The organism is Vibrio sp. 1151_11 (assembly GCF_029478525.1).
Taxonomy (GTDB): domain Bacteria; phylum Pseudomonadota; class Gammaproteobacteria; order Enterobacterales; family Vibrionaceae; genus Vibrio; species Vibrio anguillarum.
Window position 1 is genome coordinate 57,672 of sequence record NZ_SHMN01000012.1, and the last position, 57,671, is coordinate 115,342.

At 42.4% G+C, this 57,671-nt stretch carries 46 protein-coding genes and 1 pseudogene (2 of these 47 cut by a window edge); 17 read left to right on the top strand and 30 right to left on the bottom strand.

The window, feature by feature from the left end:
* The 6 genes from EXZ60_RS10640 to ccoN form a co-directional block, all read right to left on the bottom strand.
* On the bottom strand, positions 1 to 2,121 hold the 5' portion of the coding sequence (locus EXZ60_RS10640) for a heavy metal translocating P-type ATPase (protein ID WP_064625187.1). Its footprint begins 252 nt before the window's first position; 2,121 of the gene's 2,373 nt are visible here — the first part of the coding sequence; its start codon is at positions 2,119 to 2,121; its stop codon lies off the left edge, out of view.
* A 3-nt stretch (positions 2,122 to 2,124) separates the two neighbouring features.
* Complete coding sequence (locus EXZ60_RS10645) at positions 2,125 to 2,604, bottom strand: FixH family protein (RefSeq protein ID WP_017042885.1); 480 nt, start codon at positions 2,602 to 2,604, stop codon at positions 2,125 to 2,127.
* 86 nt (positions 2,605 to 2,690) lie between these two features.
* Positions 2,691 to 3,668, bottom strand: coding sequence for a cytochrome-c oxidase, cbb3-type subunit III (gene ccoP / locus EXZ60_RS10650; protein ID WP_013856895.1), 978 nt, complete (start codon positions 3,666 to 3,668; stop codon positions 2,691 to 2,693).
* Positions 3,665 to 3,841 (bottom strand): CcoQ/FixQ family Cbb3-type cytochrome c oxidase assembly chaperone, encoded by a 177-nt coding sequence (locus EXZ60_RS10655; RefSeq protein WP_010320252.1) that lies wholly within the window; start codon positions 3,839 to 3,841, stop codon positions 3,665 to 3,667. Before EXZ60_RS10655 ends, ccoP begins: the two co-directional genes overlap by 4 nt.
* Before the next feature lie 9 nt (positions 3,842 to 3,850).
* Positions 3,851 to 4,465, bottom strand: a complete 615-nt coding sequence (gene ccoO / locus EXZ60_RS10660; RefSeq protein WP_013856896.1) for a cytochrome-c oxidase, cbb3-type subunit II — start codon at positions 4,463 to 4,465, stop codon at positions 3,851 to 3,853.
* A gap of 12 nt (positions 4,466 to 4,477) precedes the next feature.
* The gene (gene ccoN / locus EXZ60_RS10665; RefSeq protein ID WP_026027333.1) at positions 4,478 to 5,905 is read right to left on the bottom strand and encodes a cytochrome-c oxidase, cbb3-type subunit I; all 1,428 of its coding nucleotides are present in this window, start codon (positions 5,903 to 5,905) and stop codon (positions 4,478 to 4,480) included.
* Between the two features lie 258 nt (positions 5,906 to 6,163).
* Between ccoN and EXZ60_RS19210 the strand changes: the two are divergent.
* Positions 6,164 to 6,441, top strand: a pseudogene (locus EXZ60_RS19210) (hypothetical protein).
* Between the two features lie 295 nt (positions 6,442 to 6,736).
* On the opposite strand, the gene EXZ60_RS10670 reads toward EXZ60_RS19210, so the two are convergent.
* From EXZ60_RS10670 to matP, 3 genes are all read right to left on the bottom strand, one after another.
* A complete protein-coding gene (locus EXZ60_RS10670; RefSeq protein ID WP_277435678.1) occupies positions 6,737 to 7,072 on the bottom strand; it encodes a hypothetical protein in 336 nt (111 codons plus the stop codon).
* A 128-nt stretch (positions 7,073 to 7,200) separates the two neighbouring features.
* Complete coding sequence (locus tag EXZ60_RS10675) at positions 7,201 to 7,518, bottom strand: DUF3634 family protein (protein ID WP_013856901.1); 318 nt, start codon at positions 7,516 to 7,518, stop codon at positions 7,201 to 7,203.
* A 14-nt stretch (positions 7,519 to 7,532) separates the two neighbouring features.
* Positions 7,533 to 7,982, bottom strand: a complete 450-nt coding sequence (gene matP / locus EXZ60_RS10680) for a macrodomain Ter protein MatP (protein WP_277435679.1) — start codon at positions 7,980 to 7,982, stop codon at positions 7,533 to 7,535.
* Between the two features lie 164 nt (positions 7,983 to 8,146).
* On the opposite strand from matP, the gene EXZ60_RS10685 reads away from it, so the two are divergent.
* Positions 8,147 to 9,790, top strand: coding sequence for a Lon protease family protein (locus EXZ60_RS10685; protein WP_277435680.1), 1,644 nt, complete (start codon positions 8,147 to 8,149; stop codon positions 9,788 to 9,790).
* 71 nt (positions 9,791 to 9,861) lie between these two features.
* Positions 9,862 to 10,380: a bifunctional 3-hydroxydecanoyl-ACP dehydratase/trans-2-decenoyl-ACP isomerase gene (gene fabA / locus EXZ60_RS10690; protein ID WP_013856904.1), complete on the top strand. Its 519-nt coding sequence runs from the start codon at positions 9,862 to 9,864 to the stop codon at positions 10,378 to 10,380.
* Between the two features lie 136 nt (positions 10,381 to 10,516).
* Here the strand turns inward: fabA and rmf are convergent, their stop codons facing one another.
* The 14 genes from rmf to EXZ60_RS10760 form a co-directional block, all read right to left on the bottom strand.
* Positions 10,517 to 10,690: a ribosome modulation factor gene (gene rmf, locus EXZ60_RS10695; RefSeq protein WP_010320553.1), complete on the bottom strand. Its 174-nt coding sequence runs from the start codon at positions 10,688 to 10,690 to the stop codon at positions 10,517 to 10,519.
* A 169-nt stretch (positions 10,691 to 10,859) separates the two neighbouring features.
* On the bottom strand, positions 10,860 to 12,749 hold the full coding sequence (locus EXZ60_RS10700) for a DUF3466 family protein (RefSeq protein ID WP_277435681.1): 1,890 nt from the start codon (positions 12,747 to 12,749) through the stop codon (positions 10,860 to 10,862).
* A 9-nt stretch (positions 12,750 to 12,758) separates the two neighbouring features.
* Positions 12,759 to 14,675 carry an ABC transporter ATP-binding protein gene (locus EXZ60_RS10705; RefSeq protein ID WP_277435682.1) on the bottom strand — a complete coding sequence of 639 codons (1,917 nt, stop codon included), beginning with the start codon at positions 14,673 to 14,675 and terminating at the stop codon, positions 12,759 to 12,761.
* The gene (locus EXZ60_RS10710) at positions 14,653 to 14,901 is read right to left on the bottom strand and encodes a glutaredoxin family protein (protein ID WP_277435683.1); all 249 of its coding nucleotides are present in this window, start codon (positions 14,899 to 14,901) and stop codon (positions 14,653 to 14,655) included. Before EXZ60_RS10710 ends, EXZ60_RS10705 begins: the two co-directional genes overlap by 23 nt.
* Before the next feature lie 3 nt (positions 14,902 to 14,904).
* Complete coding sequence (rlmKL, locus tag EXZ60_RS10715; RefSeq protein ID WP_277435684.1) at positions 14,905 to 17,034, bottom strand: bifunctional 23S rRNA (guanine(2069)-N(7))-methyltransferase RlmK/23S rRNA (guanine(2445)-N(2))-methyltransferase RlmL; 2,130 nt, start codon at positions 17,032 to 17,034, stop codon at positions 14,905 to 14,907.
* 476 nt (positions 17,035 to 17,510) lie between these two features.
* Entirely contained in the window at positions 17,511 to 18,053 is a 543-nt protein-coding gene (locus EXZ60_RS10720) for a cell division protein ZapC (RefSeq protein ID WP_010320557.1), read from the bottom strand.
* Positions 18,054 to 18,242: 189 nt separating this feature from the next.
* Positions 18,243 to 19,253 (bottom strand): quinone-dependent dihydroorotate dehydrogenase, encoded by a 1,011-nt coding sequence (gene pyrD, locus EXZ60_RS10725; RefSeq protein ID WP_013856910.1) that lies wholly within the window; start codon positions 19,251 to 19,253, stop codon positions 18,243 to 18,245.
* Positions 19,254 to 19,298: 45 nt separating this feature from the next.
* The gene (locus EXZ60_RS10730) at positions 19,299 to 24,140 is read right to left on the bottom strand and encodes an NAD-glutamate dehydrogenase (RefSeq protein WP_277435685.1); all 4,842 of its coding nucleotides are present in this window, start codon (positions 24,138 to 24,140) and stop codon (positions 19,299 to 19,301) included.
* A gap of 182 nt (positions 24,141 to 24,322) precedes the next feature.
* Complete coding sequence (locus EXZ60_RS10735; RefSeq protein WP_013856912.1) at positions 24,323 to 24,541, bottom strand: DUF2835 domain-containing protein; 219 nt, start codon at positions 24,539 to 24,541, stop codon at positions 24,323 to 24,325.
* Between the two features lie 65 nt (positions 24,542 to 24,606).
* Entirely contained in the window at positions 24,607 to 27,213 is a 2,607-nt protein-coding gene (gene pepN / locus EXZ60_RS10740; RefSeq protein WP_277435686.1) for an aminopeptidase N, read from the bottom strand.
* Between the two features lie 210 nt (positions 27,214 to 27,423).
* Complete coding sequence (locus EXZ60_RS10745) at positions 27,424 to 28,107, bottom strand: hypothetical protein (protein WP_277435687.1); 684 nt, start codon at positions 28,105 to 28,107, stop codon at positions 27,424 to 27,426.
* 142 nt (positions 28,108 to 28,249) lie between these two features.
* Positions 28,250 to 30,244: a carboxy terminal-processing peptidase gene (prc, locus tag EXZ60_RS10750; RefSeq protein WP_277435688.1), complete on the bottom strand. Its 1,995-nt coding sequence runs from the start codon at positions 30,242 to 30,244 to the stop codon at positions 28,250 to 28,252.
* 17 nt (positions 30,245 to 30,261) lie between these two features.
* Entirely contained in the window at positions 30,262 to 30,891 is a 630-nt protein-coding gene (gene proQ, locus EXZ60_RS10755; RefSeq protein ID WP_017047653.1) for an RNA chaperone ProQ, read from the bottom strand.
* Between the two features lie 99 nt (positions 30,892 to 30,990).
* Positions 30,991 to 31,464 (bottom strand): GAF domain-containing protein, encoded by a 474-nt coding sequence (locus tag EXZ60_RS10760; protein WP_017041971.1) that lies wholly within the window; start codon positions 31,462 to 31,464, stop codon positions 30,991 to 30,993.
* A 91-nt stretch (positions 31,465 to 31,555) separates the two neighbouring features.
* Here EXZ60_RS10760 and EXZ60_RS10765 point away from each other — a divergent pair, with 91 nt between their 5' ends.
* From EXZ60_RS10765 to rsmF, 4 genes are all read left to right on the top strand, one after another.
* Positions 31,556 to 33,352 (top strand): ABC transporter ATP-binding protein, encoded by a 1,797-nt coding sequence (locus EXZ60_RS10765; RefSeq protein ID WP_277435689.1) that lies wholly within the window; start codon positions 31,556 to 31,558, stop codon positions 33,350 to 33,352.
* A gap of 31 nt (positions 33,353 to 33,383) precedes the next feature.
* Entirely contained in the window at positions 33,384 to 34,643 is a 1,260-nt protein-coding gene (locus EXZ60_RS10770) for a paraquat-inducible protein A (protein WP_277435690.1), read from the top strand.
* Entirely contained in the window at positions 34,636 to 37,275 is a 2,640-nt protein-coding gene (locus tag EXZ60_RS10775) for an MlaD family protein (RefSeq protein ID WP_277435691.1), read from the top strand. The genes EXZ60_RS10770 and EXZ60_RS10775 overlap by 8 nt, the downstream gene beginning before the upstream one ends.
* A 112-nt stretch (positions 37,276 to 37,387) precedes the next feature.
* Positions 37,388 to 38,809 carry a 16S rRNA (cytosine(1407)-C(5))-methyltransferase RsmF gene (rsmF, locus tag EXZ60_RS10780; protein ID WP_277435692.1) on the top strand — a complete coding sequence of 474 codons (1,422 nt, stop codon included), beginning with the start codon at positions 37,388 to 37,390 and terminating at the stop codon, positions 38,807 to 38,809.
* Positions 38,810 to 39,017: 208 nt separating this feature from the next.
* Here the strand turns inward: rsmF and EXZ60_RS10785 are convergent, their stop codons facing one another.
* A complete protein-coding gene (locus EXZ60_RS10785; protein ID WP_277435693.1) occupies positions 39,018 to 39,851 on the bottom strand; it encodes a S1-like domain-containing RNA-binding protein in 834 nt (277 codons plus the stop codon).
* Positions 39,852 to 39,949: 98 nt separating this feature from the next.
* On the opposite strand from EXZ60_RS10785, the gene EXZ60_RS10790 reads away from it, so the two are divergent.
* Positions 39,950 to 41,302 (top strand): hypothetical protein, encoded by a 1,353-nt coding sequence (locus EXZ60_RS10790; protein ID WP_017044687.1) that lies wholly within the window; start codon positions 39,950 to 39,952, stop codon positions 41,300 to 41,302.
* 14 nt (positions 41,303 to 41,316) lie between these two features.
* Here the strand turns inward: EXZ60_RS10790 and EXZ60_RS10795 are convergent, their stop codons facing one another.
* The gene (locus EXZ60_RS10795) at positions 41,317 to 41,796 is read right to left on the bottom strand and encodes a DUF4442 domain-containing protein (protein WP_017047658.1); all 480 of its coding nucleotides are present in this window, start codon (positions 41,794 to 41,796) and stop codon (positions 41,317 to 41,319) included.
* 119 nt (positions 41,797 to 41,915) lie between these two features.
* Entirely contained in the window at positions 41,916 to 42,806 is an 891-nt protein-coding gene (locus EXZ60_RS10800) for a putative PEP-binding protein (protein WP_010319067.1), read from the bottom strand.
* Positions 42,807 to 43,012: 206 nt separating this feature from the next.
* Between EXZ60_RS10800 and EXZ60_RS10805 the strand changes: the two genes are divergently transcribed.
* Positions 43,013 to 44,074 (top strand): 3-deoxy-7-phosphoheptulonate synthase, encoded by a 1,062-nt coding sequence (locus tag EXZ60_RS10805; protein WP_026028005.1) that lies wholly within the window; start codon positions 43,013 to 43,015, stop codon positions 44,072 to 44,074.
* A 27-nt stretch (positions 44,075 to 44,101) separates the two neighbouring features.
* Positions 44,102 to 44,584 (top strand): YajQ family cyclic di-GMP-binding protein, encoded by a 483-nt coding sequence (locus tag EXZ60_RS10810; protein ID WP_094131840.1) that lies wholly within the window; start codon positions 44,102 to 44,104, stop codon positions 44,582 to 44,584.
* Positions 44,585 to 44,633: 49 nt separating this feature from the next.
* Here EXZ60_RS10810 and EXZ60_RS10815 read toward each other — a convergent pair whose 3' ends face one another.
* A complete protein-coding gene (locus tag EXZ60_RS10815) occupies positions 44,634 to 46,589 on the bottom strand; it encodes a diguanylate cyclase (protein WP_194661800.1) in 1,956 nt (651 codons plus the stop codon).
* 92 nt (positions 46,590 to 46,681) lie between these two features.
* On the bottom strand, positions 46,682 to 47,602 hold the full coding sequence (locus EXZ60_RS10820) for an NAD(P)-dependent oxidoreductase (protein ID WP_277435694.1): 921 nt from the start codon (positions 47,600 to 47,602) through the stop codon (positions 46,682 to 46,684).
* 457 nt (positions 47,603 to 48,059) lie between these two features.
* Here EXZ60_RS10820 and EXZ60_RS10825 point away from each other — a divergent pair, with 457 nt between their 5' ends.
* The 6 genes from EXZ60_RS10825 (at position 48,060) to EXZ60_RS10850 (ending at position 53,579) form a co-directional block, all read left to right on the top strand.
* Positions 48,060 to 49,088, top strand: coding sequence for an amino acid ABC transporter substrate-binding protein (locus EXZ60_RS10825; RefSeq protein WP_026027113.1), 1,029 nt, complete (start codon positions 48,060 to 48,062; stop codon positions 49,086 to 49,088).
* Between the two features lie 69 nt (positions 49,089 to 49,157).
* Positions 49,158 to 50,363: an amino acid ABC transporter permease gene (locus EXZ60_RS10830; RefSeq protein ID WP_088728833.1), complete on the top strand. Its 1,206-nt coding sequence runs from the start codon at positions 49,158 to 49,160 to the stop codon at positions 50,361 to 50,363.
* A gap of 1 nt (position 50,364) precedes the next feature.
* Positions 50,365 to 51,462, top strand: a complete 1,098-nt coding sequence (locus tag EXZ60_RS10835) for an amino acid ABC transporter permease (RefSeq protein ID WP_026028006.1) — start codon at positions 50,365 to 50,367, stop codon at positions 51,460 to 51,462.
* A gap of 20 nt (positions 51,463 to 51,482) precedes the next feature.
* Complete coding sequence (locus EXZ60_RS10840; RefSeq protein ID WP_013856933.1) at positions 51,483 to 52,250, top strand: amino acid ABC transporter ATP-binding protein; 768 nt, start codon at positions 51,483 to 51,485, stop codon at positions 52,248 to 52,250.
* A 204-nt stretch (positions 52,251 to 52,454) separates the two neighbouring features.
* Positions 52,455 to 53,123 carry a Bax inhibitor-1 family protein gene (locus tag EXZ60_RS10845; protein WP_010318447.1) on the top strand — a complete coding sequence of 223 codons (669 nt, stop codon included), beginning with the start codon at positions 52,455 to 52,457 and terminating at the stop codon, positions 53,121 to 53,123.
* A gap of 126 nt (positions 53,124 to 53,249) precedes the next feature.
* Entirely contained in the window at positions 53,250 to 53,579 is a 330-nt protein-coding gene (locus EXZ60_RS10850) for a TusE/DsrC/DsvC family sulfur relay protein (protein ID WP_064625147.1), read from the top strand.
* 56 nt (positions 53,580 to 53,635) lie between these two features.
* Here EXZ60_RS10850 and yccX read toward each other — a convergent pair whose 3' ends face one another.
* The gene (gene yccX / locus EXZ60_RS10855) at positions 53,636 to 53,914 is read right to left on the bottom strand and encodes an acylphosphatase (protein ID WP_064625145.1); all 279 of its coding nucleotides are present in this window, start codon (positions 53,912 to 53,914) and stop codon (positions 53,636 to 53,638) included.
* A 221-nt stretch (positions 53,915 to 54,135) separates the two neighbouring features.
* Here yccX and EXZ60_RS10860 point away from each other — a divergent pair, with 221 nt between their 5' ends.
* Complete coding sequence (locus EXZ60_RS10860) at positions 54,136 to 55,329, top strand: class I SAM-dependent methyltransferase (RefSeq protein WP_019282622.1); 1,194 nt, start codon at positions 54,136 to 54,138, stop codon at positions 55,327 to 55,329.
* 61 nt (positions 55,330 to 55,390) lie between these two features.
* On the opposite strand, the gene EXZ60_RS10865 is transcribed toward EXZ60_RS10860, so the two are convergent.
* Positions 55,391 to 57,671 carry part of the coding region annotated (locus EXZ60_RS10865; RefSeq protein ID WP_277435695.1) for a VCBS domain-containing protein on the bottom strand (this coding region is incomplete at its 5' end). Its footprint extends 1,875 nt past the window's final position, so 2,281 of the 4,156 annotated nt are shown.

Here is a 57,671-nt window from a genome sequence, read left to right on the forward strand (position 1 = left end):
GACATCGGTTCCACCACCCATAGCGACTGATAAGTGCGCACCAGCAAGCGTTGGCGCATCATTAATGCCATCGCCAATCATCATGGTGATATCATCATCTGGTAACGACTTTAAGTAACTCAGTTTATCTTCTGGTTTGGCATTCGATACGACAATATCGATGTCCATTTCGGCGGCCACACTTTGGGCATTAAGTTGAGAGTCACCTGTTAATAGCGTGATCTTAATTCCTTCCTGATGGAAACGATCGATAAATTGTTTCGCTTCACTACGGATAGGATCGCGGTACGTGAAGGTCGCAATGTGTTGCCCGTTGAGCGACAGATAAATACGATTTGCTCGATCATCACTGATGTCGTTCAAAACAAATTCGGCGCTGCCGATACGAACATCGCCGCCTAAATATTTACCTTGAATACCAGACCCAATCATATTCTGCACATGCTCAACACGAAACTCGTCATTACGATATTGCGCAAACGCTCTGGCAATGGGGTGATTGGCATGATGCTCCAAAGCAGCGGCTAGCGCCAAACAATGGTTTTCGTCTATATCACCATGCAACTCAACGTCACTAATTTCGATATCACCACGGGTCAACGTTCCCGTTTTATCAATAATCAAATGGTTAACTTTACAAAGTGTTTCAAAGACATGGTTTTTTCTCAATAAAATACCAAAGTCACCCATTCGTGATGTAGCGCAAGTGATGGCTGTAGGGGTGGCAAGAGAAAGCGCGCACGGGCAGGTTGCCACCAAGACCGCTAACATGATCCAAAATGCATCTTCAGGTTTTGTCTGGTGCCAATAAAACCAAGTGGCTGCTGCAATAATCAAAATTACAGCCACAAAATATCTCGCGACAATATCAGCAATTTCTGCAATCTTAGGCTTAGACATTTGAGCTTCATCTTGCAGTCTAACAATATTGGAAATAACGGAATCCGCTTTAGATGCAGTGACTTCCAACTCGAAAGATTCATCGCCATTTAATGTACCAGCAAAAACAGCATCACCGACTGTTTTGACAACTGGTACTGATTCACCGGTCAACATTGATTCATTAATATGAATACGCCCATTCAACACTCGACCATCAGCAGGGACGTGTTCTCCAGGCAACACGCGAATTCGATCACCAAGAGCTAGAGTTTTTACAGGCACTTGACGGCCATCCAACGTAGTTGCAACCGCAGGGATCAATTTCAGTAAATTGCCGCTAGCCGCCGCGGCTTTTCTACGCGCCCGCATCTCTAAAAATCGTCCAACCAATAAGAAAAAGGTAAACATTGAAATGGATTCAAAAAAGACTTCGCCTTGTTCAGTCACTGTCGCTATCAGACTAGCAACATACGCAAAAATAAGAGCAATAGAAACAGGGACATCCATACCTAATGTTCTGCCTCTAATGCTTCGCCAAGCATTGAGGTAAAAGGGAAGGGCAGAGTATAAAAGTACGGGGGTTGCAAAGATCAAGCTAACCCAACGAAAATAATTGCGAAACTCAGAATCAAGATCACCGAAGACCTCAAGATAGAGCGCCACAGCAAGCATCATCACTTGCATGGTGGCTAGGCCTGCAATACCCAAGCGATAAAGATATTGCTTCATTGATTGATGGTAGGCTGCCTCATGTGCGTCTGCTTCAAAAGGGGCAGCCTTATAACCTAATTTATGAATAGTGGAGAGTAATTCACTGAGTCGTGTTTGTGTCTTATCCCAACTGAGTAAAGCACGGTTGGTAGTGGTATTGACCCTTATCGAAATTACCCCATTTTTATGAGAGAGTTGTTTTTCAATTAACCAAGCACAAGCCGCACAGGAAACACCTTCTAACGATAACGTCACTTCGGACGTTTCGTTGTCGTTACGAACGAACTCTGCTTGTACATCATCATTATCATAATGAATGAGTGCTTTGAGCTGCTCTGGCACAAGCTCCACTTTATCTGCAGTGGTCGTTCGGTATTGGTAATAAGATACTAGGCCACTCTCTACAATGGTTTTAGCCACGGTTTCACAACCGGGACAACACATATCTCTGCTTTCACCTAGAATATCAACTTTATAATCCGTGTTGGCTGGTACATCTTCACCACAGTGGTAACACGCTTTGCACATAGTTTAATTCATTAATTGAGTAGAAGTTGGCATTGGAAACGTTACTCGACCTTGGATTAACCACTCCTCATTGTGAGGAGTGAGTTCGATGAACCAAGGGCCTTGTAACGGGGCAGGCAGGGTAATGCGATATATACCTTGTGCATCCGATGCGACAAGTTGTGTGAAATCACGGTCTGGCAGTGTCCGATGAGCAAACATCATTTTAATCGCGGGGTAGTGTTCAAGCTCACCTTTATTAAATTTGAAGATAATATCATTACCCTCAGAGTAGACTTCAGAGCTGAGCTTTAATGCTTTCGCTTCGTTAATTTTTGATAGGTCAATATTAATGCCTTTGCCTTTTTTGTAGTAATCCTCTGTCACCAATGACACTGAATTCTGAGAAAAGACGATAACCGTTGCAATCGTCCATATCACCACAGTTAACGGTAAGATGATCAGAAACCACGGCCAGAATTGTTTATACCAAGGAGTTACCATAAAAAAGTTCTCAACAACAAAATAAAGAAGGCTTATTAAAAAGAGAAGAAAGACAGCCCTAATAAAGAGCTGCCTTTGTTGTGCAATTAGTTCTCTGTATTGCTTAAACTCCACACGTAAGCAGCAACCAGTTGAACTTTATCTTCACCGAGAATGTCATTCCAAGCAGGCATAACACCTGATCGGCCATGCATGACCGTTTGAGTAACATCGGCTCTTGAGTCACCAAATAACCAATCGTTATCAGTAAGATCAGGTGCTCCAAACGCAGGGTTACCTTTACCATCCGTACCATGACAAGCGGCGCAAACGACGAAGCGAGCTTTACCTGCTTCCGCTTCTCGAACGTTCACAGAACGCCCAGAAAGGCTTAGGGTATAACTCACCACTTCCTTCACACCTTGCTCACCGAGGACATCTTTCCAAGCTGGCATTTGTCCAATACGACCATGTCGGATAGTGGTCACAATCGCTTCTGGTTCACCACCATATAACCAAGCATTATCGGTTAGATTCGGAAAGCCTTTTTGACCACGAGCGTCAGAACCATGACACTGAGAGCAGTTTTGTAAGAATAAACGCTGACCAACCTTCAATGCATCAGAATCTGCTGCAATTTCAGGAATAGGGCGTAAATCCGAACCGCCGCCAGTATAAGCTAAGCGTTTAAATGCTTCACCAAAGTAGGTGTTTGCGTCATCTAACTCTTTTGCATACTGTACTAACACTTTATTGTTTTGCGCATTTGCAATCGAGGCTTTGGACTCATCAAGAGAGCGAATGGTTTGATCTGAACTTTGCCAACCAAGTACACCTTTAAAACTACCTAACCCAGGATAGAGGGTCAGATAGATAGCGGCAAAAATAAACGTACTAATAAAAAGATAGGTCCACCATTTAGGCAGAGGGTTGTTGAGCTCACGAATACCATCGTATTCATGGCCCATATCCGAGCCTTCTTCCACTCCCATTTTGTCTTTTAAACACCAAACGAGCAGAATCGCACAGCCCAGCAAAGTTCCCACCGTAATGATGATGACCCATAGACTCCAAAATGTCGTCATTGTTTAGTCACTCCTTGTTCCTTAGAGGATTTGGGCTGTTCATCGGCAAAAATGAGGTTAGCCGCTTCATCGAAACGAGCTTTACGGTTTTTGCCATAGGCCCACCACACTACGCCTATAAAACAGACGAACAGCACTATGGTCCAAATACTGTGAATAGTACCGATATCCATAACTACCCCTTACTTCATTGCGTGACCAAGAGATTGAAGATAAGAAATGATTGCATCCATTTCTGATTTCCCTTCGACATCTTTTGCTGCATTCGCGATTTGTTCATCGGTATACGGCACACCAAACTGATTACGGAATAATTCAAGTTTGCTTTGCGTAAGCTTGCCGTCCAACACATTTTTTGCTAGCCAAGGAAAACCGGGCATGTTTGATTCAGGAACCAGTTCGCGAGGATTAGTCAAGTGAACTCGATGCCATTCATCAGAATAACGACCACCAACACGAGCCAAATCAGGCCCAGTCCGCTTCGAACCCCACACAAATGGATGCTCCCAAACACTTTCACCAGCCACCGAATAATGACCATAACGCTCCGTTTCGGAACGGAATGGGCGAATCATTTGGCTATGGCAAACGTTACAACCTTCGCGAATATAGATATCACGGCCTTCAAGTTGCAGCGCAGTGTAGGGCTTAAGATTTTCAACAGGCTCAGTAGTTTGCTTTTGGAAAATCAATGGCGTGATTTCAACCAAGGCTCCCCAACTGATGGCAAAAATAATGAAAATAGCCAGTAAACCGACATTACGTTCGATGATTTCATGGCGATTATTAGAACTCATTCTTTCATCTCCTTATGCCGGTTGAGGAATAGCTTTTAAGCTATTATCTGGTGCAAAAACCGTTTTATACGTGTTGTAAGCCATCAGGAACATACCTGCTAAGAAGATAAATCCACCAATGAATCGAACGGTATAGAATGGGTAAGAGGCTTGGACAGACTCAACAAAACTGTACGTTAACGTACCGTCAGAGTTAACAGCACGCCACATCAGGCCCTGCATAACACCTGAAATCCACATCGCAACGATGTAGAGCACCGTACCAATAGTCGCTAACCAGAAGTGAGCATTGATTAGACCAACAGAGTACATACGCTCTTGGTTAAATAGGCGAGGGATTAAATGGTATACCGAACCAATCGACACCATTGCAACCCAGCCTAGAGCTCCAGAATGCACGTGACCAATGGTCCAGTCGGTGTAGTGTGACAGTGCGTTAACTGTCTTAATCGACATCATTGGTCCTTCAAACGTAGACATTCCGTAGAATGACAATGAAACGATGAGGAATCGTAAGATTGGGTCATAGCGCAGTTTATGCCAAGCACCAGATAACGTCATGATCCCGTTGATCATCCCGCCCCATGAAGGAGCAAACAACACCAACGACATCACCATGCCAAGTGACTGAGTCCAGTCAGGCAGAGCAGTGTAGTGTAAATGGTGCGGACCAGCCCAAATGTAAAGAGAGATCAAAGCCCAAAAGTGAACAATCGATAAACGGTATGAATAAACAGGGCGTTCAGCTTGTTTTGGTACAAAGTAATACATCATACCAAGGAAGCCGGCAGTAAGCAGGAAACCCACCGCATTATGACCGTACCACCACTGAACCATAGCATCCACCGCCCCAGCGTAAACTGAATACGATTTACCCATAGAAACAGGGATTGCCATGCTATTTACAATATGCAATACAGCAACAGTAAGGATAAAAGCTCCGAAGAACCAGTTTGCCACATAGATATGTGCCGTCTTACGTTTGACGAGTGTTCCAAAAAACACTATCGCATAAGATACCCATACAAGAGCAATGGCGATATCAATTGGCCATTCTAATTCCGCGTATTCTTTACCGGAGGTATAACCCAAAGGTAAAGTTATTGCTGCAGATAAAATAATGGCTTGCCATCCCCAAAAGGTGAAGGGCACAAGAGGACCACCAAATAGACGAGTTTGACAAGTACGCTGAACAACATAATAAGATGTTGCAAAGAGGGCACTTGTACCAAACGCAAAAATAACCGCATTAGTATGCAGAGGACGTAAGCGACTGTACGTCAACCACGGCGTATCAAAGTTTAGCTGTGGCCAAACTAATTGAGCGGCAATCAAAACACCTACAGCCATACCAACAATACCCCAGAGAATAGTCACTAAGGTAAATTGCCGAACAACTGTATAGTTGTAGTTTTGTTCAAGCTGCTTTTCTTGGCTCATTTGCATGCTTCCAATTTCTAATTAACTACACTTTACTTCCAACACGACACATGTCGTAATGCCCCCCAAATCCACAATAGAAATACTGCTTTATCATAACGTTACTATCTATTGCTGACTTTTAAAAAAAGTGGCATTTTCAACCGTCAACTATACTGCAATTAACAATTCAATGACAGAGTAGTAACCTTACAGTTGTTCAGGATTTGGCCTTTTATTTCAAAACTTTGAAGTTTGTTACACGAGGAAGGAAGCATCATGGCTTCAGAAAAGCTTACAAAACACAGGTTTGCTCAAATACTAATCGCATTACTCATTCTTTTGGTCGCTTTTTTCTGGAGGACTTTTTCTTATCAAAACGTCGACATGACGAGCTGCACTCCAACGCCAAATTGTTCTGTATTTGTAAATGAACAGGAAATTATAGTGATTAAAGATGATAACTTATTCAACATTCCGACCACTGGATAATCCAACCAAATTCACCCAATAAACCTATAACTTTCAAGATAATTGGAAAAAGATCCTCGATATAAACTCTTACAAAAATAAAACATGAACCCAATCTGGTTCTTGGATTGATCAGCATAAATAATAACTAGAATGAAATCTTCGATTATCAGACTAGTTATTAGGTATTTTATGGTAAATGCTGATTATGTTTAATGTCATGAGGATAGATAGAAAAAGAGGAAGGAAATATTCGTACATTAAAATATGATCATTTATAATTTAACATAATATACATAATACGCACTTTGATTTGTAAACCATCATAGCAATTGAAACCATACATCCAAATTTTCATTTCACAGTGAAATCACACCTTACTCATAACTCTGCTGCATTGATTTGTATCCGTATGTATTTCTCTGGAACTTTATATTTAAATTTTTTGCCTATCTTGATTTTAGATTTTGCTTTCGCGCAGATTTGGTAATCACCGTTTGTCCCAACGCCTACAATTTCTGCATAATTTTGAACATGCTTCATTTCGATCATCACGTCACAATATCCATCAAGCTTAGATCTATATTTTTTAAGAGCTTTCAGCGTTTGCTGTTTTATTGATTTCGCGACAGGATTACTTTCTGAATCGTCGGCATAACCCTTTGAACAGAAAACTACTATCACTAACGAAATGATAACTACACAGATTTTTTTCATCGTCGAGAACCTTTACAGAGACTTCCATCATGATATCAGCGAGTTATAAATGGACGATATGTAAAGTTAATCGTTTCGACGATGTTCGTTTTTTAATGAAAACAATCTGTAACTTAAGAATGGCAGACTCAATGTGACTTCTTGGTTCGTTGCTCTTTTGTATGAAATCCCTGATGAGGAAAAACATTGCGAATACGCTGTTGAATTTTTTTAGGTACGTCTTTAGAAAAAACCAACTTAACACCCGTTCTCTGCTGGTAAACTTTTAGTTCGCCGCTCAAGTCTGTCTTTTCAGCAATCTCAGTCACATTATGTTTAAAACTTGGAGGGAAATGACCTTTAACTTGTGCTACGACACCATCTTTGAATTTAACTCTCAATATAGGCCGATCAACAGCGACTAACCAAAAGATAACTGCAGCAGCAGCCAGAATGACATACAACATTTTTATCTCCTTTCTTATTCAGACAGTAATTTACTTAAATCTTCTTTTAAACTTGAGACGGTTCTACTCGCTTTTTCGCTACGAGATGCTTCACTTAACAGGTATTCAATCGCGTCAGACAAAGTGCAACCAAGCTCATTGGCTCGATATGATAGTTTTTCCCACACTCGATAATCGAGATCGATAGATTTCTTTCTGGTGTGTAGTTGCTCGGCATTAAAGTGGCGTTTGCGTTTGGCTCTAATTGCTTGCTTGAGTTTATTACTCAGTTCAAGTGACATGTGCTGATCAATCCACCCAAGAACCAGATTGGGTTCATGCTCTATTTTTTTTAACTGTTCAATTGCAACTAGAGCTTCACTTTTGTCTACATAACGAGTGATTGTTTCGCCATCCTTCCACTTATTAATTAAGTATTGCCACTTCCAACCCGATTCCAAATTTTCAAGCTGTTGATATTTCATAACGTAAAATCCATGCCAAGTTAGGGTGACAGCGTAACCCACCATCGTTCAGAGTTCAATTTTTGGATTCAAAAAAGCGAACAAGATCAAGCATAATAATGGAGCTGTTAGACATTGCTATTTTTCTATATAATCTGGCTTCTTTTAATAAACACTAGATTTCAATGACTCAAAATATTTGGCGTTCAGTCACACCTCAGTATGATCAATTCCACTCGCAACTAGCTCAGTACCCTAGTCTATCTCCGGTAACATTACTCGACACACAGCCCAGACTAGCAACCGCTATTCAGCAGTTTGTTCAATTGAAAGGTTTTACACGAGTGATGTTGATCAACGCGCCAGATAACTCAATCTATCGTCAATTAGTCAGTCAAAAACTTCAAGTAATAAAGCCAAACTCGCACGTTATTTGTACAGAGTCCCTCGATATGGGGACTATCTTTGGCCAATACCGCGCTGAAAATGGGCTTATCACCAGCGAAATTCCTGGTTTATTGGATAAAGCCAATGGTGGTTATCTTCTGATCTCCGCTAATATGCTGCTGGCTAATCCTAAAATGTGGCCATTATTAAAAGCGGCAGTATTAGGCGAAGATGTAAGCCCCATTAATTGTGATGCTAAATCACCACACCCCTCACCAATCTCTAAAAAATATGAGGTCAAACTGATCATTTTAGGTGATAGGAACCAGTTAGCCGATGTCGACTATTTGGATGCAGACGTCCGCTCAAGCTTTTGTTTCTACACCGAATTAGAGTTGGACCTGAAAATTGATGAACAATCGATATTGACCTACCTCGCTTATTTGCGTTGGATATCTGAAGAATACCAACTCCCTACACTGACTGAAGATGCCATTCCTGCTCTTATGACCGCAGGTGCCCGTTTCACGGAAGATCAACATTACACACCGTTATGTGTAATATGGCACAGAACACTCATAGAAGAAGCGGCCTTAGAGTCAAATCAGTATCCGATTACTAAATCTCATATCGAAAGTGCCTTAGACAAACGCTATTATCGAGAGTCTTATCTGCAGCAACGAGCACTCGACGATATACTTGATGGACAAGTCATTATCGAAACTCAAGGCGAACAAGTCGGCCAAGTCAATGGATTAACGGTGATCGATGTTGCTGGCCATCCTCTTTCCTATGGTGAACCAGCTCGTATCTCATGCGTTGTGCACTTTGGTGACGGTGATATTACCGATGTCGAACGCAAAGCCGAGCTCGGTGGTAATTTGCATGCAAAAGGCATGATGATAATGCAAGCCTTTGTAAGCAGCTCAATGAACCTTGACGCACCGCTTCCCTATTCGGCCTCAGTTGTCTTCGAACAATCATACAGCGAAGTGGATGGCGACAGTGCATCACTAGCCGAGTTATGCTCTTTAGTAAGCGCTTTATCTGAACATCCCATTAACCAACAAATCGCTGTGACAGGTGCGGTTGATCAATTCGGGCGAGTCCAAGCTGTTGGCGGGCTAAACGAAAAAATTGAAGGCTTCTACCATGTGTGTAAGCATCAGGGATTCACGGGTGGACAAGGCGTCATTCTACCAAGAACAAATCTAAAACATCTTGCGCTTCATAAAGATGTAGTCAATAGCATTAAAAATGATGAATTTCATATTTGGCCAGTCGCTACAGTTGATGAAGCCGTACCGATCCTTATGGGTGCGTCATTCAGAGACGATGACGAAGAAAGCATCATTAATAAAATTGCTCAACGTATTGAAAACTTTGAAAGGCATGATCAATCACACAGTATTGCAGAGCGCATTAAAAACTGGTTTGTGTAGCACTGATCGGAGTTGTTTAGCGTACACGTGTTCCCTAATATGCACCCTATCAAAAATTGGAGTAACTGATAATGCAGAATAAACGAGATTCATATAATCGTGAAGACTTACTAGCCTCTAGCCAAGGTGAGCTTTTCGGGCCTGGCTACCCTCAATTGCCAGCGCCAAATATGTTGATGATGGACCGCATCACCAAAATGTCAGAAACCGAGGGCGAGTATGGTAAAGGCCTTATTCTTGCTGAGTTAGATATTACTCCTGATCTGTGGTTCTTTGATTGCCATTTCCCTGGCGATCCTGTAATGCCTGGCTGTTTAGGTTTAGATGCGATGTGGCAATTGGTTGGTTTCTTCCTTGGCTGGGTTGGTGGCAAAGGAAAAGGCCGGGCATTAGGTGTTGGTGAAGTTAAGTTCACAGGTCAGATCCTACCAACAGCAAAAAAAGTAACTTACGAAATCACGATGAAACGGGTTGTTAACCGTAAACTTGTAATGGGCCTAGCTGATGGTCGCGTTCTTGTCGATGGCAAAGAGATTTACGTTGCAAAGGACTTAAAAGTAGGTCTTTTCCAAGATACTTCTGCTTTTTAATGACGTTAAACTATTCATAAGCGACTCATAGAGTCGCTTTTTTCTCATCAAAACACTTAGTTATAGTGCCTTAGAGTGGCTTGAATACTAAAAAGCCCCTTCCGGGGCTTAAATCCTTTTGCATGTATGTGGGAGTTTATTTGTAGAGACCAGCTTGTTTGTCATCTCTGGCATCGCGCCAACCACCTAGCCAATATGAACGAGCGTCCGTTTGTTGATAAGGGCAAGCCTCTACGGAACGTCCGTTTAAGCCAGCTTTATACCCATGAGACTGTGCTCTTTCAAGGCGATCACGCTTTTGTCTCTTCATCATAGTGTAGTCCTCATACAGTAACTTGTGTCTTACATACAACTATTAAATCTACATGGCATATCTGTTACGCCACAATTAAGAATTGCTCAAAAATTCGACTTTCTCAAGTTACAAAAAAGGCGCAGATTCTAAATTGTGAACTTGCGCCATTCTTTACACTATTTAATTATTTTCTGCGGAACCCAAAGAGAGCAAGTAGTGTCAGAGTAATCCACCCCATACTACCGCCTTTACGTTCAACGGGTGGAAGTGCCGTGCTGCGGACTTCAATATCGCTAGCCGCCGCGCCAGCAATCGGGATCAGTTTAATCGCGACAACGCTTTCACTTCCAGAAGTACAGTATGAGTTATGGGAGAAATCGTAATAGCCACCAGTACATTTAAATGCACTTGCTGCAATCACACCATCATCGTTGATATCTGAGGCTTCAAAAATACGGAACTGGTTATTATGTTGTGAGTAAGCCCCACCGTTGGTTAGATCATCTAACCACCAACCTTGGTTCTGGAACAATGCCATTCTTGCTGCATTACTCCCTGTACCGTTGAAAGGATAGATAAAGCCACGATGACGACGTTGTTTGCCTCCATCTTCACGACCTTTTTCTGCATCGATTTGACCGACAATTTCATTGAAATTGTTGATCGCTTTCGCTTCACCGCCCGCACCAGTAAAGAAAATTCCACCTGATAGATAGTTAGCTACAGGTGTTCCGCTATTAGCATCTGCCACGAAAATACGGTTTGCTGCTGCGCCGCTTTCAGGTTTATCGCCTCGACGTTTTGTTTCACCGATCACGATTAAATGGTTATTAATATCTGTCGCTAATGAGTTGGAGTAAATCACATCTCCATCCACTTTCAGTTCTGTGCCAGTAATAACCTTACTACTCCACATATCATGCTTAGGAGTTGTTACGTCGTAACTTGCATTAGGATAGAATACTGTTGCTTGCATTCTAAACACATTATCATCGCGATAGGTATTAAAACCAGCCATAACTGGCTTGTTAGCGTAACTGCCAGATGTAGGAATAGCAGCGCCTCTTACACTTGCTTGTGCAGAGTATCCGCTACGGTTTGCTTCAACATCACCGATCCACCCTGTTACGCGGTAACCCGTCGATGTAGATGCTGTGTCCCACATATAAGCTTGCGTTGCAAATGCAAAATTTTGACACTGACGAGTTAACTGTGGATCGAGACCATCACTCACACAAGTGTTAACATCGCCATTGTAGTCTTTGTTATCATCATCACCATTACCCGTTAAATAAGGGCTAACTGATGCACTACCAACCACAAACTTATTGGTACCGTCACTGAATACATCATAAGCGAACGTCCGGCCCATTTTTTCAACAATTTTATTATTTGTATCTTTGACAATTGTGGTATCTGTTGGTGGATTTAAAATATTGCCATTATAAAAACCACGTTGACGGTAGCCTAGAGCGTAATTACTTCCAAACTGTGTGTAACCGCTGTTCGTAATACCAAAAGCAGAAATGCCGTCTAACCCAGTTAAAACAGTATTTTGTGTATTTGCAATAGAGCTAAAAGTCAAAACAACTTGCGATGAATTAACAAAGGCCGCTGCATTTTGTAGATAACTACCATTATCCCAAGCATCACGCTCACGCTTCAAACCGCCAGTTTCAACATTGTTGTACTCAAAACCGTGCCACTGCTTATCAGCCCATGCGTCACAAGTAGAATAACCGAGTTCGTTAGAGCAATAGCTTTTCAGATCATCAATATCCTGATAAACAAAACGATTATCCATTTTGAATGGCACTTCATCACGATAGGAAATGCCATCAGAACCATTGAGCGTATCGCCACCAAACGCAAAAGTATTACAGCTATTTCCGGCCGTAAAACAACCTAATGGATGCGATGAAACCGTATCTTTTTGTATTGCCCTTCCATAATATTCATTAGCGACTAAGTTACCGGGTGTCACTTCTACAATTTGGTAAAGTGCAGCATGAGCTTGAGTGGCAGCCAGAATACTGGCCGCAATTACGGTGATTTTAAATGTTTTACTACTCATTAATAATCTCTAACTTTCCTGTTGCATTGCTTCGAGCTCTTCCCAGCGCTCGAAAGCAATTTCAAGCTCCTGCTCTTTCGCAGTTAACTTATCTAAAACGGGCTGTGTTTTGTCTGCTGATTGCATGAAAAACTCAGGATCGTTCACTTGCTGTTGAAGCATTTCAATATCATTCTCAAGTTGCTCTAACATTGCGGGCAACTCATCCATTTCTCGCTGCAGTTTATAAGATAACTTTTTAGGTTTTGTCTTAATTGGCGCTGTTTTGAGAGTTTCCTCAACCACTTTTTCTTTATTGCTGACATTTTCAGCAACTCGTGACTGCAAAACCTGAGCTCTTTGTTGCTGAGCATCGTGATAGCCTCCAACAAATTCTTCAATTTTGCCATCGCCTTCAAAAATCCAACTCGTTGTTACAGTATTATCAACAAATTGACGATCGTGGCTGACAAGCAGCAATGTGCCTTGGTAATTGGCAAGCAAATCTTCTAAAAGTTCCAAAGTTTCGATATCTAAATCGTTGGTTGGTTCATCTAAAATCAATAAATTATTCGGTTTGAGGAAAATACGAGCAAGCAACAGTCTGTTTTTCTCACCACCAGATAGCGCTTTTACAGGCGTTCTCGCACGTTTAGGGGCAAACAAGAAATCTTGTAAGTAGCTTAATGCGTGCCGTGGGCGCCCAGCCACCATCACTTCTTGTTTTCCGTCAGCTAAGTTGTCAATTACCGACTTCTCAGGATCGAGGATCTCACGGTACTGATCAAAATAAGCAACTTCAAGTTTGGTACCGCAATGTAATTTGCCACTCTGAGGTTGTAAATCACCCAACAGCAGTTTCAGCAGCGTACTTTTACCACATCCGTTAGGGCCAATAAGTGCAATGCGATCACCACGCATGATATTGAAACTGAAGTTCGAGACAATCTTTTTGCCATCAATGCTATAGCTAATATCCTTCGCTTCGAAGACAATTTTTCCTGAACGCGCAGCGTCATCGATTTGCAAGTTTGCTTTGCCCTGTACCTCACGGCGATCATTACGCTCTTCTCTTAGCTTCTTGAGTGCTCTTACACGCCCTTCGTTACGAGTACGACGCGCTTTGATGCCTTGGCGAATCCAAACTTCTTCTTGGGCCAATTTCTTATCAAACTCGGCATTTTGCATCTCTTCTACGCGCAAGGCTTCTTCCTTGGCGACAAGGTACTGATCATAATCACCAGGAAACGAGCTGAGTTTACCGCGGTCAAGATCAACAATGCGTGTCGCCATTGAGTGGATGAACGTCCGGTCATGCGATACGAAGATGATCGAGCCTCTAAAATCTTTCAAAAAACCTTCAAGCCATTCGATGGTGGTTACATCAAGGTGGTTAGTCGGTTCATCAAGCAGAAGGACATCAGGATCACACACTAGTGCTCTTGCAAGAGCCGCTTTACGCTGCCATCCACCGGATAAATCCGTTAGTTTGGTGTGGCCATCCAGTTTCAACGCCGCCAGAACATTTTGGATACGTTCTTCAAAACGCCATGCCCCTGTATGCTCTAGCTGCTCTTGAATGCGAGATAACTTATTGATATTACTTTCACTTGGATCGACAACGATGAGATCCAAAAGATCTTGATAGATCTTTAGATACTCACCAACTTCCGCTAATCCACCAGCAACATAATCAAAAACGGTACCGGCTTCATCTCTAGGCGGATCTTGTTCTAATCGAGAAACAACAACATCTTGTTCTATCTGCATTTTTCCGTCGTCCATGATGATTTCTCTCGCAAGAACTTTCATTATAGTCGACTTGCCTGCACCGTTTCGGCCGACGAGACAAACTCGTTCATTTTCTTGCAATGCGAAATCTGCATGATCGAGTAATGGGTGGTCACCAAATGCTAATTGACCGTTATGGATGGTAATTAATGCCATTATTTTCTAACCAATGAAGTAATGTTTGTTGGTCAAAGGGCCAGCTCAGTTCGGATTCTTGATATTTAAGAACCGGAATAGTGACCCCGTAACGAGAAAAGAGCGCATCATCAAATGCAATATCAACAATTTGGACTTGTTCAGCAATGTTTACCTGCTGAACAAGCTGAAATGCCATCTCACAGAGATGGCATCCTTCAGTACTGTAAAGCGTGAACGACTTCATTCCCTATTCACTGCGTGCATGGGAAATGGTCCAGCAGTTGTGGATCTGCTTATTGCGTTCAAAATCCAGTGGTAATGTTTGCGCTGAAATATTTTGAGCAACTAAACCAAGCTCCGCTAGTGCTTCTAAATCCATTTTAAAATGTCGTTTATTGTTTGAAAACACAATCGTACCTTCTGGACGTAGGATACGTTTTAAATTTTCCATCAACTTAATATGATCGCGTTGCACATCAAATGTGTGTTCCATACGTTTGGAATTTGAGAATGTTGGCGGATCGATAAATATCAAATCAAATTGTTCTTTTGCAGTCTCTAACCATTGCACACAGTCGGCTTGTTCAAAGCGATGCTGGTGTCCAACTTGACCGTTGAGCTTTAAGTTGTCTTTAGCCCATTCTAAATAGGTTTTAGACATATCAACCGTCATGGTTGATTTTGCTCCACCGCAAGCGGCATGAACGGTTGCAGAGCCGGTGTAAGCAAATAGATTGAGGAAGTCTTTGCCCTTTGCCATTTGCCCTAAGCGACGACGCGTCAATTTATGATCAAGGAATAAACCCGTATCGAGATAATCATGTAAATTGACAATCAGTTTAACGCCATACTCGTTCACTTCCATTGTCTCAGAAATTTGCCCTAATTTTTGATATTGAGAGCGTCCTTTCTGTTTTTCACGAACTTTGAGTACCACTTTATTTGCTTCTGTTCCGGTGACTTGAATCGCGGCACGAATGATATCTGTTAAACGGCGTTTCGCCTTTTCTTCTGGAATATCTTTAGGTGCGGCGTATTCTTGGATCACTAGGTGGTCGAGATAAACATCGATCGCAACATTGTATTCAGGCAAATCAGCATCATAAATACGATAGCAATCGAGTGATTCACGTTTCGCCCACTTACCAATTTTCGCAATATTTTTCTTTAAACGATTCGAAAAATCAGGAGCGATCACCGATTCTTGAGAAATAGACGCTCCTGGCTCTACCGTGCGCAATGAAATTGAGTAGTTCTTTTGGTGACAAGGTAACGCGCCGTTATTTAACTTAAACTGCTTTTCAGCGCGCATACGCAAACAACTGAGTAATTCGTCAGAGCTAGAGAAAATCGACGCTTGGCAACCGCCAAATTCAGCCTTTAATTGACCACCAAATGCCGTGTATAAAGCAATCAAACCAGGATGGGTACCTAGACGTTCACCATAGGGTGGATTACAGATAACCACACCATCCTCAAACCCTTCAGGACGCTTGATCAGTGCCGCATCACCTAGCTGGAAGATAATCAGTTCTTCAACCCCTGCGCGGCGAGCGTTATCTTTCGCGGTCTGCAGCACTCGTGCATCGTTATCAAAACCAAAGAACTTACAGTCAACTTTCTTGACACCACGCCTTGCTTGAACATTAGCTTCTGATTTTATTTGCGCCCACAGTTCTGCATCAAAATCCTCTAAAGCTTCAAAACTCCACTTTGGACGCTTGAGACTAGGAGCCATACCAGCAGCCATCATGGCCGCCTCAATGAGCAAAGTACCAGAACCACACATTGGGTCGAGCAGTGGCTTCGTTTCACTCCATCCACTACGCAAAATAATAGCCGCTGCTAATGTTTCACGAAGTGGTGCTCGCCCCGCTTCGGTACGGTAACCGCGCTGATGTAAACCACCGCCCACCATATCAATCCCTAAAATGGCTTTATCTTTATGCAAGCGTACATGGACACGAAGATCTGCATGATCTTTATCGATCGAAGGGCGCGGTAAGTTCTTTTTGGTGAAACAGTCGACAACCGCATCCTTTACTTTCATCGCACCGTACTGACTGTTGCGGATTTCGTGATTTGTGCCGTTGAAGTCGACAACAAACTTTTTCGAACTATGAAAATGATTAACCCAGTTCACTGAACTTGCTGACAAGTAAAGATCCATATCATTTTGGCAGGTAAATTCAGAGAGGACGCGAACAAATCTTGATGCTAGACGGCTCCACAAACAACAGCGATAAATCTGCTCTTTCGACGCTTTAAATTTTACCCCGGCCTGCACGGGTTTTGCGTCCGTAATCCCTAATTTGGTTAGTTCTTCAACTAATAGGTTCTCAAGACCGTTTGAGGTAACCGCTAGATATTGATTCATACTGCTCTTTTACTGATAAAAATGACCACGCATTATACCTGACAATCCCACGCTTGAGTAAAACAAAGTGTCTCTTTCACCTTCTCAACCATTCAATTGCTTAACTACTCGCCAATTTTACAAATAGACAAGCTTCGAGCATTGCAAAAATATCTCACTAGATATAGCAAGGCCTACGGGATGAGTGAGTATTTATTCACCGCAAAATTGGACTATACCAGATCGCTTTTTACAGTGTAAATTAATTACAAATTAGCTAAAAATGGGAATATGTCGGCCATTTCTAGTGATGTAGACACTGTTTATAACGTCACTTTTGAAGAAAAAAACATCAGAATCCTGAACAAATCTCACATTTAAGATCGAATTCAGACGGATAGGATTGAGTTGGGGAAAAGCTCTAGGCAAAAAAAATCGGCTATTAAGCCGATGGGAAATGAAACAAAGGAACGAAACGTTGTGCTATTAGGGAAAAGTTAACTCACAAGAGCAACGTGCTCTTCGAGCAAAATATGATTAGCGCAAGCCATACGGTCATGCATAACCTTAATGACCTGTCCGAATTCCAGCTGTTTGGAACCATTCAGTATAAACGCATCCAAATCGACTAAGGCGCAAAGACTAGCGCAGTCCCCTACCTCAAGTACGATGAAATAACCTTGGCTGTAGCCGTTGACCAACCGAACAATGTCACCTTCACTCGGTTCAAAACCGTAGCCTTGATGATCAAAAAACCAACTTTTAGGCTGGACAGGTTTATGAAAACGCTTAGCGGCAACACAATAGAGTGCTAATTCGGCTTGTCTTGGCTCACTTAAACCTAAATAGGCAATTTGCTCTTTGTAGGTTTGGAAAGCACTCGCATCATCGACTGAAAAATGATTCTCAGCAAAAGCACAATCGACGAGCAGATTACGGTAAAGATTGGTCTTAAAAACCATCTCATCACCAAGGTACAACATCAGGCAGCTTTCGCTATCTGAATAATACCAACTCCATTTGTCACTTGGTTTAAGCATCGTTCCACTCTCTAATTTTAACAAATTATCAAACTATTAGGTAAAACGCTTAATTACCTTTGCCAGCTAGTGAATGTAATTTTAAGAACAGAAATATAAAAAAAAAGAGGAAATGAATAACTCATTCCCTCTTACTTTGACCCAGTCACTTTTTATTTTTCTGAGTAAATACCTTTAAATCGCACTTATTTACAGGTTCTTGACAATATCTCTCACTAAACCTGGGCCGTGATAAATGAATCCTGAATAGACTTGTACCAGTTTCGCGCCCGCCAACATTTTTTCTTTTGCAGCGATACAAGAATCAATACCACCCACTCCAATAATGGGCAGCTTATCACCCAACTCTTGGTACAAGCACTTAATCACTTCAGTACTTCTTGATTGAACAGGACGGCCACTTAACCCACCCGCTTCATTCGCGAATTTCATACCTTCCACCAGCGACCGATCCAATGTGGTATTAGTCGCGATAACGCCATCAATATTATGCTTGAGTAACGATTGGCAAATTTGTTTAAGTTCGTCATCAGAAAGATCGGGAGCGATCTTTAATGTTAGCGGAACGTATTTATTATGCAGCTTAGCCAATTCAGATTGCTTCGCTTTCAGTACGGCAAGCAAATCATCCAATGCCTCACCATATTGTAACGTTCGTAACCCAGGAGTGTTGGGGGATGAAATGTTCACCGCTATGTAACCAGCATATGGGTAAACTTTCTCCATACAAATAAGATAGTCATCTGCCCCATTTTCAATCGGTGTATCTTTATTCTTTCCAATGTTGATACCGATAATGCCGTCATATTTGGCTTTCTTAACGTTCTCAACCAGGTTGTCGACACCTAAGTTGTTAAAGCCCATTCGATTGATAATACCTTCCGCTTGGATCAAACGGAATAAACGCGGTTTATCGTTACCAGATTGAGGACGTGGAGTCACGGTACCAACTTCGACAAAACCAAACCCCATTGCACCAAAAGCTTCTATGCATTCCCCATTTTTATCTAGGCCAGCGGCCAAACCTACAGGGTTTTTAAAAGTTAAACCCATGCATTCGACTGGGCGATTGGGTAAGTGTTGACGATAGAAGAGATCAAGAGGAGTGCCTGTGAAACGTTTAAAGTTTTCAATGGCGAGATCATGTGCCTTTTCGGCATCAAGTTGAAAAAAGCCAGTCCTGGCTAAGCGGTAGAGCATTGTGCCTCCGAAATAAAAAGCCCCGTATAAACGGGGCGTTATTATTTACTCATTTGCCGCACAATTCAAATTTAAAAGTACTAATTCTCTTAATGCTACTGAGAATTTTGCAAATTCATGTACTGCACCAACTTTAAATTCGTTGAGGATACTCTCCCAGCGCATTAAGGACACTTCATTACTAGCAATCCATTCATCCAGTGCTTTCATTACATCGAGTTCTTCTGGCGCACAAGTACAATTCAATACTTGCGCAGTGAGTTGACGCTGCTGCCAGTCTAAATCTTCACGGAATGCAGCGCGAGCTAGTGCTTGCCAGTTGTTATCCACCGCTTGACCGTTAATCTGTTTTAAGAACCAGTGCAGTGATAAACGATCACCTAAGTTAAAGTAAAGCTTAGCTGTCTGAGCAACGGTCTTACCTTTATCACGTGCCACTGTAGATATATCCAGTGCTGAGTACAGGCTTGATAAACGAGCAACGTAATTCGCCAGTTCTGAGTTAATGCCTTTATCAATCCAGACTTGAGCCATGGCATTATGCTCTGCAACCTCTTCAGCAACGAGCATATTATCTAGTTCAGCGGAAACGGCATTGACGTCAGTTTGATAAAGCGCAATCAAATCTTTGACCGATTGTTTGCCTGAACGATTACGCAGCAACCAACGAGATAAGCGGCGTAAGGTTCGGCGTACTAAGAAAATCACATCGTACTGTGCATCGGCTTCTGCTTTATTGTCGAGTAAACGAACCTGCTCAAGAACACGGCCTAAACCATAGATTTCTCTTGCCGCAGTGTAAGCATTGGCAATATCGACAACATTCGCACCAGTTTCTTCTTGCAGACGGGTCACGAAATTACATCCCATTTCGTTCACCATCTGATTGGCCAGAGCCGTAGCAATGATCTCTGCACGAAGTGGATGCTGTTGCATGTGCTGAGAATAGTTACGACGTAACTCAGTAGGGAAATAGTTGATCAACTGCTGTGAATGGAATTCATCGTGTGAAATCTCTTCACAAGCCAATTCCTCTTTCAACACCATTTTGCCGTATGCCACTAATACCGATAGCTCCGGACGGGTTAATGCAAATCCCTGCTTCTCACGCTCAAGCAAAGTTTCATCATCTGGAATGTATTCCAATGCTCGGTCAAGGTGCCCTGCTTTTTCCATAGCATGGATGAAACGAATCTGCTCTTTAACTAACGATACACCCTGTTGCTCAGTGACAGAAATAGCTTCAGATTGAGCGTAAGCATCTTCAATAACGATGCCTCCTACTTCGTCTTCCATCGACTCTAAGATCTGATTACGTTGTTTGACGGTAAGATCACCATTCGCCACCAAGCCATTCAAGAAGATCTTAATATTAACTTCATTATCCGAGCAATCGACGCCACCAACGTTATCAACAAAGTCGGTATTAACACGACCACCAGTTAATGCATACTCAACACGTCCAAGTTGAGTCATACCTAAGTTACCACCTTCACCGATCACTTTTGTGCGAAGATCGCGTCCATCAATTCTTAGAGCATCGTTAGCACGGTCACCTACATCAGAATGGCTCTCTTTCGATGATTTAACATAGGTGCCGATTCCTCCGTTCCACAGAAGATCCACTTCCATTTTCAAGATCATTTTAATCAGCTCATTAGGCGCAACAGAAGCCTTCTTAGTGCCGATCATTTTTTGAATTTCAGGCGTTAAGGTGATCGATTTCGCTTTGCGAGAGAAGATACCACCACCTTTTGAGATCAACTTTGCGTTGTAATCTTCCCAGCTAGATCGTGGCGTGTTGAATAAGCGATTGCGCTCTTCCCAACTTTTTGCTGAATTTGGTGTTGGATCGATGAAAATATGCAAATGGTTAAACGCTGCTTGCAAACAAATGTGTTTAGACAGCAGCATACCATTACCGAACACATCTCCAGCCATATCGCCGATGCCAATCGCTGTGAAATCTGTGGTTTGGCAGTTAATGCCCATTTCACGGAAGTGGCGCTTGACTGACTCCCATCCCCCTTTTGCTGTAATCCCCATGGCTTTATGGTCGTAACCATTTGAACCACCAGAAGCAAAAGCGTCACCTAGCCAGAAATTGTATTCTGCTGACACTGAGTTAGCCAAATCGGAAAATGTTGCTGTCCCTTTATCCGCGGCTACAACTAAGTAAGGGTCATCTTCATCATGACGAACGACATTCTTAGGTGGAACGACTTCACCTTCAATAATATTGTCGGAAACATCGAGTAATGCACGAATAAAACGTTTATAGCAGCGTTGTCCCTCGGCAAAGATCTCATCACGCGTGGTAAACATGTGTTGTTTCTTACACACAAAGCCACCTTTTGCCCCCACAGGAACAATAACGGTATTTTTTACCTGTTGCGCTTTCACTAACCCTAGAATCTCGGTACGGAAATCTTCTTGGCGATCAGACCAACGTAATCCGCCACGTGCTACTTTACCACCACGTAAATGAACACCTTCAATATCAGGCGCATAAACGAAGATTTCGAAAGCCGGCACAGGAGCTGGAATTTCAGAAATCTCTTTCGGTTTCATTTTTAAAGAAAGCCAAGGTTTGATCTGATTGTTTTCATCCAGCTGGAAGTAGTTAGTACGGATCGTTGCACTGATCATCTCCATATAACGACGAATAATACGATCATCATCCAAGCTATCAACACGATCTAACTCTTCAGTAATAGCGTTAATAAGATCCGTTTGCCCTTTTTGAGCCCCTTTGTGTTTAGGATCAAACCGCTTTAAGAATAGTTCCACCAGCCCTTTTGCTACATCTGGATAATGGCTGAGTGTATCTTCAATATATTGTTGACTGAATGGGAAACCCACTTGGCGCATGTAACGCGCATAAGCACGAAGAATCGAGACTTCGCGCCCCGTTAATGAAGCACCGAGTACTAGTCGGTTGAAGCTATCACTCTCTAATTCACCAGCCCAAATAGCCGCAAATGCTTGTTGAAAACGATCTCTCGCTTCTCGAAGATCGACACTCTTATCGCTCTTATGCAGCATTGAGAAATCTAAGATCCAATACGTTTGACCATTTAACTTGCGTACTTCATAAGGTGACTCTCCGATCACCCTCAGCCCTAAGTTTTCCAACATCGGCATCACATCAGAAAGATGGATTGGCTCGTCACGGTGATAGAGTTTTAACCGCACCGCTTTTGAATCGGCCGCTTCTTCTTGTGGGCGATAGAACAACATGCCGAGTTTGTGCTCTTCATCTAATGCTTCCAATCGCTGGATATCATCCACCGCTGAACCCGGCATCATGTCTTCTTTGTAAGAGCGAGGGAATGCACGCATGTATTCTTTCGATAATGGCAGCCCTTTACTCTCTCCAAAGTTTGCTACGATCGCATCTGATAAACGATCATCCCAAGTTGATGATGCTTCCATTAAATTTTGCTCTACCGTTTTTACATCGACATCCATGTTGTTATTATCAACACGTACGATGTAGTGTGTTCTTGCCAATGGGCTTTCTGAAAAATAAGTGGTGAACTCAACATCTTGCTCACAACCAAAGTACTGTTTGAAAATTCGTTGCGTTTGGCGGCGAAGCTCGGTGTTATAGCGCTCTTTGGTCACATAGACCATACAGCTGAAGAAACGACCAAACGGGTCTTTACGAACAAACAGACGCAGCAAATCCCTATCTTGCATTTGCACTACGCCCATCCCAACTTCTAACATCTCTTCTTCACGTGCTTGCAGTAACTCATCACGAGGATAGTTTTCTAGAATATTGTGCAGCGCTTTATAGGAATAGGAGCCTGCACGATAACCGCTGGCTTTTAGAATACGTTCTACTTTTTCGCGGATCAGCGGAATAGTTTCGACACTTTGGTTATACACTGCCGAGGTATATAGACCAGTGAAACGATGTTCACCGATCACTTTACCTGCTTTGTCGAACTTTTTAACGCCGATATAATCGGTATAAGCTGGGCGGTGGATACGTGATTGGGTATTGCCTTTAGTGACAATCAATAAAAAAGGCTTTTTGGCTTCAAGGCGCGCGGAATCAGGAAAGTCAGATAATTTTACGCTGCGCACACGTTTTGAATCAGAAAATAAACCCAACCCTTTTTCTGCTGTTGGTCTCAGTTCAGTATCGCCTTCGACCGTCACGAGGTCGTATTCTTTGTACCCCATGAAAGTGAAATTATGATTTCCCATCCACTTTAAGAATTTGATGGTTTCTTCGTAACGATCACTTTCTACAGGAATGAACTCTTTTTGTGTCTCCAATTGCGCAATCACTTGCACCAGTTTTTCTGACATTGGTTGCCAGTCTTGCACCACTAAAGCTGTATCGCTCAGAATACTAAGCAACTCATTTTTCAACTGTGTCATCGCTTCTTTGCTGCTAAGGCGGTCGACTTCAATATGAAAAAGAGATTGCAGAACACCCTCACCTTGGTTTACCGAAGTAATAACACCGTTATCGGTGCGCGAGATTTGCGTTGGACCATTGAGCATGAGGTGTGACGATAAATCCAAACGGCTGAGCGCCATTTTAATGGAGTCCACAAGAAACGGACTATCAGGGATTACTATTTCAACAATCGTGTGCGTTGACTGCCAACCTTGGCGGCTTACTGTCGGGTTAAATACCCGCACTGAACGCTCCTCTGGGTTTTTCTCGTTAATATGGTGCCATAGGCTAACTATCGCACCATATAAGTCAGATTCATTACGTTCAGTCAGATCATCTTTCGAAATGTTACTAAATAGATGTTGAGCAAGTTGGGTCACGAGCGGTTGATGAGCAAGATCGAGTTTGTCTTGAATCAGTTTGTACACTTTTTCAAGCAGAACTGGCACTAAAGTTTCACGCGCAGTCATAGTAGACTCCAAGATTATTATTTTTGTAGGGTATGCGGTAAGCATAGCGCTTACCATTGGTAATGCTTGCTTTATTGTAAAAGCTTTATTGACAAATAGTTAACAGTTTTAGGGCAGGTCTGAGGTGAAATGTTTGAGAATGTGATTAAGATTCCTATTTAAATATCTAGAAAATCAGCGGCTCACAGAGTTTCTAACTTTACAAACTTGTTATTTTGGTCAGTTGTCAGCCGAAATCGACCTTTTACTCCAATTTGGCTAAGAAATGGACGAAATCGAGACGCGGGTAGCTGAAGGCGTAAACCTTGATCTGTGTAGACTTGTACAGAGCTTGCTACACCAGAATAGTGCGCTAAGTAAGTTTGATAAGAAATATTGAGAGTAAAATAGTATTGCTTCATAGCCGTTAACCAAAATAGAGCGAGGAGACGTATCTATCACCTCGCTCTTAGTAGAGTTAAGATCCTTAAGATTCGAGCGCTTTTGTTACTTTTTCAAAGAGATCTCGAGCTAAATTATCCATTGACTTCAAAGTCTCCAACTCCGATTTCATCATTGCTTGACGAGTTTCATCGTAGAGCCTGAATTTAAGTAAAGGATCAATTAAACGCGACGCAACTTGGGGGTTACTATCATTGAGTTCACGCAGTATCTGCCCTGCAAAACGGTATCCCTCACCCGATTTTGCATGGAAGTTAACTGGGTTTGCACTGAGGAATGAACCAATTAAACTGCGGGTACGATTTGGATTTTTTAAGCTAAATGCTTCATGTTTCATGGTTTGTTGAATAGTATCCAAAACACTTGGCGCGGGGTTAGTCCCTTGCAGTGCAAACCATTTATCCATCACCAATCCATCGTGTTTCCATTTATTGCTGTAATCATCCATCAGTGCTTGACGGCACATAAGCTGTGCACTATTCGCAGCGCTCATAGCGGCGATGGTGTCAGTCATGTTGTTGGCGCTGTGATACTGAGCCAGCACCAAATCATTGCCTTGGTCGGTATAAGCTAAATAAGCAAGGCAAGTATTGCGCAATGCTCGTTCACCAATTGCACTGTGTTCAATGCTGTATTGTGTCTGTTTTAAACTGTGGTAAACCGCATTGAGCTCATCTTGCAATGCGTTAGCAAGCTGTACTTTCATCGCTTTAAGTACGGTCGCTATTGCATCAACATCCACACGTTTATACCAACCTGAAACCTCATTATGGCTAGGCAATGAGAGCATTTCCGCAATAAAAGCAGGCTCTAGAGCCTCACTCAGTAACACACCACGGAATGCATCAACTACCGATTCAGGCAAATCCGCCGCCTTACCCGACTGCACTCCAAACACATTGCTACGGATATATTTGGCTAACAACATTTGGCCTGCATCCCAGCGAGCAAATTCGTTACGAGCATTGACCATCAAGAAGATCAGCTCATCATCACTGTAGTCATACTCCAGTTTCACTGGTGCTGAAAATTCGCGCAACAAGGAAGGGATCGGTTTCTCTGGCACATTTTCAAACACGAAGGTCTGCTTAGCCTGTGTTACGTTCAGTACATTAGAGATTCGCTTTCCGTTACATTGTAACTCAATTACATCACCATGAGCGGTGTATAACTCAACATCAAAAGGAATATGCAGCGCTGCTTTCTCTTTTTGCTCGTGCGTTGGTTCGGTTGTTTGCTCTACGGTTAAGGCATAGGTTTTCTGTTGTGCGTCATATTCAGTGCTCACTGAAACAATCGGTGTACCAGATTGGCTATACCATAAACGGAATTGGGTAAGATCGACGCCAGAAGCATCTTCCATCGCTGCTACGAAATCTTCGCAGGTAGCGGCAGTGCCGTCATGACGCTCAAAATAGAGCTTCATCCCTTTTTGGAAATTCGTTTCACCCAATAACGTATGCATCATACGAATCACTTCACTGCCTTTTTCATAGACAGTTAATGTATAGAAGTTATTCATTTCTATCACTTTATCGGGACGAATTGGGTGTGACATTGGGCTGGCATCTTCAGCAAATTGTGGCCCGCGAATAATGCGCACATTATTAATGCGATTCACGGCTCTCGACCCTAAATCAGACGAAAATTCTTGGTCACGGAATACCGTTAGGCCTTCTTTTAAGCTTAATTGGAACCAATCACGACAAGTGACGCGGTTACCAGTCCAGTTATGGAAATATTCGTGGCCAATCACCGCTTCAATACCTAAATAATCAGTATCGGTAGCGGTTTTTTCATTGGCTAACACAAACTTAGAGTTAAAAATGTTGAGCCCTTTATTCTCCATCGCACCCATGTTGAAAAAGTCAACGGCAACGATCATGTAGATGTCGAGATCATACTCTAAGCCGAAGCGTTCTTCGTCCCACTTCATTGCGTTGATAAGTGATGTCATCGCATGAGAAGCTCGGTCGAGGTTACCTTTATCAACAAAAATCTCGAGGGCAACATCACGGCCGGACTTGGTTTTATATTGATCACGTAATACGTCAAAATCACCCGCAACGAGAGCAAATAAGTAAGCAGGTTTCGGATGTGGATCTTGCCACTTCACCCAATGACGCCCTTCTGTAAGATCGCCATGTTCGATACGGTTACCGTTACTTAATAAAAATGGGTAATCTTTTTTGTCAGCAATCACGGTCGTTGTGTATTTTGCAAGAACGTCTGGACGATCGAGGAAATAAGTGATGCGACGGAAACCTTCTGCTTCACACTGAGTACAGAACGCACCACCCGATTTGTATAACCCTTCTAGTGCGGTATTCGCTTCAGGGTTAATCAGTGTCACGATCTCCAATTCAAACTCTTGAGGTAATGATGAGATCGAGAGCCCGCTTTCAAGCAGCTGAAAATCTTGCCATTCGGTGCCATTTACTTTGAGCGATTTCAGCTCAAGGTTTTCACCATCCAGCACCAATTGGTTACTCTCTTTTTGCTGCTTAACGTGAGAAACGGCAGTCACGGTGGTGTTGGTATCAAAGAGATCGAATGTTAATTCGAGATCCGTAATGGTATGTGATGGAGATTGATAATCTTTGCGATACTTGGCTTGGGGTGTATGAGCCATGTCGTAATCCTTGTTGACGGAGTGAAATGTGACGTTTTTGATAAACATTCAGTAAGATGGCTATAGATCTAAGGCTTGTTATCATTAATAACAACCCCTCAAACCGAAAAACGAGGCATTTTAGACAAATACCCCGTTATTTCGCTGACAATTTACCCATATATCAACAGATTTCACTCATTGCCTTTCTTATGATAGAAGATTGCAATACTACGGATTTACTCGCGCTAAAACAGCCGACATGGAACCATTTTCCACCTCTAACGTTAACATATCGCTAACAAGCGTATAGCGGGTATCATGTTCTCCGTCTTCATAAAGAAGCACCAAATGATCACCTTCTGTGTAGTACACCCCTTTATGGATCGATTCGTTACCATTAGCACCACTTACTCTGAACATAAATAAAAAATCCGGCTGTAAAACGAGATCAAGTTGGTTAATGTCGGTTGCTATCGCATCTTCACCAAATATCTGTTTGCTAGACCACACCCCTGCCAACGCATTTGGTAAAGCTTTAGTGAACATAATGCCGTTTAAGTTGAGCATGTTGTGGTTCACTTGGTATTGATAAACTTGAGGTTGCGATGAATTAAGCCCCAAAATCAAGCTGTTATCGCTAGCGTCAAATTCACCTTCCCAGTGCTCCACATTGTAATTTTTCTTTTGAATATCGATCTTAAAACGATAATTCGATTCTAAGGTCAGTTTAATAGAACGAAAATCATCGGAAGAAGTGTCAGGATTGGGGTTAAGTAGGTACCAATCACCAAGTAAAAAAGGGAGATCAAACTGAGTTAAGTCTTGATGAGTCTGCGTACCACTACTTTGACTTTGTGCCGCACTGGTGCTGATAAGAACAATGCAGGTAAAAATGATGCTTATCCATTTCATAACACGCTCCTCGCTTTTTTCTTAAGCTTAGAACCGGTTGTACGATAAAGCGAAATGTTTGATCTGTATCACGTTATTTATTTGGTTTAAATAAGATCAAAAAAAGCGAGCACTAAGACTCGCTTTTCATTGCTACTGGTTGCTAATTTAGCATATCAACAGTGATCGCCACTGCTTCTTCTAAATAAACATCTGGAGCTTCATAATCTTTAGGTACATCTTGCAAGGTTTCATAGGGCTTCAAACCATTGGCGACTTGTCGCATGTTAATCCGCGCCAAACGCAATTCATCTGCCTTGTCACTTTCTTGCTTACGCACAGATTCATTGAGAGAAATTGTGTTGTCATCTTTCTCCGCTTTATACTTTGCAATATCCTCGTTAATGAAGCCGAACTCCATATCATTGGCAATACGAGCTTGATGCTGCGCAGATAGCTTAGCAATCAGTTTTTCATTAGCTTGTAACTTGTCGTATTTAGCTCGCTCAATTTGATCCCAAGGAAGTGCATTAGGTTCAACGCTCTCACCGGTATCTTTTGCTTCAATCGCAGTGGGTAACGCAATATCAGGCACAACACCTTTATTCTGCGTACTACCACCATCAATACGATAAAATTTCTGAATCGTATATTGAACGTAGCCTAATTCTTTATCAAACAAGTCGTAGATATGATTCAACGAGCGATGCTGTTGAACCGTTCCCTTACCGAATGAGTTTTCGCCAACAATGATCGCTCGTCCATAATCTTGCATTGCCGCTGCAAAAATTTCTGAGGCTGATGCGCTGTAGCGATTCACCAATACCGTCATAGGACCCTGATAACTGATTTTTCCATCCGTGTCACTATTAACGTTTACTCGTCCATAGCTATCGCGAACTTGCACAACCGGACCGCTTTCAATAAATAAGCCGGATAATGCCGTCGCTTCCGTTAATGCACCCCCACCGTTATTACGCAAATCGACGATCACGCCATCCACTTTTTTCTGCTTCAGTTCAGTCAGCAATTTGTCCGTGTCTTGCGCTAAACCGACATAGAAGCTAGGGACTTCAAGCACGCCGATTTTCTTGCCATTTTTCTCGATGATTTTTGATTTAACCGCTCGATCTTCTAAACGAATTTTGTCTCGAACAATAGTGACAACGTGACTTTTAGCGTCTTTACCTTCCGGCAAAACTTGCAACTTCACCTTAGTGCCTTTCGGGCCTTTGATCAGTTGTACGACATCATCTAAACGCCAGCCGATAACATCAACCATCTCTTTGCCATCTTGGCCCACACCAATAATACGATCGCCTTCACCCAACTGCTTGCTATTTGAGGCAGGACCACCCGCAACTAACGAACGAATGATGGTGTAGTCGTCGGTCATTTGCAGTACAGCACCAATCCCTTCCAATGAAAGATTCATTTCTGATTGGAACTGCTCGGCATTACGTGGAGAGAGATAACTAGTATGCGGATCAACTTCACGCGCGAAAGCATTCATATAAAGCTGAAATACATCTTCGCTGTGGGTCTGAGACAGACGTTTGATCGCGTTATTATAACGCTTGCCTAGCGTTTCTTTAATTTCCGGCCACTCTTTACCCGTAAGCTTTAAGTTCAGTGCATCATATTTGACACGTTGCTGCCATAACTTATCGAGCTCGGTTTTATCTTTCGGCCAAGCTGCTTTTGAGCGATCAAGTTCCATCGATTCATCGGCTTCAAATGTAATTTCTTTGTCGAGCAGAGAAAGCGCATATTGAAAACGCTCAAAGCGCTTTTGCATTGATAAGTTATAAACATCAAATGCAATTTGGTTATTGCCAGCCTTGAGTTGATCATCAAGTTGTGTCGACCACGTATGAAAGGAATCAATATCGCTCTGAGTAAAGATATTGCGGTTGTAGTCGAGCAGTTCGAGATAACGATTGAAGATAGCTTGCGAGAAATCGTCATTCAAGTTGAAGTGTTTGTAATGAGAACGAGTAAAACGGGAAGTCACACGCTTACTCGCCGTTTCATGCTGCATTTCTGGGGCAAGAAGAGGTAAATCTTCTTTGCTAAGTGTGGCTTCTAAGGCCTGAACGGATGACGCTGCTAGCCATAGGCCAGCAGCGATCAACGTTAATTTTGAACGGCATTTCATGCGTAGGAATTTCTCCTTTATGCGCGCAAGTGCTCCGCTTTCACAACCATTTGTAGGCCGTTGACAAGTTGAACGCGCACATCTTCCTTATTAACTTCAACAATGGTCGCAGCCATGTTTCCTTTACCCATGTTTACGTTCACTTGTTTACCAGTGATCATTTCATCAGCATTTAAAGCGCGCGTCTCGACAGGTTTTTCAGATTTTGGCGCTTTCGCTTGAGGACGACGAGCTTGTGCTTGAGGCTTTTTCGCTTTTGGCTGCTTCGCTTTTGCCTCTTCGCGTGCTTTTTGTCCTTGCTCTTTACGACGAGCCTGTACTCGAGCTTTACTTTCTGCCAATGCGGCTTGTGCGTGCTCTACATGTTCTTCTTCTAACTCTCCACATGGGTTGCCATCAAGGTCAACACGAGTTGCACCTAGTTTAACACCATGTAGATAACGCCATGACGACGTGTATTGTCTTAACGCAGCACGCAGCTGTGTTTTACTTACTTTTGAGTCTTCGTTTAGGCGTTCAGCAAGATCTTGAAAAATACCAATTTTCAAAGGCTTTGCTTCACCTTCTAAAGTAAAGCACTTAGGGAAACATTCAGCAATGTACGCAATAACTTCTTTGCTGTTTTTTAACTTTTCAGTGTTTTCCATGAGGATTCCTGGTTTATGCGGTCTTTCCGCGAGGCATTAAGATAAATATGTTCGGTATTATAGTGACCTAAATGCGAAAAACCACAGGCAATGACCAATTTATGCCTTGTTAGCGTGTGAATTGAGCAGCTTTTCTATCTCAATCATTAATTCTGCCATCCCTTTCTCATCAATTTCAGAAAAACGGCCAATTGTTGGGCTATCAATATCCAATACTCCCACCACTTGACCATTGATAGAAAATGGCACCACCAACTCAGAATTACTCGCAGCATCGCAAGCAATGTGACCAGCAAACTCATGGACATCATAAACACGTTGTATACGGTTAGTCGCCGCCGCTGTACCACACACACCTTTTCCTAAGGGGATGCGTACACAAGCTGGTTTTCCTTGAAAGGGACCGAGAACCAGTTGCTCTTCTTTTATTAGGTAAAAACCCACCCAGTTAAGATCTTCAAGCTCCATGTTAAATAAGGCGCTCAAATTGGCAAGATTAGCGATTAAATCCGTTTCAGATTCAACCAGTGCCACCGCCTGCTTGGTAAGACGGCGGTATTCTTCTATGTTCATATAAACTCAACGACCTTTTGAAAACGGAAGACATCTATTTTTGAACAGCGTACAATTTCTCACACGATAAATAGGATGCATTCTCATCATAATGACTAATTCCAATGACACTATTAGCCGCTCTTGGGTAATAAAACAAGTAAAAAAACATCGACCTACACTTCTATTTGCCAATGCGATCGCGGTTATTGCAACGCTGGTTAGTGTCCCTATTCCACTATTAATGCCATTAATGGTCGACGAAGTTCTGCTGAATAAACCCGCTTCTGGTTTGGCGATGATGAATACTATTCTACCGACGTCGATGCAAAACCCAACAGGCTATATTGCGCTCACGTTATTACTAGTGGTCTTGATGCGTAGCGTCAGCCAAGCGCTCAACATACTTCAAAGCCGTCAATTTACTTTGGTGTCCAAAACCATCACTTACCAAATGCGCTGCAAAATGATTGATAAATTAGGACGGATCAGTATCAGGCAGTACGAAACCAAAGGCAGTGGTGGTATTAATGCTCACTTAATCACCGACATCGAAACCATTGATCAATTCATAGGTAGCACACTCAGTAAATTTATCATCAGCCTACTGACCGTGTTAGGCACAGCGGGTGTTCTACTCTGGCTTGAGTGGCGTTTAGGGCTGTTTATTTTATTGGTCAACCCGATTGTAATTTACTTTTCACGTAAACTCGGAAGCAAAGTCAAACATCTGAAAAAGCGAGAAAACCAAGCGTATGAACGCTTTCAAAATCGGCTAGTCGAAACATTAGATGGCATTTATCAATTGCGTGCCGCTAATAAAGAGCGAGAGTTTCTCAATGAACTCAAACAGCAAGCCAACCAAGTCCGAGAGAATGCAGACAAATATGCATGGCAATCAGAGGCTGCAGGGCGCGTCTCATTTCTCCTGTTTTTACTTGGTTTTGAGCTATTTAGAGCGGTCGCGATGCTGATGGTGGTCTTTAGCGACTTGACCATAGGGCAAATTTTCGCCGTTTTCGGTTATTTGTGGTTTATGTTAAGCCCAGTGCAAGAGCTGCTGAGTATTCAATTTTCTTGGTACAGTGCAAAGGCGGCCTTCCATCGCATTAATGATCTGCTTGCACTGGAGGAAGAGCCTCGCCCTATTTGCAAAATTAACCCATTCACGGATAACCGCCAGGTCGATGTTGAGGTTTCTCACGTTAATTTTGCCTACGATAGTGAAAAGAGTGTGCTCAACGATCTCTCGCTCACGATTCCGGCGGGTAAAAAAGTTGCGTTGGTTGGCGCAAGTGGTGGTGGGAAATCCACGTTGATCCAACTGTTAATTGGTGTGTATCAGCCCAATTCCGGGCAGATCCGTTTTAATGGTGCGACCACTGAAGAGATAAGTTTTGATATTATTCGCGATAACATTGCCGTGGTATTACAACAACCTATACTATTCAACGACACCTTAAGGCATAATTTGACCCTCGGCGGTCAATATGCAGAAGAGGAATTATGGCAAGCGCTGCATATTGCACAACTGGATGATGTGACTGCGAATCTCAGTGACGGTTTAGAAACGCTAGTTGGCCGAAATGGTATTCGCTTGTCGGGCGGACAACGTCAACGTTTAGCCATCGCTCGGATGGTACTGAGCAATCCTAAATTTGTTATTTTGGATGAAGCAACATCCGCGTTAGATACGGTAACTGAAGCGGCATTGCACAATGCTCTGACTGGATTTTTGAAAGGTCGAACTACTTTAATTGTTGCGCACCGCCTTTCGGCAGTGAAACAAGCCGATATAATTTACGTGCTGGAAGATGGTCAAGTTAGTCAAATGGGTACGCATCGAGAATTAGTCGAGCAAGATGGGTTATATCAGACCCTTTATGGAAATCTCCAATCATACGTTTAGTGATTGGGTAACAATAAATTAGGATGATTGTTTGTCTCAACATTCAGCGCTTATTCAACATCCACAATCACCTAACGGCGTGAGGTTGTGTCACGGCTGTGAATTGGCCGTTGATCTCGTCGAGGTTGAGCATGGAAAAAGTGCCTATTGTCCACGCTGCGGCACCCAACTGTACCGCGGTGGGTCTCCCTCTTTGTCTGGGGATTTAGCCGTTGCTATCACTTGCTTGTTACTGTTTATCCCCTCTCATTTTTTTGAATTCATCAGTATTCGCTTGGTTGGGGTGATGATCCCCGCCACCTTGCCATCCGGTGTCTTTGCGCTGGCTGAAGAGGGCTTTGGAGCGCTCGCTTTATTGGTGCTATTTTGCAGCTCTATTGCGCCACTTTTAGTGTGTGGTTCCGTAGTGACCGCTCATATCGCCTTGCGTTATCGATGGTTTTATCTACTGCGTGGCTCACTGATCATTATTCAGCGATTAAAAGCGTGGGTAATGCTCGATGTTTTTTTAGTCAGCGTGGCGGTATCTTGTTTTAAACTTCAAGATTATTCCGACATTTTTATCGGTGTGGGGTTGTATGGTTTAGTCTTTCTGCAACTGGCAACCGTATTGTTAGCGACTCGAGTTAGCGTAAGGCGCTATTGGCAAGCGTGGCAGCCAGAGAATCAATATGCCTTCGAGCGTAAAGAGGTGCATTGCCACCATTGCCATCTTTCACAACCCGAAAATACGCACTGCGTGCGTTGCGCGCAAAAATTATATCACCGGAAACCCAACTCGATACAACGAACTTGGGCCTATTTAATTGCAGCAAGTGTCGCTATTTTCCCCGCGAACCTGATTCCAATATCGATTTTAATTACCAACGGACAGCGATTAGAAGACACCATCTTCTCTGGTGTTGCGTCACTGATTAATAGTGGTATGGTCGGAATTGCAATCATCATTTTTGTGGCCAGTATAATCGTGCCTATTGTGAAAATATTCGGCCTGACCTATCTATTACTGGCGATTAAATTTAAGCGAACGGTTTACCACCGTCAGAGAATGAACATTTACTTCGCGATTAAATGGATCGGCAAATGGTCGGTAATGGATCTGTTTGTCATCTCAATTATGTTGACACTGGTTGATCGCGGTCAAATTCTCGACTTCACTCCCGGTTATGGAGCCGTTGCCTTTGGCTTGGTGGTTGTACTCACCATGCTCGCCACGGAAAGTATGGACCCAAGACTCATCTGGGATAATTACCCAGAAATCGCAGACCAAAACGAGCCTTCACATGAGTAAACAAATTTCAAGCCAGCCCTCATACACTCCCGATGTTAAGCGAAACAGGGGCATCTCACCTTTGTGGATACTGCCCATACTCACCATGGCGCTCGCAGGTTGGTTAGTCGTTAAAGCCATTCACGATGCTGGCGAACGAATCCAGATCTATTTTTCGGACGCACAAGGCTTAGTCGCAGGGCGAACAACAATTCGCTACCAAGGGCTCGAAGTCGGCATGGTAAGAGAGATTAAACTGTCCGAAGGATTAGAAAACATCTATGTGGAAGCCGATATTTATCCAGAAGCTACTCAATTACTCAATGACAATACCCGATTTTGGTTAGTGAAGCCAACGGCCAGTTTATCTGGCGTTTCAGGTTTAGATGCATTGGTTTCAGGAAACTATATTGCGATTCAACCGGGTAACGAAAATAGTTCAGCTGAACACGATAAAGTGTTTAGTGCTTTAGATGGTGCACCTTCTGATCTACTGCCTAATCAAGGGCTTATCATTTCGCTAAAGGCTCGCGATCTCGGAGGTATTTCTGTTGGCTCACAAATCGTCTATAAAAAAATTCCGATTGGTGAAGTGTTTAACTACAAACTCGATGACGATGCAAAGTCGGTACTCATTCAAGCCTCGATAAAAGACGAGTATCGCCACATTATTACCAATGAAAGCCGTTTTTGGAATGTCAGCGGTGTTGGTGCAAGCATTGGCTTTGAAGGTGTTGACGTCCGCTTAGAAAGTTTAAGTGCATTAATCGGTGGTTCAATTGCCGTCGATTCACCGGACGGTGGGGAGCCTGTTGAACAAAATACCCAATTTAGTCTCTATCGCGATTTAAAAACCGCAGGGCGTGGTATCCCTGTGAAAATCACCCTACCCGATCAGCATAATATTAACCAAACTGGTGCCCCCATCATTTACCGAGGAATAGAAGTCGGCCAAATCACGGAATTGCAGCTCAGTAAAAGTCACCAACAGATCATCGCCTCTGCCGCTATCCAACCGGCTTTTAGCGATATGCTCAATTCGGGAAGCCGTTTTGTGTTGGAAGAGGCCAAAGTCTCACTCTCTGGAGTTGAGAACATCGGTAATTTGATCAAAGGGAATTACTTGACACTCATTCCTGGTAAGGGCGAAAAGGCCAGAAGTTTCACTGCAATTCGCCAATTTGAATTTAATCAGTCACAAGCAAAATCGATTGCTATCAAACTTACAGCGGAAAGCTCATATGGCTTAGATGTGGGCAGCCAGATTTTGTATCGAGGCATCGCGGTAGGTTCAGTAATTGACGTAAAGTTGCAGCAAGACAGTGTTGTGCTCAATACGCTGATTGATGAAGAGTACTCATCACTCATACGCTCACAGAATCGTTTTTACATTACAGGCTCTGCCACCGCAGAGCTCACCGAATCAGGCCTTAATGTTTCGATCCCTCCTGCCAAACAACTGCTCGCCGGCTCAATCAGCTTCATCAGCGAAGGCGCTGAAAATGCGAATAATGAATACCCGCTATATCAAAGTAAATCCTTAGCTGAGCTTGCCAAATATAATCAAAGCGGCTCACAGACACTGACTCTTTTTGCCGACGAGCTTCCTCCCATCAATCCGGGTAGCCCGCTCCTATACCGTAACCTTCAAGTCGGCAGCGTTTTTGGCTTTAAGCTCACTAAAGAAGGTGTGAAAATCGAGGTCAAAATAGAGAATCAATATCGTCATCTGATTACGAATCAAACTGTTTTTTGGAACCGTTCTGGCGTCGAAATTAATGCAACACTTGCAGGCGTAAAAGTCAAAGCCGCTCCTTTAAAAACCTTAATTCAAGGAGGCATTGCATTTGATTCGTTGCAAGGTATTGATAACAAAGATCAGAATTTGTGGAAGCTCTATGACAGCTACGATCAAGCACGTAAGGCGGGCCAAGAAATCATCTTAACGGCCGATTCATCCTTTGGCGTTACGCTAGGAACATCCATCAAATATAACAATATCACTGTGGGAGAGGTTGTTTCTGTAACACCTAATTTCAAGACAAACCAAGTTACACTCCAAGCGAGAATTGAACCTAGCTACGCATTAGGGATTGCCAGAAATGGCTCTCACTTTTGGGTAGCGAAAACTAAGATTGGCTTCAATGGTGTTGAAAATCTGCAAAACTTACTCAGTTCCAGCATTGAGGTCCAACCTGGGTTTGGCGATGTGCAGTATCAATTTGAACTAGAAAAACAGCCACAACAAGCACTCGGTATTGAATTCACCTTACAAAGTGAAACACGAGGATCAGTGACTGAAGACAGCCCGGTTCTCTACCGTGAAATGGAAGTGGGCAAAGTAACCCATGTTGCTCTAGGAGACTTTGCAGACCGCGTCATGTTTACCATTGAAATCCAAAAAGAGTTCGCTTATCTGGTTCGTAGCAATAGCGTATTTTGGAACACTTCTGGCGTCGATGTATCCATCGGTTTATCTGGTGCGAATATAAAAGCAGGCACGTTAGATAGCATCATGAAAGGCGGAATTACATTTGCCACTCCAGAGCAAAAACAGCTACAACCTATCGCTAAACAAGGCCAAGCATTTTACTTATACCCTGAAGCCAAACCAGAATGGCGCCAATGGCGAACAGCCATACCAAAACCTTAAAGGGTTAACCTTGATTCTTGTAAAATGCAGCTGATCGGCTGCATTTTTTATTATTTTGATCTCATCACGATTCTTATATAATCCGGCCTCAACTCCCAGACGAGATACTGCTTTGCACGCCAATATAACCCTACCTGAACCTTTTCTTGCGACAATTGAAGCGATACTGCCCACACATTTAACGATGAGTGATTTTATTGCAGCTTGCCAGCGTCCTTTGCGTAAAAGTATCCGAGTCAACACGCTAAAAATCTCTGTCGATAGCTTTTGTCAACGCGCCATAGAAAAAGGGTGGGCTTTATCACCAGTGCCTTGGTGTAATACGGGTTTTTGGATTGAAGCCGATGAGTCTGTCGTACCTTTAGGTAATACCGCCGAACATATGGCAGGGCTTTTTTACATTCAAGAAGCCAGTTCTATGATGCCAGTGTCCGCTCTTTTCACTGGCGGCGAATCGTTCAATTCAGTACTCGACATGGCGGCGGCTCCGGGCTCAAAAACAACGCAAATTGCGGCGTGTATGGAAAATGAAGGCGTATTAGTCGCCAACGAATTTTCAGCCAGCCGTGTTAAAGTACTGCATGCTAATATCGAACGCTGCGGTGTACGTAACAGTGCACTGAGCAATTTTGATGGTCGAGTCTTTGGCGGTTGGTTACCGGAACAATTTGATGCGGTGTTAATAGATGCTCCATGCTCAGGAGAAGGTACCATCCGTAAAGATCCTGATGCGATGAAAAACTGGAGTAAAGAATCTGTATTGTCGATTTCCACAACACAAAAAGATTTGATTGAAAGTGCGTTTCAAGCTTTAAAGCCCGGCGGTGTGATGGTCTACTCAACCTGTACATTGAGTACAGAAGAGAACCAACAAGTGTGCTTGCATCTACAAGAAAAATATCCACAATCAGTTGAATTTGTTTCCCTTATTTCATTGTTTGAGGATGCAAAAGCAGCTATTACAGACGAAGGGTTCTTGCATATATTCCCTCAAACTTATGATTGTGAAGGTTTTTTTGTTGCAAAAATCCGTAAACTTAGCTCTGTACCCCACCCTGAAGTCAACAAACGCTTAGGTCAATTTCCTTTTGCGAAAGCCAACCTTAAACTCACACAAGAGATCGCGGATCAACTCATGAAAACGTTTGAAGTTGTGATCCCCGATAATACCAGTGTCTGGCTACGTGATAATGATGTATGGTTATTTCCAAACGCACTGGAACCTATGCTCGGCAAATTCCGCTTCTCTCGCATGGGGATAAAAATCGCTGAAACACATAAAAAAGGTTATCGCTGGCAACATCAAGTCGCTACATCGTTAGCGACTGGTAACGAATCAAACTGCATCACACTATCGATTGAAGAAGCACGAGATTGGTACATGGGCAGAGATGTCAGACCAGCACTACAAACTGGTACTGGCGAAGTGCTGGTTAAACTCGGTAACGATGTGATTGGCCTAGGAAAATGGGTAGGAAACCGCATAAAAAATGGTTTACCAAGAGATCTCGTTAAAGATAAAAATTTGTTTTAACACGCCCCAAAATAGGACAAAAATCTAGAAATTACGCACAATTCCAGCAATAACAACTATAATTATAGGGAAGCACAAATACGACTATTTAAATGATTAGTGCAGGCTCGAAAGGGCCATTTCCCCCCTAGGCCCAGAAACGGAAAAGTTTTGGGCCTTTTTTTAATTGTTAAAGGAAATAGATTGCAACAGGAGGTGAACGCCTCAGTTATACAAGATGAATTCCATCTTCCCCAATGGTAATTTTTCCCTGCTTGTACAAACCACCAATACTCTTCTTAAAGGTTCCTTTACTGGTACGGAACATCGAAAAAATGACTTCTGGTGTCGATTTATCACTTAATGGAAGAAAACCACCCTTTTTCTCAAGTAACTCGATGATCTTAGTGCTTAGTTCATCCATTTTTGCTACGCCAATTTTTTGCAGAGCTAGGTCAATTTTTCCATCTTCACGGATATTTTTGATGTAGCCTTTTAAGGTCTTACCAATAAACAACTTACCAAACACATCTGATGGGAAAATCATCCCCCAGTGCTCGCCATTGATGATGGCCTTATATCCGAGTTCTGAGTGTTCTGCAATTAGCAGATCGACTTGCTGATTCTGCGTATAGTTTGCAGGGGTTTTGTCCAGCCACTTGTTGAATTTTGTTGTGCCTACGATTCGGCCGGAAGCCTTATCGGTGTAGACATACACTAAAATCATTTGTCCTTCTTTAAAACGAGCACGCTGTTCGCTGTAAGGCACCAATAAATCTTTACCCTTCAGACCCCAATCAACAAAAACACCAGTGCTATTCACACCCTGAACTTTCATCAATCCCCACTCACCTACTTTTGCAATCGGTTTTTCAGTCGTCGCGGCAAGTTGATTGTCTGAATCGAAATACAAAAATACGTCTATTTTCTGCCCCAATTCAACCCCATCTGGGGTAAATCGTTTAGGCAGCAAAGTGGTTCCAAAATCTTCAGCATCCAAAAACACGCCGAAATCAGCAATCTTCACGACTTCTAAACTGTTTATTTGACCAACGTTAATCATTTACTATGTCTCACCTCAATTTTGCAGAGATTATACGTGATCTCTGTTATCCTTTCCTGCATTCAAGGGAAAAATAAGCATTTTTTCAGGAGCTTTCTTTGGTTAATGTCGATAAGCAAGATACCATCACGCTTAAAATTTCACATGCCATGTCTCAGAGCAAAGAACTTGATCTAGACATTTACCTATTCATTCCCGGTGATTTAGGTCTAACACCCGAAATACTTCCTGAATCTGACTTTTACTATAGCTTCATCCACCAAGAGCGTGCGTATTACAGTGATAAAACGTTACTGCCCTTAGTGCACAGCCGACTTGCACAACGAGGCCATCTCTCTTCTACTCAGTATCGAGTCAGTTTGAGTTTATTTGCTTATCAGTATGTTATCGCTTTAGATAAAGCTGTAGTGCAACTCAACACGACGAGTGACACCGTCACATCAGATGAAGTTGATAGTGTCATTGAACTCTCTTTAGATATTTTGAAAAGATTGCGCCGCAGCATTCCTTATGAAGAGAGCTTAAAACGCTATTACGCCAATATTGATAACTATTTATCTTGGTATACTGAGCAAAAGTTTCTTTCCCTAGTCGCACACATGAACCGCGATGGTGAATATAAAACCATCAAAGAGCGTCTAATTACACTGGTTGAAAAAGAACAGGCACATCGTAAACTTAACAATTACAACTCGGCAAAGGCAGGGGAAGACATCACTCGGCTGAGTAACAAGATGCGCCTACTACGCCGTTTAATCGAGCATCCCATTGTGCTTAATGAACACGTCACCTCTTTAGGTAATAACATGAAGCGTGCCGTAAAAGGCATCGCGACTGGGCTTGTGATGCTGTTTGTCACCGTCATCGCCATTACAGCTCGCGACTATTGGGGGGAAATCACCGCCTCTTTTATCATCGCTATGTCGTTTGTTTATGCATTACGCGAGATCTTTAAAGATGACTTACGCGATATGCTGTGGCGCTGGATCCGTAAAGGAAAACCTAAATGGAAGCGTCGTTACATAGACCCAACGACCGGAAAATCTGTGGGTTACAAAATTGAATGGCTTGATTATACCAACCTGAGTAAATTACCAGACCGAATCAAAACAATTCGAAAGAAACGCATTGTTCAAAGGGAGGAACAGGTACTTCACTATCGCTCAGAAACGGCCATGTCAACCTCACGCTTCATGAGTGGCTATGAGGAAACACGCGAAACTTTACACATTGATCTACGCCCGATTACCCGTTTGATGGACAAAGGCTCTAATCGCATTTATCAGTTAAGTGGTGGTCAAGTGAGTCGAGAAACCGTAGAAAAACGGCACTTGCTCAACTTGATTATCAAAGAAGATAACCATAAAGAAGAGCCCCGCTACTACCGTTGGAAAATTGTTTTAAATAGAAATAAGATTGTCGACATTGAACCGATAGAATTAAGCGAGTAGTCTCTAATTCGGCCTTATTTACCAATACGCTTTAACGATAAAGTAAGATGAAACTCCGCCATAGGCTCGTCACCATGCAGCGAAGGACAGGTTGCAATGATCTTTACTGTCTGATTGACTCGCTCTCCGGTTGCGATAGTTTCATCAAGCATACTGTCTATTAGCTGACCATCATGGCAATGAAAATGAACATCCGCCTCCGGCCTTTTTAAAAACTCCGCACTAACCGCTTTAAACGCCAACGATACTTTGGATCCACGCTGTTGTGCTTTATGCATTGCCATAAAACCGCCCGCTACGTCTGCACCAACGGCTAACACACCAAAATACATACTATTTAAATGATTTTTATTGCGACGTTTAAGTGGAATTCGAATTTCTACAGAGCGTTCGTTTAACACTAAAATCTTTGGCCTGCAGGACCAAATCAGTGGCACTTTTAAAAAACCAAACAGATTTAAGTAAAGATTCGCTTTTGTTAATGGGGAGAGCATGAGGCTTGACCTTTTCAATATGGTTGTCGGACCAGTTCAAGGTATACGCCGCGAAATGTCAATGAGTTGTTACAAAAAGTTAGGGTTGAGCGCAGCTATTCTGCGCCCAAATCAGATCATTACATTTTTACCACAACATCAGCCTGAACACTTTCAGCTAAGTGCTCCTGTAGCTTTGGATAGCTTGCGAGTGCTTGGGTAACGACCAAAATCGGCTTATTCGCATGACGTGCCGCTTTTGATGCTAAATCGAGCAGCGTGATGACCGCCTCACTCTCTGGATTAAACAAATGGGAAAGTTCGGGATTCTCTTTATCAATGCCTAAGGTATATTGTGTTAAGTTATCGATGTTGATCACCACACCATCAAAATAGTGCATCAAACGCTCTGCCAACAATGCCGCTGATGGAACATCGCAAGAATAAAGCACTTTCAAACCATCTAAACTCCGAGGTAAAGACTGCTCTGCCAGACGATCAATGATCGTCGCCGCATCACTTAATGTTCGAACAAATGGCACCACAATTTCGATGTTCAATCCTTGCTTGCGCAATGCTTTGATCACAGCGCATTCATAACTAAACGCTTTCGCATACTGGTTGGAAGAAAAACGCGATACGCCACGCACTCCCATCGCTGGGTTAATTTCATCCGTTTCAACACTTCCACCGATCAACGCTTTATAAGTGTAACTATCTGCATCACTCAAACAGACACGAATCGTAGTGTGATTTTTTTGAACCGCTGCCACGACTCTATCGACGATAGTTGACGTAAAATGCTCCGCCACCGCTTTGTCATCAAGAATGGATTGCAAAGAGCCTTGCTCAAGTTCAGTTAGATTCGCAAAATGTTGCTCAATCGAAGGATGATAAAACAACGAATCTAAAATAATGTCGGACAGCGATACATACAAATGCTGGGCATTTCCACTTGATTCAATTGCCGCTGGAAGGGCATCACCTAAGATCAACTGAGGGTGGATCGTATCATGTTGTGCCAAACTCATTCATTACTCCCTACATTTTTAATTATCTTGCTCAGGAAAATACCCATAGCCGAGTATTAATTCAAGTAAAAGTAAATATTTATGGCGAATTTATGAATAAAATTTCACCTTACGGATGATAAGCAATAAGTTTTCCGTTTTGGAGTTTATTCCTATTGCCAATTCCGTTATCTTTACCGCTTCGCAATAAGAGTACAGGCTTTACCATGCCATTAAAAACAGATGAATTAAGAACTCAAGCCTTGGGCCCAATGCCGACTCCGGCAGAGCTTGGAAATGCGCATCCGATCACAGACGACGTAGCAGAGCGCATCGCAAACTCACGCCGTCAAATTGAAAATATTCTGACTGGTCACGATGATCGCTTGTTAGTCATTGTCGGTCCGTGTTCGGTACACGACACTGAAGCAGCAATGGATTACGCTCAACGTTTGAGTGCGATCCAAGACCAATATAAAAATGAACTGTTTATCGTCATGCGTACCTATTTCGAGAAACCACGCACCGTTGTGGGCTGGAAAGGTTTGATTACGGATCCCAATCTGGATGGTTCATATGCACTGGAAACAGGGCTCAATAAAGCACGGAAATTATTATTAGATATCAACAAGCTAGGCCTTGCTACTGCGACTGAATTTTTAGACATGATTACCGGGCAATACATCGCAGATCTCATCACGTGGGGAGCTATTGGTGCGCGTACTACGGAATCTCAGATACACCGAGAAATGGCGTCTGCACTGTCGTGCCCTGTCGGTTTTAAAAATGGCACGAATGGCAACATCAAAATTGCTATTGATGCCATTCGAGCGGCCCAAGCATCGCATTATTTTTACTCACCGGATAAAAATGGCCGTATGACCGTTTATCGTACCAGTGGTAACCCCTTTGGCCATGTTATTTTACGCGGTGGTGATACAGGGACAAACTATGACGCTGACTCCGTATCTGCAGCCTGCGAGCAACTGATCGAATTCGGCTTAGCCCCGCGCCTCATCGTAGATTTTAGCCACGCGAATTGCCAAAAGCAGCATAGAAAACAGATAGATGTAACGGCCGACATCTGCACACAAATACGTACAGGTAAGGATTTCGTTGCTGGTATTATGGCTGAAAGCTTCATTATCGAAGGTAACCAGCCAATGCATGACTTAAAGAACCTCACCTATGGTCAATCGATTACCGATCCATGCTTAGGATGGGATGACACAGCAACTATGCTGGATATGCTGGCACAAGCGATCACTGACCGCCGTAACTTAAAGTAAATACTAAGCAATAGATAAGGAAACACCATGCCTTCTTTTGATATCGTTTCAGAAGTCGATACTGTTGAACTTCGTAATGCTGTCGATAATGCAAACCGAGAGCTTTCTACTCGTTTTGATTTTCGTAATGTAGAAGCTGGATTTGAACTCAAAGATGAAGTTGTAAAACTGTCTGCAGAAGATGATTTTCAATTGGGTCAAATGATGGATATTTTACGTGGCAACCTCGCGAAACGAGGTGTTGATGCCAAAGCGATGGAAGCGAAAGATTCCGTACATTCCGGCAAGCGCTGGTTTAAAGATGTCCAATTTAAACAAGGACTGGACTCGTTAACCTCCAAGAAAGTGGTAAAAGCCATTAAGGATGCCAAGCTCAAAGTCCAAGCATCCATTCAAGGTGAAAAAGTAAGAGTAACGGGTAAAAAGAGGGATGATTTACAATCAGTGATCGCTCTAATGCGTGAATCGGATATGGGCCAGCCATTCCAGTATGACAATTTCCGAGACTAACAGCACCACGAATAAAATATCAAAGCCACCTCATTAGGTGGCTTTTCAATCACTGATAACTGTCATTTACAATGAATCGATTCCTTCCTTCTGACTTCGCTTGGTATAACGCTTGGTCTGCACTCTCCATTGCACTCTGCCACGACAACGCCAACTTAGACACCGACTTCTCAGCAATTGCTCCAATGGAAACAGTTACAGGAACCCGCTGCCCTGCCCAGTAAAATGATGTTTGTTCGACTTGAGCACGAATTCTCTCCAAGACTTCTTTAATATGAGCTTCTGGTGCACTAATGATCATCACAAACTCTTCACCTCCCCACCTCATAAGTAGATCTTCAGGTCGAAGCTGCTGTTTCAGAATGGTAGATAATTCCCTTAACACTTCATCCCCCGCTTCATGACCATACTGATCATTTATTTTTTTGAAATAGTCGACATCAATTATGGCTAATAAATGTGGTTTATTATTAGTTGTTTCTTCCTGATAAGAAAACCAAGTATCAAGATATCTTCGGTTATACAAATCCGTGAGTGGGTCATGTGTAGATTCAACTTCTAACTTTGCATGATCCTGCTGTAAAGTTGAGTGTTTGATTTTAAATTTTTTATACTTCCGATAACTAATTAAAGATAAAAAGCTAATAATAATAAATAACAAAAAATACAACCATTCCCTAAATTCCTGAGCTTGTATCTGCAGCTTCTGTATATCGTTCTTAGCACTTAATAGCAATAATTCTTGTTCGTCGAGTTTTCTGTCAAATTGATTTTTTAGACTCAATGCCTCTTTTTCTCTAGACTGAAGGATAAGTTTTTTTTCTAATGTTGCCATTTTCTTATATTCAAACAATGCTTCATCATACCGACCTTTTTGTTCATAAATTCTTGAAATAATATCAGTAGCATATATTATCCTTGGCACATTATTGTGATCTGTATAAATTCCTACCGCTTCTTTGGCGCTCAAGATAGCCAATTCTAACTGAGTTTTTGCAAGGTAGACTTCCGCTAAACTCTCTTGACAGTATGCGGTAAATAAGGGATTAGACTCTTCCCTAGCAAGAGATAAACATCGAATCATAATATCTAAGGCATCTTCTGTCTCACCTTGATTTAATAAATTATCGGCTAAGTTAACCATAGTCTTAAACTGCAACTGTTTAGAACCTGTTTTCATCGCTCTATCAAAAGCAAGTTCAACATTGCGCTGCTGAGATTCTTCACGTCCTAGCGCTGTATCTATCACACTGGCATTAGTATATAAAATAGCTTCGGTGAGTGAGTTAGAGAAATTATTATTCTGGTATACTTTCAAAGATCTCTTACTATATATATCAGCATTTTTCCAATCCTCCGTATGAATATACACAGTCGATATATTGTTTAGAATTATGCACATTTGTATAGCATATTTATTCCTATCAAATAATTGATAAGCAATTTGATAATATTTTAAGGCTTTCTTTAAATTGGTTTGATCAAATGAAATATTACCCAATAAATTATAAACTCGCCCTTTCAACCCATTATATCCAATACGCTCAACCATCTCTAGAACATCATTGAGTAAGGATTCAGATTGAATTAATTGTTGTGATGAATATAATTCCTGTGCTTCATAAAAATAAGCCTCCGCAATAATCCAGTCTATATTGTATTGACGACCAATAGCCAATGCTTCCTCAGTAACTAGAGGAGTAATTCCCGCAAATTGTATTAAATTATTTTGTGAAAATATATAGAGAGCTTTTGCCTGAGGTGACCACCACTGTCGCCAATCCGTAAAAGAGTTTTTGATAACTTCAGGACGCTCAAAAGAATCATAATATAAATTGAGAAATGAGGCATCGCTTTTATTAATATTACAGCTCAAATAATCATCTGCACAGAACTCAGCTTCTTGCAGCTTTGAGTGACATTGTAACGACATAAAAATAGAAACCAAACTCACAATGCTAACCACAAGGAAGGATTTGAACGAACGTGGCATCGATTTATACATAGTACATAAGCTCTTCAGTTTTGAGTCATCTTCGTTTTATCAGGCTCGGTCTGCAACATAATCCGATAAAACAATAACCTATGGCACTATTTTTACAACATTAAGTCTTTCCCCACAAGCAAAGCGTACTCTGCTCTGTTTCTAGGTAACAAAATACATATTCTTTTGCGATCAGACTTTGCTTGCTCAAGCTTTTCTGCAAGTTGCGCGGCATTCTTAAAACTTTCCCTTTCAGCATCACGGCGAACAAGATCAATCAATTCAAAAGGAGAATGTTGTTCATAAAAAACCACCTCTGCCCTTTGCATGTAACGCAGCGCTTTAATCGGCAACATTTCAACATCATCGCCACAGCTTATCCATGTACATTGTGCTGATTCTTCTATAGGTACTAAGAGAGCTTGTTGGTATAAACGCTCTAATTCTTCACGGCTTACTGCATTTTCTGTTTTGGAATCACTTAAAAAGGCTTCCCAAAACTTTCTTCTAGCACTGACAGAATTGAGTGATTGTTTAATTGAATTTCTCTTGGAGGCAGCGAAATCAGCAAGCAACGAGAGATTTTGCGGAAGAACCGCTTCCAATGTTTCTCGGATATTTCTCACCAACACTGGTGATGCACCACCACTGGATATTGCGATCTGAATTCGCCCACGGTTGACCATCGATGGCGTGATAAAATCACAGTATGGTTGATCATCGACAACATTGACCAAAACACCTGTCTTTCTTGCATCTTTATGCACTTGGTGGTTAAGCGACGGATTATCCGTTGTGGCCCATACCTGCCAGTATTCTTTCGTTAATAGTTCTGATGAATAAAAGTTTTGAAGCCATTGGCAACGATTCTGCTCTACCAGTTCCAAAAGATAACGTTCAATCTTAGGTGATACGACGGTGACTTGAGCCCCAGCTCGAATCAATGCTTCTACTTTTCGACAGGCGACTTCGCCCCCACCCACAACCAGCACTGGTTTGCCCAATAAATTCAAAAACAGAGGAAAATACTGCATTTCATTCCATGAATAATCTAGATAACTATTCGCTTGATGCTACCAAAAATAGGGCATCTGCGACACTAATTAAATGCAGCCAAATAATTATCAACCAAATTTTCGCCATTGGACAGTTGAAAATCCTGACAACATACTAATGACACAATTGTTAATTTTACGTTAAAAGAGAAATATACTGCTTCTATTCTGTTGCCCTACTATTGAACACGGTTGCACTATTTACAATCGTGCAACATTTGTTCATTCTAGCTGCAGCCTAGGTTTGTGAATCTAATCAAAAATCTTTCAAATGACTAATTTGAGAAAATACAAATCATTACCTACGCTTATAAACGGTTGATTTGTAAATGTGCGATTGCATGCAAATACAACTTGGAAAGCTACACAACAACATTTTTAGTACGTTGTATCAGGTGTCACCTGGTTTAACATGGATCATACAGGAAGGATACAAATGGCGAATAAACTCACTGTTCTTGCTTCTGTTGTAGCAGCTTCTACTGCCATGATGGCGACGACAGCTTCAGCAGCAGATAGCACTTTAGATAAAGTACTTTCGCAAGGTTTTATTACTTGTGGTGTGAGCACTGGTCTACCAGGCTTTTCCAACCCGAACTCAAAAGGGGAATGGGAAGGCATTGATGTTGAATATTGCCAGGCACTTGCCGCAGCAGTTCTTGGTGACAAATCGAAAGTAAAATATGTTCCACTCACAGCAAAAGAACGGTTTACCGCCCTACAATCAGGTGAAATCGATGTTCTTTCGCGCAATACAACCTGGACGCTCCAACGCGACGCAGCACTCGGCCTTAATTTTGTCGGCGTAAACTATTATGACGGTCAAGGGTTCATGGTGAAAAAAGACCTAGGAGTGAAAAGTGCAAAAGAGCTTGATGGGGCATCGGTTTGTGTCCAATCCGGTACAACTACTGAGTTGAACTTGGCGGACTACTTCCGCAACACGGGCATGAAATACAAACCTGTGGTATTCGATACAGCAGCGCAAACCTCAAAAGGTTTTGACGCGGGCCGTTGCGATGCTCTAACAACCGACCAATCCGGTTTGTATGCGCTACGTTTGAACTTAACTGATCCTAACGTCGCGGTTGTATTACCTGAAATCATTTCTAAAGAACCACTTGGGCCCGTTGTTCGTCAAGATGATGACAAGTGGTTTAACGTGGCGAAATGGACTCTCAATGCGATGGTTAACGCAGAAGAGTACGGTATTACCTCAAAAAATGCAGATGAAATGCTTAAATCTAGCGATCCTAATATCAAACGCATACTTGGCCTGGACGGTCCTAAGGGTAAAGGTTTGGGCATTCGCGATGATTGGGGATACCAAATTGTAAAACAAGTCGGTAACTATGGTGAAAGTTTTGAACGCACTGTAGGTAAAGGTTCTCCACTACAAATCGCACGAGGTGCGAATGCGTTGTGGAATGCTGGCGGCTTTATGTACGCTCCACCACTTCGTTAATAGTCACACAATCCCAAATAGGCGGTTTTAACCGCCTTTTTGGAAAAATGGATTTGAGGTTATAGTTGTATGAAACCTACTAAAACTATTGCGGCTAGCTCAGGGGCTCCCTCGGCTAAAAGCGCAAATTTGTTCTACAATCCTACTTTTCGTTCAGTCGCCTTTCAAATTATTGCTGTTCTCGTTCTGTTTTTTTTCTTTTACACCATTGTGACCAATGCACTTTCTAACTTAAGTTCTCGAGGCATTGCCACGGGGTTTGACTTCCTAGATCAAGAAGCTGGCTTTGGGATTGGCCTTACTTTGATCGAATACAATGAAACCTTTAGTTATGGACGAACTTTTATCATAGGTTTGCTCAATACCGCGCTAGTTTCTTTTTTAGGCGTTGTATTTGCCACCCTTTTAGGTTTTTTTATCGGTATTGCCCGTCTCTCTTCTAACTGGTTAGTCAGTCGACTTGCTGCTGTGTATATAGAAATCTTCCGTAATATTCCTTTATTACTGCAAATTTTCTTTTGGTATTTTGCCGTGTTACAGGCTCTACCATCGCCTAGGCAAAGCATGCAGTTAGGGGATTCTATTTTTCTCAATGTACGTGGTCTGTTCTTCCCTGCTCCCATTTTCGAAAGTGGCAGCACATTTATCTTTATTGCCTTTCTTGCTGGCTTACTAACCACCTTAATTATTGGCATTTGGGCTCGAAACAAACAGCGTTTAACAGGTCAGCAGACGCCTATGGGTAGAATTGCGGCTATCTTGTGCATTCTACTTCCTGTCATTGTGTACTTTGCTATGGGCCGTCCAGTGTCAGCAGAGTATCCACAACTGCAAGGATTCAACTTCCAAGGTGGCATCAGTATTATCCCTGAGTTAGCCGCACTGCTGATTGCACTAAGTATTTATACGGCCGCATTTATTGCCGAAATTGTCCGTTCTGGCATTAATGCGGTGAGCCATGGTCAATCCGAAGCAGCAATGTCATTAGGATTATCTCGTTCAAAAACATTAAAACTCGTGGTCATTCCTCAAGCGCTGCGCATCATCATTCCACCACTCACCAGCCAATATCTGAACTTAACCAAAAACTCATCATTAGCGATGGCGATTGGCTACCCTGATTTGGTTTCTGTTTTTGCCGGCACAACGCTCAATCAAACGGGTCAAGCGATTGAAATTATTGCGATGACTATGGGTGTTTACCTCACTCTCAGTTTAACGACATCGGCATTAATGAATATCTATAACCGTAAAGTTGCTTTGGTGGAGAGATAAGATGAAAGTACATCAGTTTCAACCTAACTTGCCACCGCCAGCCAATACCGTTGGCTTCATTGGGTGGCTGCGCAAAAATCTTTTTAATAACGCACTCAATTCCATCGTTACACTGATCTTAGGGTATTTCGCCTTCTGGCTTGTTTGGCATACTGTCGATTGGGCGATTATTAATGCCGATTGGGTAGGCACACAACGTAGTGATTGCACCCGGGAGGGGGCGTGTTGGGTGTTTATTAGCGTACGCTGGGATCAGTTTATGTATGGATTTTATCCAGAAGCTGAGCTCTGGCGACCTCGCCTCTTCTATTTCACTCTTGCTATTTTTAGTGCGTTGCTCGCCTATGAAAATACACCGAAAAAAACGTGGATTTGGTTGTTTTTTGTCAACATCTACCCATTTCTTATCGCGGCGTTACTCTATGGAGGCTTTTTCGGCCTAGAAGTGGTTGAAACGCATAAGTGGGGAGGCTTATTAGTTACGCTGATTATTGCCTTAGTTGGGATTGTTGTTTCGTTACCGATTGGCGTTGTACTGGCGTTGGGCCGACGTTCCGAGATGCCCATTATTCGCAGCCTATGTACCGTTTACATCGAGGTTTGGAGAGGTGTGCCACTGATTACAGTTTTGTTTATGGCATCCGTTATGCTGCCTCTGTTCCTCTCGCAAGGCTCGGAAACGGATAAATTGGTTAGAGCATTGATTGGGGTGGTCATGTTCAGTTCGGCTTATATGGCAGAAGTGGTTCGTGGTGGTTTACAAGCGATACCTAAAGGTCAATACGAAGCCGCCGATGCGTTAGGTTTAAGTTACTGGAAAAAAGTCGGTTTGATTATTTTGCCGCAAGCACTGAAGATCACGATCCCATCTATCGTTAATACCTTCATTGGCCTATTTAAAGATACCAGCTTAGTACTCATTATCGGGATGTTTGACGTGCTCGGTATTGGACAAGCTGCCAATACCGATCCGGATTGGTTAGGCTTTTCTACTGAAAGTTATATATTTGTCGCGTTAGTGTTCTGGGTGTTCTGCTTTTCTATGTCTAGATATTCGATATGGCTTGAAAACAAACTCCATACTGGTCACAAACGATAACTACAAATCAAGGACGTATTATGACGCAGCAACGCAACCTCGCACCTTCTGAAGAAATCATGATTCAGATTAATGATATGAATAAATGGTACGGTGAATTTCATGTACTAAAGAACATCAATCTTACCGTTAAAAAAGGCGAAAAGATCGTTATTTGTGGCCCTTCAGGCTCAGGAAAATCGACCATGATTCGCTGTATTAACCGCTTGGAAGAGCACCAAAAAGGACAAATCGTCGTCGCGGGCAACGAACTGACGGAAGATCTTAAAAATATTGAAGCCGTGCGACGCGAGGTCGGTATGTGCTTCCAACATTTCAATCTTTTTCCACATTTAACCGTGTTAGAAAACTGTACACTCGCTCCAATTTGGGTAAAAAAGATGCCTAAAGGAGAAGCTGAAGCGGTTGCGATGAAGTATTTGGAACGCGTAAAGATTCCTGATCAAGCCGACAAATATCCCGGTCAACTTTCTGGCGGTCAGCAGCAACGAGTTGCGATTGCACGCTCATTGTGCATGAACCCACAGATTATGTTATTTGATGAACCAACATCTGCACTTGACCCGGAAATGGTACGGGAAGTATTAGATGTTATGGTTGAACTCGCAGGAGAAGGCATGACGATGCTTTGTGTTACCCATGAGATGGGCTTTGCTAAAGAAGTGGCCGATCGCGTTATTTTCATGGATGCTGGTGAGATCATTGAAGAAAATAACCCTGTTGAATTTTTTGAAAATCCTCAATCCGATAGAACGCGCAATTTTCTCTCTCAAATTCTCCATCATTAATGGATTAACGACCAACAAAGAGAGAGGTGAACATCACCTCTCTCTTTGTTTATGAGCATAGACACATGGTGTTACACATTCTTTAACATCTAAGTGACTATTTTTATTAAAATTTACACAAAACAAATACGATACAGGGCTTGCTTTTTAGCTCATTCAGCCCCATAAATGTACAAACAAACATAAACCCTTACGAGGAAGATTATGAACAGCCCTATGTTTACTCGCTCAGCTAGCTTAGAGAGCACACTACAAACTAATAAAGTGTTGAAGAATACTTACTTCTTGCTTTCAATGACTCTTATCACTAGTGCTATTGCTGCGATGGCAACAATGGCAATGCAGATTTCACCATTCATGGCACTCGCTATGCAGTTGGGAGCAATCGGTATTCTATTCTTCGTGATGCCTAAAGCCATTAACTCTTCTTCTGGTATAGTGTGGACATTTGTGTTCACCACATTAATGGGCGGTGCTCTGGGCCCAATGCTTAATCACTATGCGGCAATCCCGAATGGCTCTAGCATTATTGCTCAGGCACTCGGTCTTACTGGCCTTGTTTTTATGGGCTTATCCGCTTATACCATTACGACTAAAAAAGACTTTTCGTTCATGAGAAGTTTTTTAATGGCAGGCCTCATTATTGTCATCGTTGCGGCGATTATTAATATTTTTGTTGGTTCTACCGTTGGCCAACTTGCGATCAGCAGCATCGCGGCGCTCGTGTTTTCTGGTTTTATCCTATTTGACACAAGCCGCATCGTACGAGGTGAAGAGACAAACTACATTAGTGCTACCATCTCAATGTATCTAAATATCCTGAACTTGTTCACAAGCTTATTGGCTATTCTAGGCATTATGAACGACGACTAATTCACGTCGACATTTTGTCCAAACGAGCCCGCAAGCCACAGCTTGCGGGCTTTTTGCTTTCTAAACAGTTGAGATCACACATTCACTACGCTACCCTAAACGCGGATTTTTAATCGAGTAATAAAGATGTTTGAATACAATGGTAAAACCGTCGAAACTGATGCTCAGGGTTACCTCCTAGACCATACCGAATGGGAAGAAGGAATGATCCAGACACTGGCCAGTCAGGAAGATATCGAGTTAACAGACGCTCATCTAGAAGTCATTTTGTTCGTGCGCCACTTTTATGAAGAGTTTAATACTTCACCCGCAGTGCGTATGTTAGTCAAAGCGATGGAAAAAGCGCATGGTCCGGAAAAAGGCAATAGCAAATATCTGTTCAAACTCTTTAAAAAAGGCCCGGCCAAACAAGCAACTAAACTTGCTGGGTTACCAAAACCTGCCAAATGCTTGTAGTGCGAAACTAAGCCCCCAAGCAACTTAACCATACAAAATACAAAGCGGTGCTACTTTTAAAGTATTTCGAATCCGCTATATTTTTCAGTATAAGAAAGAAGTGACTCACGCGACACCAACATTACTTTCGCCGTTTTGGGGCCTTGTTGAAGCCACTGATAAAACTGCTCCAAATTTTCACTATTCCCAATGGCGATGACTTCAACCTCGCCGTTATGTAAATTTTTAGCATAGCCTGTTAAGCCTAGCTTTAGTCCTTGATGAGCGGTGTGATAACGAAAACCAACCCCTTGGACCCTGCCTGTCACGATAAACTTGTCGCACTGTTGAGCCATTTGGATCCCTCTCTTTATGTTTAAATACTCAATCATTTATCTACTAAAATGCGTCGTTCACTATAATGAAAGAAATGACAATGGGTTAATTTGATGTACATCCCATAGACACTCTCCCCAAACAATTTCCTTTATTTACGTATGACGCTCGCTCTTTGTTTGCTTTCCATTACCTTTTCTATGAAAATACGCCCCCATTTTGAATATTCATCGAGTAATGTATGACAGCTGCAATCTATCTAGTCAAAGGCCGTGAAAAATCTTTGCGCCGTAAACATCCATGGGTCTTTTCCCGAGGGATCAGCAAGGTAGAAGGTGAGCCTAGCCTTGGAGAGACCGTCGACGTTTATACTCATGATAATCAGTGGTTAGCAAAAGCAGCCTATTCCCCTACTTCTCAAATTCGAGCTCGCGTCTGGAGCTTTGAGAAGCAGGAGATCAATGTCGATTTTTTTGTGAAACGGCTCGAAGATGCACTGTTAGTTCGCCAGGAGATTATTGAACGAGATGGTCTTACAGGCTTTAGGCTGATTGCAGCAGAATCAGATGGGTTGCCAGGTATTACTATCGATAAGTATCAAGATTATCTAGTATGCCAACTGCTTAGCGCAGGGGCTGAATACCATAAAACGAATATTGTTAAAGCGCTGACAATCGTTTTCCCAGAGTGCCATGTTTACGAACGTTCAGATGTTGCCGTTCGTAAAAAAGAAGGTTTGGAAGAGCGCATGGGCGTGCTGCATGGCGATGAGCCGCCAAAATCAGTCATTATCGAAGAAAATGGCGTAAAAATTAGCGTCGATATTGTTGGTGGACACAAAACAGGCTTTTACCTAGACCAACGTGACAGCCGCCAGAAATCAATAAAATATGTGAAGGATAAAGATGTCCTTAACTGCTTTTGTTATACCGGAGGCTTCGGTTTGTACGCTCTTAAAGGCGGTGCCAAACGCGTAATTAACGCCGACGTCTCACAACCTGCATTAGATACCGCCAAATACAATGCAGAGATCAATCAATTCGATATCTCCAAAAAACGCGCTGTATTTTTAAATGCCGATGTTTTTAAATTATTGCGAGAATACCGTGATCAAGGAACGCTGTTTGATGTGGTGATCATGGATCCACCTAAGTTTGTCTCGAGTAAAAATAACCTGACCTCCGGTGCAAACGGTTATAAAGACATCAATATGTTGGCAATGCAAATTTTAAAACCGGGTGGCACTTTACTCACCTATTCATGCTCTGGCCTTATGGGCACCGATCTCTTCCAAAAAATCATTGCAGATGCGGCACTTGATGCAGGTCGTAGCGTTAAATTTGTTGAAAGGTTCGAGCAAGCCGCTGACCACTTAACAGATTCAGCCTACCCTGAAGGGTTTTATCTAAAAGGGTTCGCCTGTAAGGTGTTGTAAGCCGTATTTTATAGGCAGCAAGAAAAACCGGAGCTCTAATCAAGCTCCGGTTGTCGTTATTTTAATCCTTTAAATGGTTTAGATTATCCATCAAACTACTAGTGATATCCGCAGCTGACGCACCATCAAAGTCCACGGTCAATGTTTGACCCGACTTGACAATCGTTAGGTGCGATTCATGTTCATTTCCTGTAACACGGATAGATACATCGTCTGCAACACCTTGATGATCTGCACTACTCAGCCCATCAAGCAATGCTGTGATCTCATCTTTGGTCATGTCTTCAAACAAGTCGGAAAAATCTAACGAATCCCCTTCCGAACGATGAAAGTCAGTAACGCGGTCAGTCGCGGTTTCCATCTCAACCCATTTGAAGATATCTGCACCATCACCACCAGTAAGGATATCATTGCCTAAGCCGCCAATTAGAACATCATTCCCAGCACCACCATCTAGAATATCATTACCAGTACCACCGCGAAGGCCATCGTTCCCTTCGCCACCGTAGATATGGTCATTACCCGAGCCTCCAAAGAGGAGATCTGTACCTCCTTGGCCGAATATACGATCATCGCCACCACCGCCATGAGCTATATCGACGTAAGCATTACTGGCTCCCGGGATATTGAGTGCGCTGTCTTCGTTATTGGCATCTTGTAGCCAAGAGCCATCAAGCCCAGTCCCAAAACGATCCAAAAGATCGGAAGCCGCCATCTCTTTTAGATGAGCCTGTGTATGATTATCCAAGCCATCAACATGACTATCACCAAGATAAATAATGTCATCTCCTTTTCCGAGATAGACATAATCACCACCATCGCCTACATCCACGACTAAACCTTTTTCAACATGATCGTGATAAGTCACCGACGATGAACCGACACCCGATGTTGACCACTGCACTTTTTGATTTGACGTAGTGGTATCGTATAGCTGTATCGAATCAATGCTATTTCCTTCAGCTTTAATGTCGTGCCCAACAACAAATGTTAGTGAACTTGAGCTTGTATCCCCATCGTTATCTTTTAATGTATAGTCGAAAACCAATTGGGTATCTGATGAAATAGTTGCCCCAAAGAACTGGTAACTGCCATCATCTAAATCAATAATTAATGAGTGTTTATCATTAATATAAATTGACAAAGTATTGGTTGTAGGATCAAAACTATGGGTCAGAGATGAAGATGTCCCCATAACTGACATCGATTGGCCATCGAATAAATAGGTAACATCGCTGATAGTAATACTCGCTATCACTCCCCCATCAGCTCCCATCCCATAACCATCAACAGGTACAAGAATATTCCCGCCGATAGGTTGAATGACAGATTGTAATAAAATAGGGGGAAGCTGAGTCACATCAGACACTACTATAGAGCCTGTATCTACATTTAAGTGGCCATCATAAGCAACCTTATCTAATTCTCCTTGCGGAACATTATTCCCCATACCATAAGCAAGAGAGGTGATTTTGTTTTCTTGTAAATGACTAACCCAACTATCAAGCTCATCTTTCTCTATGGTGTTAAAGTTTTTCACACCATTTTTCCAATCGTATCCTTCGGGTACACCATCAGATAAGAAATAACTCACATTGCTAGCGCCACTTAATGGCTCACCATAACCGAGACCAGACCATTGATTCTGTGCCAATTCAATAGCGTGATCATAATCTGTACCTCCAGAAGCCGTTAGGCCCATTATGTAGTTTTTGGCTTGTTCAACCGTCATCCAGTAAAAAGAACCATTATGGTAAGGAGAAGCTGTTGCATTAAATAACAGTAATTGGACCTGAGTCTGACCAATAGCTTGATATTGATCTAATAACTGTACCGCTGATTCTTTCATCACTTGAAGACGAGTTTTACCGTTGCCAGCCTCCCAAGCCATAGAACCCGACACGTCTAAAATCAACTGAACATTGGCGCCTTGTTTAGTCTCTGATTCTAAGACATGCAAAATGTCTCTTGCTAACGGCGCATCATCTTCAATGACGAGAGTAACAACACCAGTACCGATTGCTCCTGCCGCATTTTTCGCTTCAAGTGGGATCTCGATAGCTAAATGATCTTCACCTGCCTTATCTGGATGATCGATAGGTGCATGTAACACACTATTTACTTTACCTTGATCATCTAACGCAAACTCGACAACCTTATTACCATTTGCAGAACCAGTGAGCATCTGTTCATCTGGCGATAATGACCAAGTGATCGCGACACCATTAGATGTGTATCGATCACTCGGTAGACCAATGGACAATTGAGTAACGTTGGAAAGACTTAACTGACCATCAACTGAAGCTTGGTTAGTCGTGTCTTGTGAACCAGTGACGGATTCG

What these genes read in the sequence shown, in the direction of transcription:
- EXZ60_RS10645 (WP_017042885.1), bottom strand. Translation starts at nt 2,604, where the DNA reads ATGGTAACTCCTTGGTATAAACAATTCTGGCCGTGGTTTCTGATCATC.
- ccoP (WP_013856895.1), bottom strand. Translation starts at nt 3,668, where the DNA reads ATGACGACATTTTGGAGTCTATGGGTCATCATCATTACGGTGGGAACT.
- EXZ60_RS10655 (WP_010320252.1), bottom strand. Translation starts at nt 3,841, where the DNA reads ATGGATATCGGTACTATTCACAGTATTTGGACCATAGTGCTGTTCGTC.
- ccoO (WP_013856896.1), bottom strand. Translation starts at nt 4,465, where the DNA reads ATGAGTTCTAATAATCGCCATGAAATCATCGAACGTAATGTCGGTTTA.
- ccoN (WP_026027333.1), bottom strand. Translation starts at nt 5,905, where the DNA reads ATGAGCCAAGAAAAGCAGCTTGAACAAAACTACAACTATACAGTTGTT.
- EXZ60_RS10670 (WP_277435678.1), bottom strand. Translation starts at nt 7,072, where the DNA reads ATGAAAAAAATCTGTGTAGTTATCATTTCGTTAGTGATAGTAGTTTTC.
- EXZ60_RS10675 (WP_013856901.1), bottom strand. Translation starts at nt 7,518, where the DNA reads ATGTTGTATGTCATTCTGGCTGCTGCTGCAGTTATCTTTTGGTTAGTC.
- matP (WP_277435679.1), bottom strand. Translation starts at nt 7,982, where the DNA reads ATGAAATATCAACAGCTTGAAAATTTGGAATCGGGTTGGAAGTGGCAA.
- EXZ60_RS10685 (WP_277435680.1), top strand. Translation starts at nt 8,147, where the DNA reads ATGACTCAAAATATTTGGCGTTCAGTCACACCTCAGTATGATCAATTC.
- fabA (WP_013856904.1), top strand. Translation starts at nt 9,862, where the DNA reads ATGCAGAATAAACGAGATTCATATAATCGTGAAGACTTACTAGCCTCT.
- rmf (WP_010320553.1), bottom strand. Translation starts at nt 10,690, where the DNA reads ATGAAGAGACAAAAGCGTGATCGCCTTGAAAGAGCACAGTCTCATGGG.
- EXZ60_RS10700 (WP_277435681.1), bottom strand. Translation starts at nt 12,749, where the DNA reads ATGAGTAGTAAAACATTTAAAATCACCGTAATTGCGGCCAGTATTCTG.
- EXZ60_RS10705 (WP_277435682.1), bottom strand. Translation starts at nt 14,675, where the DNA reads ATGGCATTAATTACCATCCATAACGGTCAATTAGCATTTGGTGACCAC.
- EXZ60_RS10710 (WP_277435683.1), bottom strand. Translation starts at nt 14,901, where the DNA reads ATGAAGTCGTTCACGCTTTACAGTACTGAAGGATGCCATCTCTGTGAG.
- rlmKL (WP_277435684.1), bottom strand. Translation starts at nt 17,034, where the DNA reads ATGAATCAATATCTAGCGGTTACCTCAAACGGTCTTGAGAACCTATTA.
- EXZ60_RS10720 (WP_010320557.1), bottom strand. Translation starts at nt 18,053, where the DNA reads ATGCTTAAACCAAGTGACAAATGGAGTTGGTATTATTCAGATAGCGAA.
- pyrD (WP_013856910.1), bottom strand. Translation starts at nt 19,253, where the DNA reads ATGCTCTACCGCTTAGCCAGGACTGGCTTTTTTCAACTTGATGCCGAA.
- EXZ60_RS10730 (WP_277435685.1), bottom strand. Translation starts at nt 24,140, where the DNA reads ATGACTGCGCGTGAAACTTTAGTGCCAGTTCTGCTTGAAAAAGTGTAC.
- EXZ60_RS10735 (WP_013856912.1), bottom strand. Translation starts at nt 24,541, where the DNA reads ATGAAGCAATACTATTTTACTCTCAATATTTCTTATCAAACTTACTTA.
- pepN (WP_277435686.1), bottom strand. Translation starts at nt 27,213, where the DNA reads ATGGCTCATACACCCCAAGCCAAGTATCGCAAAGATTATCAATCTCCA.
- EXZ60_RS10745 (WP_277435687.1), bottom strand. Translation starts at nt 28,107, where the DNA reads ATGAAATGGATAAGCATCATTTTTACCTGCATTGTTCTTATCAGCACC.
- prc (WP_277435688.1), bottom strand. Translation starts at nt 30,244, where the DNA reads ATGAAATGCCGTTCAAAATTAACGTTGATCGCTGCTGGCCTATGGCTA.
- proQ (WP_017047653.1), bottom strand. Translation starts at nt 30,891, where the DNA reads ATGGAAAACACTGAAAAGTTAAAAAACAGCAAAGAAGTTATTGCGTAC.
- EXZ60_RS10760 (WP_017041971.1), bottom strand. Translation starts at nt 31,464, where the DNA reads ATGAACATAGAAGAATACCGCCGTCTTACCAAGCAGGCGGTGGCACTG.
- EXZ60_RS10765 (WP_277435689.1), top strand. Translation starts at nt 31,556, where the DNA reads ATGACTAATTCCAATGACACTATTAGCCGCTCTTGGGTAATAAAACAA.
- EXZ60_RS10775 (WP_277435691.1), top strand. Translation starts at nt 34,636, where the DNA reads ATGAGTAAACAAATTTCAAGCCAGCCCTCATACACTCCCGATGTTAAG.
- EXZ60_RS10785 (WP_277435693.1), bottom strand. Translation starts at nt 39,851, where the DNA reads ATGATTAACGTTGGTCAAATAAACAGTTTAGAAGTCGTGAAGATTGCT.
- EXZ60_RS10795 (WP_017047658.1), bottom strand. Translation starts at nt 41,796, where the DNA reads ATGCTCTCCCCATTAACAAAAGCGAATCTTTACTTAAATCTGTTTGGT.
- EXZ60_RS10800 (WP_010319067.1), bottom strand. Translation starts at nt 42,806, where the DNA reads ATGAGTTTGGCACAACATGATACGATCCACCCTCAGTTGATCTTAGGT.
- EXZ60_RS10805 (WP_026028005.1), top strand. Translation starts at nt 43,013, where the DNA reads ATGCCATTAAAAACAGATGAATTAAGAACTCAAGCCTTGGGCCCAATG.
- EXZ60_RS10810 (WP_094131840.1), top strand. Translation starts at nt 44,102, where the DNA reads ATGCCTTCTTTTGATATCGTTTCAGAAGTCGATACTGTTGAACTTCGT.
- EXZ60_RS10815 (WP_194661800.1), bottom strand. Translation starts at nt 46,589, where the DNA reads ATGTATAAATCGATGCCACGTTCGTTCAAATCCTTCCTTGTGGTTAGC.
- EXZ60_RS10820 (WP_277435694.1), bottom strand. Translation starts at nt 47,602, where the DNA reads ATGCAGTATTTTCCTCTGTTTTTGAATTTATTGGGCAAACCAGTGCTG.
- EXZ60_RS10825 (WP_026027113.1), top strand. Translation starts at nt 48,060, where the DNA reads ATGGCGAATAAACTCACTGTTCTTGCTTCTGTTGTAGCAGCTTCTACT.
- EXZ60_RS10830 (WP_088728833.1), top strand. Translation starts at nt 49,158, where the DNA reads ATGAAACCTACTAAAACTATTGCGGCTAGCTCAGGGGCTCCCTCGGCT.
- EXZ60_RS10835 (WP_026028006.1), top strand. Translation starts at nt 50,365, where the DNA reads ATGAAAGTACATCAGTTTCAACCTAACTTGCCACCGCCAGCCAATACC.
- EXZ60_RS10840 (WP_013856933.1), top strand. Translation starts at nt 51,483, where the DNA reads ATGACGCAGCAACGCAACCTCGCACCTTCTGAAGAAATCATGATTCAG.
- EXZ60_RS10845 (WP_010318447.1), top strand. Translation starts at nt 52,455, where the DNA reads ATGAACAGCCCTATGTTTACTCGCTCAGCTAGCTTAGAGAGCACACTA.
- EXZ60_RS10850 (WP_064625147.1), top strand. Translation starts at nt 53,250, where the DNA reads ATGTTTGAATACAATGGTAAAACCGTCGAAACTGATGCTCAGGGTTAC.
- yccX (WP_064625145.1), bottom strand. Translation starts at nt 53,914, where the DNA reads ATGGCTCAACAGTGCGACAAGTTTATCGTGACAGGCAGGGTCCAAGGG.
- EXZ60_RS10860 (WP_019282622.1), top strand. Translation starts at nt 54,136, where the DNA reads ATGACAGCTGCAATCTATCTAGTCAAAGGCCGTGAAAAATCTTTGCGC.